The 57671-nt window shown below is 36.6% G+C and carries 52 protein-coding genes (2 of these 52 running past the window's edge); 15 read left to right on the top strand and 37 right to left on the bottom strand.

Annotated features, from left to right (window positions below; translation table 11 throughout):
* The 6 genes from clpX to ACN5J7_RS01985 all read right to left on the bottom strand — a co-directional run.
* Positions 1-1191: the 5' portion of an ATP-dependent Clp protease ATP-binding subunit ClpX gene (gene clpX / locus ACN5J7_RS02010; protein ID WP_311937351.1), read on the bottom strand. 42 nt of this gene lie to the left of the window's left edge; only the first 1191 of its 1233 coding nucleotides appear in the window; its start codon is at positions 1189-1191; its stop codon lies beyond the left edge, outside the window.
* Between the two features lie 76 nt (positions 1192-1267).
* Positions 1268-1942, bottom strand: a complete 675-nt coding sequence (gene clpP / locus ACN5J7_RS02005; RefSeq protein ID WP_418602446.1) for an ATP-dependent Clp endopeptidase proteolytic subunit ClpP — start codon at positions 1940-1942, stop codon at positions 1268-1270.
* A gap of 218 nt (positions 1943-2160) precedes the next feature.
* Positions 2161-3489, bottom strand: coding sequence for a trigger factor (tig, locus tag ACN5J7_RS02000; protein ID WP_418602445.1), 1329 nt, complete (start codon positions 3487-3489; stop codon positions 2161-2163).
* Positions 3490-3632: 143 nt separating this feature from the next.
* Positions 3633-3980 (bottom strand): phage holin family protein, encoded by a 348-nt coding sequence (locus ACN5J7_RS01995; RefSeq protein ID WP_418602444.1) that lies wholly within the window; start codon positions 3978-3980, stop codon positions 3633-3635.
* Positions 3981-4010: 30 nt separating this feature from the next.
* Positions 4011-4754 (bottom strand): alpha/beta fold hydrolase, encoded by a 744-nt coding sequence (locus ACN5J7_RS01990; protein WP_418602830.1) that lies wholly within the window; start codon positions 4752-4754, stop codon positions 4011-4013.
* A gap of 76 nt (positions 4755-4830) precedes the next feature.
* Positions 4831-5544, bottom strand: coding sequence for a pyridoxine 5'-phosphate synthase (locus tag ACN5J7_RS01985; RefSeq protein WP_418602443.1), 714 nt, complete (start codon positions 5542-5544; stop codon positions 4831-4833).
* 89 nt (positions 5545-5633) lie between these two features.
* Here ACN5J7_RS01985 and ACN5J7_RS01980 point away from each other — a divergent pair, with 89 nt between their 5' ends.
* The 8 genes from ACN5J7_RS01980 to murI all read left to right on the top strand — a co-directional run bounded on the left by ACN5J7_RS01980 (position 5634) and on the right by murI (position 13988).
* Positions 5634-6293, top strand: coding sequence for a CBS domain-containing protein (locus ACN5J7_RS01980; RefSeq protein ID WP_311937337.1), 660 nt, complete (start codon positions 5634-5636; stop codon positions 6291-6293).
* A gap of 4 nt (positions 6294-6297) precedes the next feature.
* Complete coding sequence (locus ACN5J7_RS01975; RefSeq protein WP_418602442.1) at positions 6298-7182, top strand: NAD kinase; 885 nt, start codon at positions 6298-6300, stop codon at positions 7180-7182.
* A gap of 112 nt (positions 7183-7294) precedes the next feature.
* Positions 7295-7984, top strand: coding sequence for a DUF6089 family protein (locus ACN5J7_RS01970; RefSeq protein WP_418602441.1), 690 nt, complete (start codon positions 7295-7297; stop codon positions 7982-7984).
* A 1-nt stretch (position 7985) separates the two neighbouring features.
* Positions 7986-8726, top strand: coding sequence for an isoprenyl transferase (locus ACN5J7_RS01965; protein ID WP_418602440.1), 741 nt, complete (start codon positions 7986-7988; stop codon positions 8724-8726).
* A complete protein-coding gene (locus ACN5J7_RS01960) occupies positions 8698-11310 on the top strand; it encodes a BamA/OMP85 family outer membrane protein (protein WP_418602829.1) in 2613 nt (870 codons plus the stop codon). The genes ACN5J7_RS01965 and ACN5J7_RS01960 overlap by 29 nt, the downstream gene beginning before the upstream one ends.
* A 198-nt stretch (positions 11311-11508) precedes the next feature.
* A complete protein-coding gene (locus tag ACN5J7_RS01955; RefSeq protein ID WP_418602439.1) occupies positions 11509-12579 on the top strand; it encodes an OmpH family outer membrane protein in 1071 nt (356 codons plus the stop codon).
* 43 nt (positions 12580-12622) lie between these two features.
* A complete protein-coding gene (locus ACN5J7_RS01950; protein WP_418602438.1) occupies positions 12623-13129 on the top strand; it encodes an OmpH family outer membrane protein in 507 nt (168 codons plus the stop codon).
* Positions 13130-13208: 79 nt separating this feature from the next.
* The gene (murI, locus tag ACN5J7_RS01945; RefSeq protein WP_418602437.1) at positions 13209-13988 is read left to right on the top strand and encodes a glutamate racemase; all 780 of its coding nucleotides are present in this window, start codon (positions 13209-13211) and stop codon (positions 13986-13988) included.
* A gap of 357 nt (positions 13989-14345) precedes the next feature.
* Here the strand turns inward: murI and ACN5J7_RS01940 are convergent, their stop codons facing one another.
* The 4 genes from ACN5J7_RS01940 to ACN5J7_RS01925 are packed head-to-tail and all read right to left on the bottom strand — an operon-like array spanning position 14346 to position 18181.
* Positions 14346-14861: a gamma carbonic anhydrase family protein gene (locus ACN5J7_RS01940; protein WP_418602436.1), complete on the bottom strand. Its 516-nt coding sequence runs from the start codon at positions 14859-14861 to the stop codon at positions 14346-14348.
* Between the two features lie 33 nt (positions 14862-14894).
* On the bottom strand, positions 14895-15629 hold the full coding sequence (locus ACN5J7_RS01935; protein ID WP_311937312.1) for a LytTR family DNA-binding domain-containing protein: 735 nt from the start codon (positions 15627-15629) through the stop codon (positions 14895-14897).
* Between the two features lie 27 nt (positions 15630-15656).
* The gene (locus tag ACN5J7_RS01930; protein ID WP_418602435.1) at positions 15657-16004 is read right to left on the bottom strand and encodes a hypothetical protein; all 348 of its coding nucleotides are present in this window, start codon (positions 16002-16004) and stop codon (positions 15657-15659) included.
* Between the two features lie 2 nt (positions 16005-16006).
* Positions 16007-18181, bottom strand: coding sequence for a histidine kinase (locus tag ACN5J7_RS01925; protein WP_418602434.1), 2175 nt, complete (start codon positions 18179-18181; stop codon positions 16007-16009).
* Between the two features lie 249 nt (positions 18182-18430).
* Here ACN5J7_RS01925 and ACN5J7_RS01920 point away from each other — a divergent pair, with 249 nt between their 5' ends.
* Positions 18431-19582, top strand: a complete 1152-nt coding sequence (locus tag ACN5J7_RS01920; RefSeq protein WP_418602433.1) for a vWA domain-containing protein — start codon at positions 18431-18433, stop codon at positions 19580-19582.
* Between the two features lie 142 nt (positions 19583-19724).
* Here the strand turns inward: ACN5J7_RS01920 and ACN5J7_RS01915 are convergent, their stop codons facing one another.
* Positions 19725-20729 (bottom strand): type IX secretion system membrane protein PorP/SprF, encoded by a 1005-nt coding sequence (locus ACN5J7_RS01915; RefSeq protein ID WP_311937301.1) that lies wholly within the window; start codon positions 20727-20729, stop codon positions 19725-19727.
* Positions 20730-20871: 142 nt separating this feature from the next.
* On the opposite strand from ACN5J7_RS01915, the gene ACN5J7_RS01910 reads away from it, so the two are divergent.
* From ACN5J7_RS01910 to ACN5J7_RS01890, 5 genes are all read left to right on the top strand, one after another.
* Positions 20872-21774, top strand: coding sequence for a NifU family protein (locus ACN5J7_RS01910; protein ID WP_311937297.1), 903 nt, complete (start codon positions 20872-20874; stop codon positions 21772-21774).
* Between the two features lie 106 nt (positions 21775-21880).
* A complete protein-coding gene (locus ACN5J7_RS01905; RefSeq protein ID WP_311937295.1) occupies positions 21881-22081 on the top strand; it encodes a dodecin family protein in 201 nt (66 codons plus the stop codon).
* A gap of 147 nt (positions 22082-22228) precedes the next feature.
* Entirely contained in the window at positions 22229-24265 is a 2037-nt protein-coding gene (locus tag ACN5J7_RS01900; RefSeq protein WP_418602432.1) for a thioredoxin domain-containing protein, read from the top strand.
* A complete protein-coding gene (locus ACN5J7_RS01895; RefSeq protein WP_311937293.1) occupies positions 24262-24618 on the top strand; it encodes a DUF1304 domain-containing protein in 357 nt (118 codons plus the stop codon). The genes ACN5J7_RS01900 and ACN5J7_RS01895 overlap by 4 nt, the downstream gene beginning before the upstream one ends.
* A gap of 16 nt (positions 24619-24634) precedes the next feature.
* Positions 24635-25450 carry a mechanosensitive ion channel family protein gene (locus ACN5J7_RS01890; protein WP_311937291.1) on the top strand — a complete coding sequence of 272 codons (816 nt, stop codon included), beginning with the start codon at positions 24635-24637 and terminating at the stop codon, positions 25448-25450.
* Here ACN5J7_RS01890 and tsaB read toward each other — a convergent pair.
* The 14 genes from tsaB to cyoE form a co-directional block, all read right to left on the bottom strand.
* Complete coding sequence (gene tsaB / locus ACN5J7_RS01885; RefSeq protein ID WP_311937289.1) at positions 25447-26124, bottom strand: tRNA (adenosine(37)-N6)-threonylcarbamoyltransferase complex dimerization subunit type 1 TsaB; 678 nt, start codon at positions 26122-26124, stop codon at positions 25447-25449. The genes ACN5J7_RS01890 and tsaB overlap by 4 nt on opposite strands.
* 241 nt (positions 26125-26365) lie before the next feature.
* Positions 26366-27754: a TolC family protein gene (locus ACN5J7_RS01880; protein ID WP_418602431.1), complete on the bottom strand. Its 1389-nt coding sequence runs from the start codon at positions 27752-27754 to the stop codon at positions 26366-26368.
* Positions 27738-28856, bottom strand: coding sequence for an efflux RND transporter periplasmic adaptor subunit (locus ACN5J7_RS01875; RefSeq protein WP_418602430.1), 1119 nt, complete (start codon positions 28854-28856; stop codon positions 27738-27740). Before ACN5J7_RS01875 ends, ACN5J7_RS01880 begins: the two co-directional genes overlap by 17 nt.
* 14 nt (positions 28857-28870) lie before the next feature.
* Positions 28871-30115: an ABC transporter permease gene (locus tag ACN5J7_RS01870; protein ID WP_418602429.1), complete on the bottom strand. Its 1245-nt coding sequence runs from the start codon at positions 30113-30115 to the stop codon at positions 28871-28873.
* Between the two features lie 2 nt (positions 30116-30117).
* Entirely contained in the window at positions 30118-31347 is a 1230-nt protein-coding gene (locus tag ACN5J7_RS01865; RefSeq protein ID WP_418602428.1) for an ABC transporter permease, read from the bottom strand.
* Entirely contained in the window at positions 31340-32041 is a 702-nt protein-coding gene (locus tag ACN5J7_RS01860; protein WP_418602427.1) for an ABC transporter ATP-binding protein, read from the bottom strand. Before ACN5J7_RS01860 ends, ACN5J7_RS01865 begins: the two co-directional genes overlap by 8 nt.
* Before the next feature lie 94 nt (positions 32042-32135).
* Entirely contained in the window at positions 32136-32354 is a 219-nt protein-coding gene (locus ACN5J7_RS01855; protein ID WP_311937270.1) for a hypothetical protein, read from the bottom strand.
* Between the two features lie 25 nt (positions 32355-32379).
* Positions 32380-32913: a DUF420 domain-containing protein gene (locus ACN5J7_RS01850; protein ID WP_311937268.1), complete on the bottom strand. Its 534-nt coding sequence runs from the start codon at positions 32911-32913 to the stop codon at positions 32380-32382.
* A 47-nt stretch (positions 32914-32960) separates the two neighbouring features.
* The gene (locus ACN5J7_RS01845) at positions 32961-33704 is read right to left on the bottom strand and encodes an SCO family protein (protein WP_311937266.1); all 744 of its coding nucleotides are present in this window, start codon (positions 33702-33704) and stop codon (positions 32961-32963) included.
* 150 nt (positions 33705-33854) lie between these two features.
* On the bottom strand, positions 33855-34571 hold the full coding sequence (locus ACN5J7_RS01840; protein ID WP_311937264.1) for a hypothetical protein: 717 nt from the start codon (positions 34569-34571) through the stop codon (positions 33855-33857).
* A gap of 126 nt (positions 34572-34697) precedes the next feature.
* Complete coding sequence (locus tag ACN5J7_RS01835; protein ID WP_311937261.1) at positions 34698-35078, bottom strand: cytochrome C oxidase subunit IV family protein; 381 nt, start codon at positions 35076-35078, stop codon at positions 34698-34700.
* Between the two features lie 22 nt (positions 35079-35100).
* A complete protein-coding gene (locus ACN5J7_RS01830; RefSeq protein WP_311937258.1) occupies positions 35101-36078 on the bottom strand; it encodes a cytochrome c oxidase subunit 3 in 978 nt (325 codons plus the stop codon).
* 135 nt (positions 36079-36213) lie between these two features.
* A complete protein-coding gene (locus ACN5J7_RS01825) occupies positions 36214-36795 on the bottom strand; it encodes a cytochrome c oxidase subunit 3 (RefSeq protein WP_311937256.1) in 582 nt (193 codons plus the stop codon).
* A 2-nt stretch (positions 36796-36797) separates the two neighbouring features.
* Positions 36798-37691, bottom strand: a complete 894-nt coding sequence (cyoE, locus tag ACN5J7_RS01820; protein WP_418602426.1) for a heme o synthase — start codon at positions 37689-37691, stop codon at positions 36798-36800.
* Between the two features lie 151 nt (positions 37692-37842).
* On the opposite strand from cyoE, the gene ACN5J7_RS01815 reads away from it, so the two are divergent.
* A complete protein-coding gene (locus ACN5J7_RS01815; RefSeq protein WP_418602425.1) occupies positions 37843-38739 on the top strand; it encodes an MBL fold metallo-hydrolase in 897 nt (298 codons plus the stop codon).
* A 305-nt stretch (positions 38740-39044) separates the two neighbouring features.
* Here the strand turns inward: ACN5J7_RS01815 and ACN5J7_RS01810 are convergent, their stop codons facing one another.
* The 12 genes from ACN5J7_RS01810 to ACN5J7_RS01755 form a co-directional block, all read right to left on the bottom strand.
* The gene (locus tag ACN5J7_RS01810; protein ID WP_418602424.1) at positions 39045-41804 is read right to left on the bottom strand and encodes a T9SS type A sorting domain-containing protein; all 2760 of its coding nucleotides are present in this window, start codon (positions 41802-41804) and stop codon (positions 39045-39047) included.
* 27 nt (positions 41805-41831) lie between these two features.
* On the bottom strand, positions 41832-42146 hold the full coding sequence (locus ACN5J7_RS01805) for a hypothetical protein (RefSeq protein WP_418602423.1): 315 nt from the start codon (positions 42144-42146) through the stop codon (positions 41832-41834).
* A gap of 36 nt (positions 42147-42182) precedes the next feature.
* Complete coding sequence (locus ACN5J7_RS01800; RefSeq protein WP_418602422.1) at positions 42183-42437, bottom strand: hypothetical protein; 255 nt, start codon at positions 42435-42437, stop codon at positions 42183-42185.
* A gap of 2 nt (positions 42438-42439) precedes the next feature.
* Positions 42440-42661: a hypothetical protein gene (locus ACN5J7_RS01795; RefSeq protein WP_418602421.1), complete on the bottom strand. Its 222-nt coding sequence runs from the start codon at positions 42659-42661 to the stop codon at positions 42440-42442.
* Between the two features lie 395 nt (positions 42662-43056).
* Entirely contained in the window at positions 43057-45156 is a 2100-nt protein-coding gene (locus ACN5J7_RS01790) for a gliding motility protein RemB (RefSeq protein WP_418602420.1), read from the bottom strand.
* Between the two features lie 150 nt (positions 45157-45306).
* Positions 45307-46092, bottom strand: a complete 786-nt coding sequence (locus ACN5J7_RS01785) for an energy transducer TonB (protein ID WP_418602419.1) — start codon at positions 46090-46092, stop codon at positions 45307-45309.
* A 311-nt stretch (positions 46093-46403) separates the two neighbouring features.
* Positions 46404-47123, bottom strand: coding sequence for an energy transducer TonB (locus ACN5J7_RS01780; RefSeq protein WP_418602418.1), 720 nt, complete (start codon positions 47121-47123; stop codon positions 46404-46406).
* A gap of 63 nt (positions 47124-47186) precedes the next feature.
* The gene (locus tag ACN5J7_RS01775; RefSeq protein ID WP_418602417.1) at positions 47187-47561 is read right to left on the bottom strand and encodes a VanZ family protein; all 375 of its coding nucleotides are present in this window, start codon (positions 47559-47561) and stop codon (positions 47187-47189) included.
* Positions 47554-47934 carry a glycine cleavage system protein GcvH gene (gcvH, locus tag ACN5J7_RS01770; RefSeq protein WP_418602416.1) on the bottom strand — a complete coding sequence of 127 codons (381 nt, stop codon included), beginning with the start codon at positions 47932-47934 and terminating at the stop codon, positions 47554-47556. The genes ACN5J7_RS01775 and gcvH overlap by 8 nt, the downstream gene beginning before the upstream one ends.
* A gap of 62 nt (positions 47935-47996) precedes the next feature.
* A complete protein-coding gene (gene sprA / locus ACN5J7_RS01765; protein WP_418602415.1) occupies positions 47997-55214 on the bottom strand; it encodes a cell surface protein SprA in 7218 nt (2405 codons plus the stop codon).
* Between the two features lie 6 nt (positions 55215-55220).
* A complete protein-coding gene (gene ruvA / locus ACN5J7_RS01760) occupies positions 55221-55802 on the bottom strand; it encodes a Holliday junction branch migration protein RuvA (protein WP_311937228.1) in 582 nt (193 codons plus the stop codon).
* A gap of 45 nt (positions 55803-55847) precedes the next feature.
* On the bottom strand, positions 55848-57671 hold the 3' portion of the coding sequence (locus ACN5J7_RS01755; RefSeq protein WP_311937226.1) for an NADP-dependent malic enzyme. It continues 480 nt past the right edge of the window; 1824 of the gene's 2304 nt are visible here — the last part of the coding sequence; its start codon lies beyond the right edge, outside the window; the stop codon is at positions 55848-55850.

Below are 57671 nucleotides of genomic sequence, written 5' to 3'. Positions count from 1 at the left end.
TTTGCCTTCAGCGTACATTTTAGTAACATTAAGTTTCTTTTCGTCGCTACTTGGCAATTCAAACATGGCATCGGTTAATATTTCTTCGCATAACGAACGTAATCCTCTTGCACCAAGTTTATACTCAATGGCTTTCCCCACTATAAAATCAAGAGCGCCATCGGTAATGGTAAACTCTATATCGTCCATGGCAAACAGCTTTTTATACTGCTTTATAATGGCGTTTTTAGGCTCTGTTAAAATAGCGCGCAAGGTTTTAGCATCCAACGGATCCATATAGGTTAGCACAGGAAGTCGCCCAATAATCTCAGGAATTAATCCAAAATCCTTCAAATCTTTCGGAATAATATATTGAAGCAAATGATCTTGGTCTACCACATCATCAGACATGGAAGCGCTATAACCAACCGCTTGCATATTTAATCGTTTAGAAATTACACGGTCAATGCCATCAAAAGCACCACCGGCGATAAACAGGATATTTTCGGTATTAACCTCAATAAATTTTTGGTCCGGATGTTTACGTCCGCCCTTAGGTGGCACATTTACAACGGTACCTTCCAAAAGCTTTAGTAAAGCTTGCTGCACCCCTTCGCCCGAAACGTCGCGCGTAATAGATGGGTTATCGCTTTTACGGGCAATCTTATCAATTTCATCAATAAAAACAATACCTTTTTCCGCTTTTTCCAAATTATAATCGGCCGCTTGAAGCAATCTTGTTAAAATACTTTCTACGTCTTCGCCAACATAACCTGCTTCGGTTAAAACGGTAGCATCAACAATGGCCAAAGGCACATTAAGCATTCTTGCCACTGTTTTGGCCATTAGTGTTTTTCCCGTTCCGGTTTGTCCAACCATAATAATATTCGATTTTTGAATGTCGATATCATCATTTGATAGCGGTTGCAATAACCTTTTATAGTGATTATAAACAGCAACAGACATCACTTTTTTGGTCATGTCCTGTCCTATAATATATTCGTCTAGAAAATCTTTAATTTGTTGCGGCTTTCTTAGCTTCAACTCAGCAGATAAGTCACTGCTATCGGTTTGCTTGGATTCTTCAATCACAATACCATGCGCCTGCTCAATACAGCGGTCGCAAATATGAGCATCCAATCCAGCTATTAATAAATTCGTTTCTGGTTTTTTTCGCCCACAAAACGAGCATTCTAATTCTTCCTTTGCCATTAATCTTTATATTTAAGAAGATGAGAATTCTTATAAATCCCTCTATAACAATCTTATAAAATTACAAAAAAATTATTTAACTACGGACTAAAATCTCATCAATCATACCGTATTCTTTAGCTTTATCGGCTTTCATCCAATAATCTCTATCGCTATCTTCAAACACTTTGTCGTAATCTTGACCCGAATGCTTACTAATTATTTTGTAAAGTTCTTCCTTTAAGGTTAAAATTTCTCTTGCCGTAATTTCAATATCACTGGCTTGCCCTTGCGCACCACCAAGTGGTTGGTGAATCATAACACGAGAGTGTGTTAAACCACTGCGTTTTCCTTTTTCGCCAGCGCACAATAACACGGCGCCCATGGATGCTGCCATTCCGGTGCAAATAGTGGCCACATCTGGTTTTATAAACTGCATGGTATCATAAATACCTAAACCTGCATATACACTTCCACCCGGAGAGTTGATATAAATTTGTATGTCTTTTGAGGCATCGGTACTTTCAAGAAACAGTAATTGTGCTTGAACAATATTAGCAACTTGGTCGTTAATTCCTGTTCCTAAAAAAATGATTCTGTCCATCATTAAACGCGAAAATACATCAAAAACGGCGATGTTCATTTGGCGTTCTTCAATAATATTTGGTGTGAGGTTTGTTGGGTACATACTACTGATGATTTTATTGTAATACGTACTGCTAATTCCTTGATCTTTTATCGCGAATTTTTCAAACTCTTTTGCGTAATCCATAGTTAATTTTAATAATTTACTCGATAATCGAGATTATAATACTTTGAAATATTAAGACTTTCTTTATACTTGCCCCGTGAGCTTGCTTCTTAACAGATTGTAATCCGTTGATTAGCATCAAAATAAGCCAAACTTTTTTTATTGGATTATTTTGTTGAATAAAAAGGCACTTAAATCTGCCGATTTAAGTGCCTAAATATAAGGAATTATTATTTGATTTATTTATCGCCGTATACTTCTTTAACAAACTTTTCGTAACTCAATTCCTTTACTTTTAGGTTTGCTTTTTCTTTATAAAGCGCTAATAATTTTTGACTTATTAATTGTTCTGAAATACGACGTGCCTCATCTTGGTTTCCTAAAACCCTAGCAGCGATATCGTCCAATTCTTTATCTGACGGATTCATTTGACCAAACTGAGCCATTTGCCCTTTTATCATTTCCCTAGCATGATTTTTAATATCATCCATGGTCACTTGAATATTGTTTTCCTCAATCAGCTTGCCTTCAATCAATTGGTATCGCAAGCTTTTTTCAGACTTCTCGTACTCTTCTTTGGCCTGCGCTTCGTCCATTTCTTGCTCACCCGCGGTTTGCATCCATTTGGTTAAAAATTCTGCCGGTAAATCGAATTTTGTGTTTTCAACTAAATATTCGGTAACGTCGTTTAAAAGCTTTTGATCGGCTTGTTGCACAAATTGCTTTTCGGCATCTTCCTTAATTTTTGCTTTTAATTCGGTAACAGAAGTTACGCCTTCTTTTCCAAAAAGCTTGTCGAATAACTCTTGATCCAAATCTGCCAACTCGCGTTTGTTGATTTCTGTAATTGTGAAAGACACCTCAATATCCAAACCATGAACCTCGTCGTGACCTAATTTTAATGCATGCATTAACTCGTGCTCATCATCATAAAGTCCTTTTGTTTTTAAAACAATAACGTCGCCAACTTTTGCGCCAACAAATTGCTTCGCCGTTGCTTTTCCTTTAAATTTATCTAAAGTTAAGGTTACGGTGTTATCAATCTCTTTTTCTTCGTTGGTGTAAGTTCCCGTAATTTCGCTGTCTTTTTCAACCGTATCCTGAGATACCAATTTCCCGTATTGTTTTTGAATACGTTCAATTTGCTCATCAATCATTTTATCATCAGCAATAATATTGTACTGCGTAATGGCTTTTTTGCTTTTTAAGTTAACCTCAAATTCTGGTGCCAGACCTAATTCGAATTCAAAAGAAAACCCTTCAGCATCCCAGTCAATTTCATCTTGTGTTTTTGGTAAGGGCTGCCCAAGAACATCTAACTTTTCTTCAGTTAGATATTTGTTCAAAGCATCTTGTAAAAGCTTGTTTACCTCATCAACCAAAACCGCTTTTCCGTACTGTTTTTTAACCATACCCATAGGCACGTGTCCTTTTCTAAAACCAGGAATATTAGCCGTTTTACGGTAATCCGATAATATTTTTTCTACTTTCTCGCTATAATCTTCTTTAGCAATATCTACTTTTACTACCGCGTTTAACGCATCAACGTTTTCTCTTGTAATGTTCATTTTAAATGATATATAGCCTTTAATCAGGCATTTAACAAAAAGGTTTCTTTTTTTAAAACCTATAATTTATGTAATCAAAATTGGGATGCAAAAATAATATATTTTTACATCCCAACAAAGTTTTTAATGCGTTGAATTACAGCCTATTTTTTATCTTCTTTTAAGATTGAATGCAGGATGGATTCTAAAATTGACAATAGGATACTAAAGAGCAATGCCCACCAAAAACCATCGACCGAAAAACCGTTTACTAAATTACTAGCCAAAAGAATAATTATAGCATTTATAACCAGCAGAAACAACCCTAAGGTTAAGATGGTGGCCGGCAAAGTAAAAATTACCAAAATGGGCTTTACAAGTAAATTTAAAACCGAAAGCACTACGGCCACAATTAAGGCGCCTGTGTAACCATCAACATGTACACCGGAAAGCAAGTGGGCTAAAATAAAAACGGCTACCGCGTTTAAAAGGAGTTTAAGAATAAGATTCATAATTTTATTATTTTAATAAATGTACAAAATCTAAGAAACAAACTGAATTACCGCTTCAAAAAAAGCCTTCGGGTTTTCGGCATGTAACCAATGCCCCGAATTTGCAATGGTAACTATTTTGGCGCTTGGGAAATAATTTGCAATAATGCGCTCATCATCAACACCAATATATTCCGATCGGTCGCCTCGTAAAAACAAGGTGTCTTTTTCAAATCTTGCATAACTTGGAAGCGCTTCGCCAATTTCGGCAACTTCATCTCTTAAAACCTCTAAATTAATACGCAATGACAGTTTGCCTTTTTCAACCCAATACAGATTTTTAAGTAAAAATTGACGAATGCCTAAATTGGAAACATGGTCGCTTAAAACGGTATCGGCTTCGCCCCTGCTTTTTATCACATCAAAATTCAAAGCACTTAAGCCCTCTAAAATGGCTTCGTGGTGAATGGGGTAAAATCGGGGTGAAATATCGGCAACCAATAACTTAGACACCAATTCTGGATATTGTGCCGCAAACAACATGGCTGTTTTTCCGCCCATGGAATGCCCGAGCAGAATAATATCCTTCAAATCGTGTACCTCGCAATAGTGTTTTAAATCGTTGGCCAGGGTTTCATAATTAAATGTGTTGCTCCAAAAACTTCGCCCGTGGTTTCTTTGGTCGACCAAATGCACCTCGAAACCATGTTCGCTAAGGTTATTGCCATGGGTTTTCCAGTTATCGCTCATGCCCAAAAAGCCATGTAGAATAACAAATGGCTGCCCTTCCCCCATAATGTTTGAATGTAAAATATCTTGTTTTGCCACGAATTCACTAGTATTTATCAATTATTTAGTACTTACTGCCTACTTATTTTAATTTGTGCAAATACATCTGTATCACGTTTTCGGCACCTAAATATAAGCTTTCAGAAATAAGCGCGTGCCCAATTGAAACCTCCAACAAATTAGGCATATTATCTTTAAAAAACTCAATGTTTTCCAACGATAAATCGTGACCCGCATTAATGCCCAAGCCCAACTTATTTGCCAATTCCGCACATGCAACATATGGTTTTATGGCGTCTTTATTCCCCAAATCGTATTGATGCGCAAAAGCTTCGGTGTACAGTTCAATCCTATCTGTTCCTGTATTTTTAGCACCTTCAATTTGTTTTAAATCGGGATCTACAAAAATAGATGTTCTTATGCCGTTTTGTTTAAATTCCTTTATAACCTCAACCAAAAAATCTTTGTGTTTAATGGTGTCCCAACCGGCATTGCTGGTTATGGCATCAACTGCATCGGGCACTAAAGTAACTTGCGTAGGCGCCACTTCTAAAACCAAATCTATAAACTTTTTTATGGGATTGCCTTCAATATTATATTCGGTATAAACCTCTGGTTTTAAATCGCGTGCATCTTGATAACGGATATGGCGCTCGTCTGGCCTTGGATGAATGGTTATACCTTCTGCCCCAAAACGCTGAGCATCTTTAGCGAACTGCACCACATTGGGCATATCGCCACCTCGCGAATTTCTTAAAGTTGCTATTTTATTGATATTTACGCTTAACTTTGTCATCTGTCCCTTTTTTACAAGACAAAAATACAAAGTAGAACACCTTTATATACTATTTTTTTGATTAATTTGCATACTTACATAGTCAGGCAATGAAACTTACAGAATACATAATAAACGACATAAAACCTTTAAATAACGATAGCACAATAAGCGATTTACAGCAGTTGTTTAATCAGTTAACCTATTCCCATATTCCGGTTAAAGATGAAAACAACAGGTATTTGGGTAGTTTTTCGGAAACCGATGCACATTGTTTTGAAGGCGGCAAATTACTTAGCGAATACGCTTACGCCCTTGAAGATTTTTACGTTAGGGACACCACCATTTGGTTGGATGTGCTTGAAGCCTTTGCAAAAAACGCCGCTAATATCATGCCGGTTTTAAGCGACAGGAATGTGTATTTGGGGTATTATGAGTTAAATGACGTTATTGGTCTTTTTAACGAAACCCCGTTCTTTTTTGAAGCTGGCGGTATTTTGGTTATTGAAAAAGGTTTAACGGATTATTCGTTTAGCGAAATAAGTCAAATTGTCGAGTCTAACAACGGCAAGCTTTTAGGCGCTTTTGTTTCAAAAATTAAAAATGATGTGGTGCAAATTACGCTGAAAATCAGCAATTCCAGTTTAAACGACATCACCCAAACCTTCCGCAGATACAGCTATAATATCGTTTTTGGACATGAAGGAGATAATTATAACGAAAGCCTCAAAGAGCGATCGGATTATTTAAGAAAATATTTAGACATATAGATTTATGAAAGTTGCTGTTTTTGGACGATTTTACAATGAGCGCACCACCGTTTCGGTTGAAACCCTTTTTAATTATTTATTGAAAAATAATTTAGATGCCTATATTGAAACCGAATTTTTCAACCTTATAAAAAACGAAGAGCCCAACAAAAAAGGCTACACCTCATTTAAAACATTTGATGCCTTAGACACCTCTTTCGATTTGTTGGTAAGTGTTGGTGGCGATGGTACCATTTTGCGAGCCATTACTTTTGTGCAAGATTTAGGCATTCCTATTATAGGCATTAATACCGGCAGATTGGGTTTTTTGGCAACCATACAGGTTGATGGTATTGAAAACGCGATACAAGATATTATTGATGGCAAGTACAAAATATCCGAACGCAGTTTACTTGCCGTTGAAACCACTCCAAAAAACGATACGATCACAACACTTAATTTTGCCTTAAACGAAGTAACCGTTAGCCGAAAAAACACAACCTCAATGATAACGGTTGAAACCCATTTAGATAACGAATATTTAACATCCTATTGGAGTGATGGCCTAATCGTTTCAACGCCAACCGGTTCAACTGGCTACTCTTTAAGTTGCGGCGGCCCCGTAATAACACCGGGCACCAATAGCTTTGTGTTAACGCCCATTGCACCTCATAATTTAAGTGCCCGCCCTTTGGTGGTTCCAGATACCACCGAAATACAACTAAAAGTTGATGGCAGGGAAGAACAGCATTTAGTATCGCTCGATTCCAGAATTGCGACTTTAGATAACGGCACGTTGATTAAAATAAAAAAGGCCTCGTTCAAAATTAAAATGATCGACCTTTTAAATGAAAGCTTTTTAGACACCCTTCGAAAAAAACTGCTTTGGGGCGAAGACAAACGCAATTAAGGCTTGCTAAAAAACAATAATTTATAAGAAAAACTGTTTTACAGAAATACTGTTTACTTCAAATAGTAACAGTCAAATCTTATTTATTATATTTGCAAACTTTTGAACACCAATGAGGTATTTAATCATATTAACATTTAGCATTTTAAGCTTTCAATTAAGCCATTCTCAAATTAACGAAATTGGCGTTTTTGCGGGTGGCAGTAATTTTATTGGAGATGTTGGAGCTACAAACTACATCTCGCCAAACAGCCCTACTTTGGGATTAATTTACAAATGGAATGCGAGTCCGAGACACTCGTGGAGAGCCTCGTTGATATATTCTGATTTAAAGGCCGATGATATAGATTCAGACGACCCAAGGCGCATACAGCGCGGTTATAAATTCGATTCCAATTTATTGGAAATTTCGGCAGGTATAGAGTTTACCTTTTTCGATTTCAATTTGCATACCGGCGAAAAAATTGCGACACCATATATATATTCGGGCATAAGTGTGGCAAAGCATGACAACTATTATTTTTTAAATGGCGTACAAACCCTGGAGAACAGTTCCAGTTGGGCTTTCGGTATACCTATGGCGTTGGGTGCAAAAGCCAATCTTTTTGGCAACATTATTGTAGCTATCGAGGTTGGGGCGCGTTACACGTTTTCTGATGGAATAGATGGTAGCCTCCCAGAAAATCAAGCAAATCAACAATACAGATTTGGCAATATAAACAATAACGATTGGTATGTGTTTTCGGGTGTAACGCTAACCTATACTTTTGGCTTAAACCCTTGCTATTGCCCTACAGATTAAAATGAATTTAAAAGAAAACATACACATTAACAAACTACCAAAACACGTTGCGATTATTATGGATGGCAACGGCCGTTGGGCAAAGCAAAAAGGTATGTTGCGTGCTTTTGGGCATGAAAACGGCACCAAGGCGGTTCGTGAAACGGTTGAAGCTTCAGCTGAATTGGGTATAGAAAACCTAACATTGTACGCGTTTTCAACCGAAAATTGGAACCGCCCAAAACTAGAAGTGCAAACCCTAATGAAGCTGTTGGTATCTTCATTAAAAAAAGAAATAAAAACACTTCAAGACAACAATATTAAACTTTCGGCCATTGGCAATCTTAATACCTTACCTAAAAAAGTCTATAAAGAATTGCATGAGGTTATAAACAGCACAAAAAGCAATAACAGAATGACTTTAACCCTAGCTTTAAGCTATGGCTCTAGGGAAGAAATCCTAAATACTGTTAAAGAGATTAGTATTAAAGTTAAAAATAATATAATTTCGCCCGAAAAAATTGATGAATCGATAATTAATAAGCATCTTTACACGCAAAATTTACCAGATGTAGATTTGCTTATTAGAACCAGTGGCGAACAACGCATAAGCAATTTTTTGCTCTGGCAAATAGCGTACGCAGAGTTGTATTTTACCGATGTACTCTGGCCGGATTTTAAAAAGAAACATTTGTACGAAGCTATTATTGAATATCAAAAAAGAGAACGACGATTTGGGAAAACAAGTGAACAACTTAGCTAATATTTTATCTTTGACAACTTTAAAACACTGTTTATTAGCAATAATAACATTGTGCAGTTTTAGCATTCAAGCACAAGAATTACCATATAGCGATGGTAAAAAATACACCTTAGGAAGCGTTACTGTTTCTGGCAACACCAGTTTTAGCGAGCAAACCATAGTTACTTATTCCGGTTTAAGCAAAGGCAAGGAAATGACTATCCCAGGAGAGGATATTAGCACTGCCATAAAAAAACTTTGGAACTCAAAATTATTTAACGATATAGAAATATACATCACCAAAATTGAAGGCGATGTAGCGCATTTGGAAATTAGGTTGTCGGATTTACCACAGCTTAACGAGTTGAAAATAAACGGCATAAAAAAAGGTAAAAAAGAAGCCATTATTAAAGATGCTGGTTTAAAAAAAGGCACCAAAGTAACCGAAAACCTGATTACAAATACCAAAAACTTCCTTAATAAGAAATATAGAAAAGAAGGTTTTTACAACACCAAAATACTTATAAATACCATTGATGTAAAAGACTCTATAGAAACAGCTAGGGTAAACATGGTGGTAAATATCGACAAAGGCGAAAAAGTTAAGGTTAAGGATATTGTATTTAACGGCAACGACATTTTAAGCGATAAAAAGCTTAGAAAGGCCATGAAAAACACAAAAAAAATTAACCGACTCCGCATCTTAAAACGCTCAAAGTTTGTTGATTCTGCTTATCAAGAAGATTTATCTAAAATCATTGATAAATATAAAGAAAACGGTTATAGAGATGCGCGTATTTTATCGGATAGCTTAATCGTAAACGACGATAACAAAACCGTTTCACTTCATATTAATGTTAATGAAGGCGAGCAATACACCTTTGGCGATATTACCTTTATTGGTAATACGGTATATTCAAACGAGCAATTAAGACGATATTTACGCATTAACAAAGGCGACACCTATAACGGTGTGTTATTACAAGAGCGTATTGCGGACAACTCGAAACCCGATGCCGCAGACATCACAAACCTATATCAAAATAGCGGATATTTATTTTCGTCTATCAATCCCGTTGAAGTCAATGCCGATGGAAATGTTATTGATATGGAAATTAGAATAACAGAAGGAAAACCAGCCTATTTTAATAAAGTATCGGTTGTTGGAAACGACAAAACCAACGACCATGTAATTTACCGTATGTTACGCACACGCCCTGGGCAGCTGTACAGTAAAGAAAACGTGGTGCGTTCGGTACGTGAATTGGGACAATTGGGCTTTTTCGATGCCCAGGAAATCTCGCCAAACTTTAACAACCCAAATCCAGACGAAGGGACCATTGATATGGAGTATTCTGTTAAAGAAACAGGTTCCAGCCAAATAGAACTGCAAGGCGGTTACGGCGGCGGCGGTTTTATTGGTACGCTTGGACTTTCGTTTAACAACTTTTCAATAAAGGACATCTTTAAAAAAGACGCTTATAAACCCATCCCTATGGGCGACGGGCAAAAATTAGCGTTGCGTTTACAGGCCAGTCGTTTTTACCAAACCTATAGTTTCTCGTTTTCAGAGCCTTGGTTGGGTGGTAAAAAACCCGTGCAGTTTTCAACATCGCTATCGCATACCAAACAGTTTTTATACAACCCCATTACACGAAATGCCGATAAAAGCAAGCGTTTCAATATCACGGGGATTTCAGTTGGTTTGGCAAAACGTTTAACCGTTCCAGACGATTATTTTACATTATCGCAAGCCGTAAGTTTTCAGCACTACGATTTACAAAACTACAACACAGGCTTATTTACTTTTGGAAATGGAGACTCAAACAACTTATCATACACCATTGGTTTAAGCAGAAACAACACGCGAATTGATCCTATTTACCCAACGGGTGGTTCAAATTTTTCGGCTACCGCAAAGTTTTCCGTTCCTTATTCGTTGTTTAATGATGTGAACTATAAAGCACTTAAAGAAGAACGCGATGCATTGGAGGTTATAGTGGGCGATTCAACCAGACCTATTGATGAAAGAACCGAAGCCTCAGACAGAGTTGGGGAAATTGACCAAGAGCGTTACAAATGGTTGGAGTTTTATAAAATAAACTTTAAAGCCGATTGGTACGCGGAAATTGTAAAAGACCTTGTATTAAAACCAAGTGCCGAATTTGGATTTTTAGGAGCTTACAACAATGATAGAGGGGTAATTCCTTTTGAGCGTTTCTTTGTTGGTGGCGATGGTTTAGGCAGTTATAGTTTAGATGGAAGAGAATCTATCGCGCTTCGTGGATACCCAAATCAATCGTTATCCGATCAAGATGGTGGCACGATTTACAACAAGTTTTCATTAGAGCTTCGTTACCCAATTACATTAAAAGCATCAGCAAAAATTTATGCATTGGGCTTTTTAGAAGGCGGTGCATCTTATAACAGTTTTAGAGATTACAACCCATTCAGCATTAAACGATCTGCTGGTTTAGGGATTCGTATTTTCATGCCGGCGTTTGGTTTATTAGGGATTGATTTTGGTCATGGATTCGATGCCTTACCAGGGGAAACTGTAAAGAATGGTTGGGAAACGCACTTTATAATAGGACAACAGTTTTAATCATTATTGATATAGTAAAATTTACTTTGGCACGATATTTTCTAATAACAACTAGATGATTTGAGTAAGAATTGAAATTTTTCAGATTAAAATTCGTTAATTTTGAAGATACAATTCAAAAAATGACAGAATTAAAACCAAACCATCATCTGTCTATTTTAGAATTTATAGCCAATAAATTATAAAAATATTAAACAGATGAAACAAACATTGTTGAAAAATTTAAAGTTTGAACAAAATAATATATCTGAGTTGCATGTGTCAAAAAATAGAGGTATTTATAGCCACATGAAATTAAAAGTTCTTTTTTTACTGATAGTAATGTTTACATTAAGCCTGTCGATACATGCACAACGCGGTGTTCGAATTGGTTATATAGACACCGAGTATATTTTAGAAAACGTTCCGGAATACCAAGAAGCCATGGCACAATTAGATGAAAAGGCTCAGAAATGGAATTCTGAAATTCAAGCTAAATTGAGTGCAGTTGAACAAAAACGAAAGGATTTAAGCAACGAAAAAGCACTTTTAACAAAGACACTTATTGATGAACGCGATGAAGATATAACTTTTGAGGAACAAGAAATATTAGATTACCAACAAAAGCGTTTTGGGCCAAATGGCGATTTAATGATTCAGAAAAAGCAATTGATGCAGCCCATACAAGATCAAATTTTTGCCGCAGTGCAAGATTTGGCCGGAAGCAGAAAGTACGATTTTATATTCGATAAATCTGCTGATGTTGTGATGCTGTATTCGGCAAAACAATTCGATTTAAGCGAACAGATTTTAAGAAGCATCAAAAGAGCATCAAAACGCAAACAAGTACAAACCAAAGCCGAACGAAAAGCAGTTGAGGGCGAAGAGGTTGTACCAGAGGTTAATTTAGAATTGGAAGAGCGCGAAAAGGCGTTAGAAGAAAAAAAGGCAGCCAGGGAAAGTGCCGTTGAAAAAGCAAGACAAGAAAAATTAGCGGCTCGCGAAGCTAAGGTAAAAGCTGCCGCCGAAAGACGCCAAAAAATATTGGACGATCGTGCTAAAGCGAAGCAAGCTAAACTAGATGCAAAAAACAAAACAACAGGCGCTGAAACGGGTAAATCCGCTGATGAAAACACAACCGGAGAAACCAAAACAAAAGCACAACTAATTGAAGAAAACAGACAAAAGAAACTAAAAGAAAGAGAAGCAAGGAAAAAAGCACTTGAGGATAGAAAGAAAAAAATATTGGAAGAACGCCAAAAAACAAAAGACAGTATAAACAATAATTAACAAAACAATTTATAACACATTAATACTTTAATACTTTTTAAAAATGAAACAATTTAAAACTATTTTATTAGCAACGGCATTATGTATAGGAACAGTTAGTTTTACACAAGCTCAAAGTAAAGTTGCCCATATAAACACACAGGATTTAATTACTGCTATGCCAGAAATGAAAGCAGCACAAACACAACTTGAAACACTTGGTAAAACATACCAAACAGATATTCAAAATATGGCTACCGAATTTCAAAACAAGGTAAAGCAATACGATGCTGAAGCTTCTTCAAAAACCCAAGAAGAGAATACTAAAAGAGCTCAAGAAGTACAAACTATGGAGCAAAATATCCGTCAGTTTCAAGGGCAAGCACAACAAGATTTACAAACCAAAGAAATGGAGCTTTTAAAGCCTATTACGGAAAAAGCCAAAACAGCTATTTTAAAAGTAGCGAGAGCTCAAGGTTTTGATTATGTTTTAGATTCTGCACAAGGGGTTATGATTATGGCAGATGGCAAAAACCTGCTTGACGATGTAAAAAAAGAATTAGGTATTTAAACTACCCTTAATTAAATAATTTAAAAGCTGCCTTAAACAAGGTGGCTTTTTTATTTTTATTACCTAAATTTATGGGCTTATGAGTAAACTCCCTATTGGTATTTTCGATTCTGGTGTTGGCGGCACATCTATATGGAAAGAAATTCATTCTCTTTTACCTAACGAAAACACGATTTATTTGGCCGATAGCATCAATGCGCCCTATGGTCCAAAAGGAAAAGAAGCCATTATTAAGCTGAGCATAAAAAACACCGAATACTTACTGAGCAAAAACTGTAAACTTATTGTTGTTGCTTGTAACACCGCAACCACCAATGCCATTGACTATTTACGCAAAACCTATAATGTGCCATTTATCGGCATTGAACCTGCCATAAAACCGGCGGCTTTACAAACCAAAACCAATGCGATTGGGATTTTAGCTACCAAAGGTACTTTAAGCAGTACGTTATTCTCGAAAACCTCGGGATTATTTGCCAGCAATATTAATGTAGTTGAACAAGTTGGAGAAGGTATTGTAGAACTTATTGAAAGCGGAAAATTACATTCTGAGGAAATGCGAACCTTACTGAAACTGTATTTACAACCCATGCTGGATGCCCACATTGATTACTTGGTTTTAGGCTGTACGCATTACCCCTATTTAATGCCTTTGCTTATTGATTTGTTACCAAGTCATGTGAAAATTATAGATTCGGGAGAAGCTGTGGCGCGACAAACCAAAGCTGTTTTAGAAAAACATAATTTGCTTAACACTCAAACTTTAAATATTAAAAACGGGTTTTTCACCAATGGAAATCCTGAAGTGATGCAATCGCTTTTAGATGGAAAATACCAGGTGGATTATCTGGATTTTTAATTGGAATGCCATTATGAGGAGTGCAACGACGTGATAATCTCATAATCGATTGACAGGTTACCACAGAAAATTAGAAATGTTCTTCACAATGACGTATTATTTTGCGTTAGGGATTGAGGCATACTTCGACTCCGCTCAGTACAGGTTTGTTGGAGCTCGCCGACACAGGAGGAAGCGACTGCAGAAATATTTATATTCACGAATTTCATTAATTTGAAATAAAGACCAATGGGTAAAGCCCGACCACTTGCCCTGAGCGCAGTCGAAGGGTTGTGGTAACGCCCAACTTCTCAATAGTTCTGCTGAGCTTGTCGAAGTACAACCCCAATAAAAAAACCAGAATCACTCGAAGGAAGATTACTTTTTAAACCAACCCGAATACTTAATATAATTATTGGCAATACGGTCTATTTCGCCCGAAATGAGTTCTTGGCTAATATCCTTTACTTTTTTTGCCGGAACCCCAGCGTAAATACTGCCCGCTTCTACCCTTGTGTTTTGCGTAACCACGGCTCCTGCCGCAATAATGCTGTTGCTTTCTACGATGCAATCGTCCATGATTATACTGCCCATGCCCACCAAAACATTGTCGTGAATGGTGCAACCGTGTACGATGGCATTGTGACCAATGGACACGTTGTTGCCAATGTTTGTGGGCGATTTTTGAAAAGTAGCGTGTATCACCGCGCCGTCTTGTACATTGACTTTATTGCCCATTTTTATGTAATGTACATCGCCGCGAATTACGGCACTAAACCATACGCTGCATTGGTTGCCCATTTCGACATCGCCGACAATGGTAGCGTTTTCGGCGATATAACAATCGTTTGGGATTTGTGGATGTTTTCCGTTTACTGGTTTTATTATTGGCATCACTTGAATTGATTATTTTCTATTGATTATTGACTATTTAAAATACGATAACAAAGCTGATTTTTTTGATGCTGAAACCATAATTTCCTTGCCGTTGCTAAGTATTACGCTTCCGCCTTTGCCTTTCATATATTTTACCACTTCGTTTACATTGACCAAATGCGATTTGTGCACACGGGCAAAACCACTATCCTTTAAAATATCTTCAAAATATTTAAGTGTTTTACTTACCACTTTCTTTTTATTCGTATTAAGGTAGATTTCGGTGTAGTTATCGTCGGCTTTACAATACAGAATATCGGAGGTGTTAATAACCTCGAAACCGTTTTGCTGTGGAATGGTTATTTTACCGTTAACCGTATTTGTTTTTGGAACCAATACTTGGTTTTGGAGTGCCTCTTCCTTGGTTTTTATTTCGGTAACGTAATCGACGGCTTTAATGAGCTCGTCGATAGAAATTGGTTTCATTAAATAATAGGAGGCGTGGGCATTTAAAGCGTCTATCGCATAATGATTGTACGCGGTTACAAATACGGTTTCAAAATTGATATCGCCTACTTTATCGAGCAAATCGAAGGCGTTGCCATAGGGCATTTCCACATCGAGAAACACCAAATCCAAATCGTTGTTTCTAATTAACACCAAGGCTTCTTCAACATTTTCTGCTTCGCCCAAAACCGTAACGTTTGGGCAGTATTTTTTTAGGTAATTCTTTAGAATTTGTCTGCTGGTCTCTTCGTCTTCGACTATGATTGAGGTTAGTTTCATGTTGGTATTCCTTATTGTCTATTTGTATTATTTCTTTAAGCAGTTGTTCGTTAAAATCAAAACTACTTTTGTTGATGGTTTACAAAACGATAATGTTTTAGCTTTAGGTAAATAATCCACTTTTAATAAATCGAAATCTTTTTTATTTATAGTATTAACAATTAAATAATCTTCTACTGGAACTCCATCAATTATCCATAATATTTCTTCCAAATCTTCGTTTTCAATTTTAATATAAGATGTAAGTTCTTGAAAACTATTAATATTAAGAGTCATTTTATCTTTCACATTTTCCAAACATAATTTCTTTTCTTTTGCGGCTTTGCATGATGTAATCAAAAAAGCTAATAAGACTAAAAATGCTCTTGAATTCATAATCAATCTTTTTTTAATGTTACAATTACTTTGGTCCCTTTGTCTTCTTTATTTTGAAAATCGTCAATAAAAACATCGACTTTATCTTTGTACATAGCATTCAAAATCGATACGCGTTTTTTAATGTTTCCCATGCCTTTTGAGTTTTGCTTTTGCTGGTTTTCGGTTTTTAAGGCTTTCGACTTTTCTCTTCCAATGCCATCATCGGTAATGGTAATTTTTATTTCATCAGCTTTATTTTGAGTAATTTCTATATTTAAATGCCCTTTTGTTTTCTTATACCGTAACCCGTGCCAAACGGCATTTTCAATATAGGGTTGCAAGAGCATGGGCGGAATTACAAAATCGCTGCCGTTAATATTTTTATCGACCGTTATGTTGTAATCAAATTTATCTTTAAATCTAAAATGCTCCAATTTGGTGTAAAGTTCCAAAAGCTCGATTTCTTTTTCCAAGGGAATAAAATCTTCTTCGCTATTCTCCAAAACGGCTCGCATTAACAATGAAAAATCCGATAGATATTTGTTTGCCGTCCGTTCATCATTTGACGCGATAAAACTATTTACCGAATTTAAAGCGTTGAAAATAAAGTGCGGATTCATTTGGCTGCGCAAGGTTTTTAATGCCAACAAATTGTTTGCCAATCGCTGTTGCTTAATGTATTTAAACATTAAAAATGCCGTAACCAACAGCAATAAAACACCGCCGATTAAAGAGTAAATAATGAGTTTTTGTGTGCGCGCCTGCTGGATATTAAGTTGGTATTTACTTTCTGAAAGTGCTCTATCGCTTTCTAAACTTAAAATCCGGTTTTGTTTGCTAACAATGTCTTTGCTAAATCGGGCGGCCTGCGAAATTTCCTGTTCTTTTTTTGAGTACACTTTGTCCACCAAATCCACATACTTTTGGTAGGCAACAAGGGCTTTATCAAACTCGCCGGCATCACGTAACACTTCAGACAATTTTCTGGTGGCATCTTTTTGAACGATTAAATCTTCTTTATCATCGGCTTCCTCAATACTTTTTTCAAGATAGGTTATGGCTTGACCAAAATCCTTTTGCAAAGCATAGGCATTACCAATTTTATAGTTTTGTTTTTGGGGCGTTAAGGCGCTTTCATTATCGAAAACCGAATCGCTTTCTATTTCGTTTATGGCTTCCAAGGCTTCCTTTCGCAATTCAATTTCGCTGGAATAATCGCTTAAATTATTCTGAAAATCGGCGACTTTAATTTTCTCTTCAACGCCCCTTTTTTTGTTTTGGGTTTTAGCCAGTTTTAACGATTCGTTAAAGTAGCCCTTTGCTTTTTGCGATTCTCCTTTGGCATCATAAACCTGTGCTATTTTAGAATTTAAGTCGGTCACCTTCGGGGTTATCAAATGCTTTTGTGCCACCTTTAAACCCTCGGTATAAGCATCAATTGCCGCGTCAAAGGTTTTGGTGTTTTGGTGCACATCGCCAACGCCTTCATAAAGCACAACCAATTGCCAATTAGAGAGCTCGGTTTTATCGATATCGTTGTAAGTAGCCAGACTTTCTTGATAATTTTTATTGAGCTGATAGGCTTTTGCCAGTTTAATTTTAACGGTATTGGTCGCCCTGTTTTGAATGCTTATTCGGTAATTTGAAACGGCTAAATCGTACTGTTTCCAATGCATATACACATCGCCCAAAACCTCGTAAGCTTCGCTATTTTCTTTAACCGATTTGCTGTCTTTTAAAGCATCAGATACAAACTGAATACTCTTTTTGGCATCCTTTTTTAAATACACTTCGGCAGAATCAATAAGCGATTTAAAAACCTGGGTAGCAGCTCTCGATTTAAAAAGTTCACTTTCATATTCGTCCATTTTATTGGGCTGAACCTCAACTTTAATGCGCTCGCTACTCTTAATAATATAGTAAACGGTTTCAAAATCTTTATGCCTTACAATCAGCTCGTCGCCTTTTTTGGCTTCAATTCTAAACTCGCCAAAGGCATCGGTTGTAGTGTATGCGCCACCACTAACCTCGATATTTACATTGGGTATTGGGTTGTTGGTATCGCTTTCAACTACAGAACCACGCACCGCAAATCGCTTTTCTGTACTTATAACATCGTTTCGTTCCTGCGCTAGCATAAAACCCGCGCTAAAAACAAGGCACAAAAAAGGAATGTATTTCACTAATAACTTCATGGGTTACTTTATAATAGATAAACTTACGCACTTTCTTTGTTATAATAAAATGAGGATTTTAAAATGCCCCTGGTTTTTAATATGGAAAGGAAGCGTTTACGCATTCAAAGGTTTCGTTCGCTCATTTTACATGCCGTTTTACTCATTCTGCTTTTTTTAAGAAGAAAGTTGCTTTTAGTTTTACGCTAATCAAAAAGCCCAAAATGGGCATTTCGAAAAACCTTCATTAAATCAAAAAACAATAGTATTATGAAAACTTATTTAAAAACATTCCTTTTTAGCATCGCGCTAATTGGTTTTACGGCCTGCAATGCAAACAGCAAAAAAACAAACACAGATTTCGCACAAGTAACAGGGCACAAACCCAGTAAACAGTACATTAAAGTAGCGCTTTTGCTAGATACGAGCAATAGTATGGACGGTTTAATAGACCAAGCCAAAGCACAACTTTGGGATATTGTAAACGAATTATCGTACGCCAAATGCGGCAACAATAAACCCGATTTACAGATTGCCTTATACGAATACGGCAACGACCGATTAAATAGCGACGAAGGTTATATCCGGCAGGTTTTAGGCTTTAGCGAAGACCTTGACGAGATTTCAAAAGAGCTGTTTTCGTTAACCACAAATGGTGGCGAAGAATATTGCGGACAAGTCATTCAAACGTCGTTAAACCAATTAAAATGGGGCGATAATCCAGACGATTTAAAACTTATTTTTATCGCAGGAAACGAGCCTTTTACTCAAGGAAAAACAAACTACAAAGACGCTTCGACTAACGCAAAAGAAAAAGATGTGACCATTAACACCATTTTTTGTGGCGATTACCGACAAGGTATTTCAACGTCTTGGAAAGATGGCGCAAGTTTAACAAATGGCGATTATATGGCCATAAACCAAAACAATGCTACGGTGCATATTGCATCGCCTTATGATGATGAAATTTTAATTTTAAATCAAAAACTGAACAAAACCTATGTGATTTACGGTCAGGCCGGAAGACAAAAAATAGCGCTCCAGGCGGAACAAGATACCAATGCAGGGTTATACAGTAAAGCCAATGCAGTAAGCAGAACGGTAAGTAAAAGTTCGCATTTATACAAAAACAAATCTTGGGATTTGGTGGATGCTGAAGAAGAAAAGGACTTTAATTATGATGATATAAAAGAAAGCCAATTACCAGAAGTTTTAAAGGGGAAATCGGAAACCCAAATTAAAGCTTACGTTGCTAAAAAGCGCATTGAGCGCGAGAATATTCAAAAGCAAATTCAAGAATTAAACAACAAGCGTAAACTCTATATTTTAGATCATAAAAAAGAAAACTCAAACGGATTGGAAAATGCCATGACCAAAGCGATTAAAGAACAAGCCAAAAGAAAAAAGTATACTTGGGATTAAAAACCAAAAACTTGTCATTACGCAGGAGGTATGACTGAAGTAATCTTATAAATTCAAACTTGTTGTGTTAAAATAAGTCGATTAGATTAAACAGATTGCCACGTCGTACCTCTTCGCAATGACAGCTATTACTTCAAAAAATTTAATTTACAGCAGGACATCTACATTCGTAGCGTTTTCTTTTACAAGCAAAATTAAACCCTAAGGTTAATTGATGAAAACCACCACTTGTAAATACTACCGAATTGTTTTGATAAGTATAGGTGTAAGCAAACATAAATTGCTTGTAATCGATGCCTAAAATGGGTGTAAACTGTTGTAATTTTTGGCTTTTAACCGTGTTATTGTTAATTAAATATTCCGCACCATCAAAGCTTTGTCGGTACGATAAGCCAGCCCAAACTTTACCAAAATCCATGTCTTTATAGACTTTTCCGTTTACATCGATTGAAGCTTCTTTTGTGCCATCTTTATACTGAAACATTATGGAAGGTTCGTAACTCCATGAGCTTCCTAATTTTCCAAATACACCTCCAACGGAAAGCAAGTAGCGTCTTAAGTTACTCGTAATTTCAACATCGTTATTTACACCGGCATTTTTCAATACATTTTTAACGGTGGCATGCGCGTAGTAATCCAAAAAATGATATGAGAACCCTAAATCGATATTAAAATTGGTTTCGTTTTGCACAATACCATCAATTATGGCATCTGGTCCGTCAAACAAAAAACTGGTTTCGTCTAGTTTATACTGTATAAAACCCGCGCTTATACCAAAAGAAAGCATATTTAAATCTACTTCGTTTCTTGAAAACAACAAGTGGTGCGCATAAGTGGCATAGGCTCCCGACTGGGAATGGTACCCGTTTTTATCGGTATATAAAATACCACCAATTGCAGATGGTGTATCGCCAATTCTTCCATTTAAGCTTAAAGTGGTAAGCCTTGGCGCATCTTCGTGCCCAAACCATTGCTGGCGCGAGGTTAACCTAACCTTTGAGCAATTGGCAATTCCTGCCATGGATGGATGGATGAGGTAATAATTATCGGTTAAATAATCTGTATATATTGGTAAACCTTCTTGCGACGTAGCCGTGTGAGCAAATAATACGCCGATAGCTATCATAAAGATATTCTTCAATTTCATAATTTTTTTTACCAAGTAGGTTTTTGGGTTTATTACAAACGTTTTAATTTTTAAAAAATTACATCTAAAAATAAAATACACTAAACTCAAATATATGCATATCTTGGTTTTCTTTTAGTATTTTTGTAAAAAATTAGCTAAAATGAATAATTTCAAGGTTTCTGTGCAGGAAACATCCAACAACGCGATAGTAAAATTTGAGTTAAATCAATTTATAACCAAGCACCAAAGTTTCGAGTTTAACAATATAGACGAAGCAAAAGCATCGCCTTTAGCACAACAATTGTTTTATTTGCCCTTTGTAAAAAAGGTTTACATCACTAGTAATTTTATAGCTGTTGAGCGTTACAATATTGTGGAATGGGACGATGTTAAAGATGAAATGGCAGAACAAATTGAAACCTATTTAAACGATGGCGGCGTTGTGGTTGAAGAAACCAATGCACCTAAAAAAGTGCCCGTTACCGTTTATGCCGAAAGCACGCCAAACCCGTCGGTAATGAAATTTGTTGCCAATAAAAAAATAGTGACCACATTGTTTGAATTTACTTCAATTGATGACGCGAAACTATCGCCATTGGCCACGGAGTTATTTCATTTTCCGTTTGTTAAAAGTGTTTTTATTGACGAGAATTACGTGTCTATCACCAAATACGATATGGCCGAATGGCAAGATATTAATATCGAACTCCGAGAGTTTATTAGAAGCTATATTGAAAACGGAAAAGATGTTGTTTTGCCCGAAGCTGTTGACGCTTTAAAAAAATCGACAGATCAATTAGACAGTCAGTTTGAGAATTTAGATGATACTTCAAAAGAAATCGTTAACATTCTTGAAGAATATGTTAAGCCAGCGGTAGCCAGCGATGGTGGTAACATTCAATTTATTTCTTACGATGCTGAAAGCAAAAATGTAAGCGTTATGCTGCAAGGTGCTTGTAGTGGCTGCCCATCGTCAACTTACACTTTAAAAAGCGGTATAGAAAACATGTTAAAACAAATGCTTCCCGGAAAAGTAAATATGGTTGAAGCCATAAACGGATAATATTTGCATAATTTTTATTGGTGACTTTTTAAATTTATCTGTGTCTAATTAAAAACAAGTATCTTTAAATCAAACAGATAAGTAATAACCTTTAAAAAAACGAATTATGGCTGTATTAAAAGTAATTGAAATATTATCAAACTCAGAAAAAAGTTGGGAAGACGCTACTAAAAAAGCAGTAAAACACGCTTCAAAGAGTGTGAAAAATATACGTTCGGTATACGTTAAAGAGCAAAGTGCCATTGTAAAAGATGGGGAGGTTACAGAATTTAGGGTAAACTTAAAAATCACTTTCGAAGTCGATTAAATTTACATTTATTTTAAAATATAAGCGTTCATCAATTGAACGCTTTTTTTATGCCCAATTTTCGTTAACTTTGAAAACATGAAACACATACTATTATCCCTTTTTTTTATCTCTTTAATTAGCTGTAAAGGTCAGAATTCAAACACCATGAAACATAAATATACAAACGACCTTATTAACGAAACCAGTCCGTATTTACTGCAACACGCCCATAATCCGGTAAACTGGAACCCGTGGAGTTCAAAAACTTTAGCTAAAGCTAAAAAAGAAAACAAACTTATACTCATTAGTGTAGGTTATGCCGCTTGCCATTGGTGTCACGTGATGGAACACGAAAGTTTTGAAGACAGTTTGGTGGCACAAGTCATGAATAAAAATTTCATCAATATTAAGGTTGATAGAGAAGAACGACCAGATGTAGACCAAGTTTACATGAGTGCCGTACAACTAATGACCGGGAGTGGCGGTTGGCCACTTAATGTTATTGCCCTGCCCGACGGCAGGCCGGTTTGGGGCGGTACCTATTTTAAAAAAGAACAGTGGATGGATGCTTTGGAGCAAATCTCTAAACTTTACGTTGAAACGCCCGATAAACTTTACGAATATGCCGATAAATTAGAGCAAGGTATTAAAGCTTTAGATGTGGTTACATTAAACACCGATGAGCCGGTTTTTGAAAAAAGTTACATCGATGAAGCCCTAACAAATTGGTCTAAACATTTTGATAATAATGAAGGCGGCATGAATAGAGCGCCAAAATTTATGATGCCCAATAATTATCATTTTTTACTCCGTTATGCGTATCAAACCAACGATAAAAAGCTGCAGGATTATGTAAACCTTACGTTAACAAAAATAGCTTATGGCGGTGTTTACGATCAAATTGGAGGTGGTTTTTCGCGCTATGCCGTCGATACCAAATGGCATGTGCCTCACTTTGAAAAAATGCTTTACGACAATGGGCAATTGGTTAGTTTATATGCCGATGCCTACCTCATCACAAAGAACAAATTATACAAAGATATTGTTACCGAAACGTTAGCATATATAAAGCGTGATATGACGACTGAAAATGGCGCATTTTACTCCTCGCTGGATGCCGATAGCAACACACCCGAGGGTAAACTTGAAGAAGGCGCGTTTTACGTTTGGAAAAAAGCCGAATTACAAACCCTTTTAAAAGATGATTTTGAACTGTTTTCAGATTATTATAATGTAAATAACTATGGTTTTTGGGAACACGACAATTATGTTTTAATTAGAAAAGACGATGATGCCTCCATCATTAAAAAACACAATTTATCTATTGAAACCTTAAATAAAAAGAAAGCTGAGTGGAAAAATACGCTATTCAAAGCGCGCAATAAAAAAGCCAAACCAAGGCTTGACGATAAAACACTTACCTCGTGGAATGCTTTAATGCTTAAAGGTTATGCTGATGCGTACCGTGTTTTTGGTAATGAAGATTATCTCGCTTCCGCGGAAAAAAACGCCAACTTTATCATAAATAATATGCTGCGTGAAGACGGCGGGTTGAACCATACGTACAAAGATGGAAAAAGCACCATTAACGGTTATCTTGAAGATTACTCGGCCACCATTGATGCCTTTTTAGCATTATACGAAAACACCTTAAACGAAACCTGGTTAAACGTTGCAAGAGATTTGGCAAACTACACGTTCGATCACTTTTTCGATGAAAAAAGCAAAATGTTTTATTTCACCTCAAACCAAGATGAATCGTTGGTATCAAGAAGTATAGAATATCGCGATAATGTGATTCCGGCGAGCAATTCCATTATGGCGAAAAACCTTTTTAAATTATCGCATTATTTTGATAACGAGCATTTCAGCAAAACAGCTATGAGCATGCTTAACAACGTAAAACCTGAAATGATGGAATATCCGTCCGGCTACTCCAATTGGTTCGATTTAATGCTTAATTATGCCCAACCTTATTACGAGGTTGCCATTGTGGGCGCCGATGCAAAACAAAAAATAACAGAGTTAAACAAAACCTATTTACCTAATAAACTGATAGCGGCAAGCTCATCAGAAAACAACATGCCTTTATTGGAAAATCGGTTTAATCCGGGAAATACATTTATTTACGTATGTGTTAACAAAGCCTGCAAGCTCCCGGTTACCGAGGTAAAAGATGCCATTAAATTTATAAAAGAATGACACTTTTAACCACCGTTTTAATATCCTTTGTAGCTTTTGAGCATGTTTATTTTTTAATCTTGGAAATGTTTTTTTGGTCCAAACCAAAAGGCATAAAAACATTTGGATTAAAATCGAAAGCATTTGCCGAAGACACCAAGGTTCTTGCTGCCAACCAAGGCTTGTACAATGGTTTTTTGGCTGCTGGTTTGGTGTATTCCATCATTCAGAATGATATAAATACAGCCATATTTTTTCTTGTTTGTGTGACTATTGCAGGTATTTATGGGTCTTATTCCACAAAGCAAATTAAATTGTTTTATGTTCAGAGCATACCAGCAATTGCTGCACTCATTGCAATATTTATCAACTAAAAAATAAAATGATAATATGAATTTAGAAAACATCGATACAGAAAAGTGGCTACAGTTAGCTTTAGATTACGGACTAAAAATTATCGGAGCCGTTCTTATTTGGGTTATTGGCTCATGGGTGATTAAAAAAATCCTGAAGACCACTAAAAAAATAATGTCTAAAAGAGATTATGATGAGAGTCTTCAAAAATTCCTGTTAAACCTTTTAGGCTGGATATTTAAAATTATTTTAATAGTTGTTGTACTCGGTACGGTTGGGGTAGAAACCACATCGTTTGCCGCCATTTTAGCTGCCGCAGGTTTAGCTATTGGTTTGGCCTTACAAGGTTCGTTGGGTAATTTTGCGGGTGGTGTTTTAATTATGATTTTTAAACCCTTTAAAATTGGTGATTTTATTAATGCGCAAGGTGAAGCTGGAACCGTTAAGGAAATTGAAATATTTACAACCAAATTAACGACACCCGACAATAAAGAAGTTATTATTCCTAACGGAAGTCTTTCTAACGGCAACATCACAAATTTTAGTACCGAAGCGACAAGACGTGTGGACTTTACCTTTGGAGTTGGTTATGATTCCGATATTAAAAAAACAAAAGAAGTGATATTAAGTGTCATTCAATCCAATCCTTCCGTTTTAAAAGAACCTGAAGCTACAATAAATGTTTCGGAATTGGCGGATAGCTCCATTAACTTTCTCACCAGAGTTTGGGTTAATAAAGAAGATTATTGGGCGGTGAATTTTGATATTATTGAACGTACCAAAGAAGCACTTGATGCTGCTGGCATTGATATTCCTTACCCACATCGGGTTGAAATACAGAAAAAAGGTTAAGTTTTTTTAGGCTTTAATGCCACAAAATCCTTTAAGTAATACGGTTCAAAATAAGCGACATCTTCGGTGTCGTTTTTTTTGTATTTGTTATAAGCCAATATGCCCATTTCTTTTGAGGAAGGCAGTTTGTTTTCGATAAAAACAGCATTTGGATGATTGATGCATGTTTTTGTTTTTTCAACCCCATTACCTATAAAATACACATTTCCGTTTTCTAAATATTCCGCGAAAGCGTTTTCCTCTAAAACTTGGGCTTGTGTACCCCGTATTTGGTTGTAATTTATATCGTAAATCGCTGAATACACCTCCATGCGTCTGGCATCGAGCATAGCTACTATTACGCCACTATCTGTTTTAACTTGATGTGCCAAAGCCTCTAAGGTCGACACCGAAATTAAAGGTTTATCCAATGCAAAACACAGTCCTTTTGCCGCCGAAACCCCAATGCGCAGTCCGGTATAAGAGCCAGGACCCTTGCTAATGGCAATGGCATCCAAATTGTTGGATTCGATTTCTGCTTCTTTTAAAACATCATCAATATAAAGATGCAACCGTTCGGCATGCGAATAGTTTTTGCCGTTATCTTCTTTTAAAACCAAAATCTCACCATCTTTTGAAAGTGAGACCGAACAATTGGTTGTTGCCGTTTCTATGTTTAGTATAAGCGTACTCATAAAGTTCTTTTTAAGATTCAAAAATAGGAATAAATAAAAAAGAAAGACCTGTCAAATCCCGAAGCTTTGGGATAAAAACCTGACAGGTCTAATATTTTGGTCATTCTGAGGAGCACCAAAGTGCGACGTGAGAATCTGTTTATAATTTATTTTAATTAAATTTCAGATTCAGAATAAACAGATTGCCACAGTTATGCCTCCTTCGCAATGACGTTACACTTATTTAGAAAGCCTAAAAACATCAATCAATTAAAGATTTACCCATGTAAAAATCCAATACTTTTGTTTTGAAAACAAAATCGTATTTCGCGTTTATTAACGATGATTGTGCGTTTATAAATTGTATTCTGGCCTGTTCTAAATCAAACGCCGTCATATTACCAATATCATAGCGTTCTTTTGAATTATTAAAAGCCAATTCTTGAGATGTTAATGATTTTTTTGCAGCTACATAGGCTTTTAGTGCCGCTTGGGCATCGGTATAGGCCCGTTGAATGTTAGCCTCTAAATCTAACTTAGCTTGATCTAATCGCAGTTTACTATTTGTTTCTTGAATTTTAGATTTTGCAACCGCGGTTTTATTCTGAAATCTTGAAAAAATAGGGATATTCACGTTTAAATTAAAACTATGCGATTTCTGATTATTCAATTGATCTAAAAAAGCCGCTTCGTTTTTAATAATATTAGAATAGAAAGCATTGGTGTTAAAACCATAACCCAATGTTACACTTGGCAAAAAGCCACCTTTAGATATTTCGGTGTTCAATTCGGCATTTTCAATATTCATTTCAGCTATTTTAATTTCGCTTCGGTTGTTCAAGGCATAATTTAAAACCGGTGTAACATCGCCGTACAATAAAGCTTCAGATGGTGTGTCAATTTCTATAATTTCCACATCAAATCCATTAAAAGGCACTTGCAATAATTGCGATAAGGTAAGCAGCGCCAAATTAAAATTGTTTTCCGCAATGGTAACTTGTTGTGCATCTCTACTTAAAGTGGCTTCGGCATCATAAATATTAGCTTTGGGCTGTACACCGGCGTCAACCAAATCCTGTACTTGCTTAAGTTGTTTCTGGCTGAAATCGAATTGTGCTTTTGCCGTTTCTAAATTCTCTCTATTGAATAGCGTATTTAAATAGGCATTGACAACGTTTAAGGAAATATCATCTTTAATTCTACTTAATTCAAGTTTGTTTATTTCAAGATTTAAGTTCGATTGTTTATACAGATTGGTGAGTCTAAACCCATCAAAAATGGTTTGATTGGCACCAACCCCAAACCTTGTACTGTTTGAAGTTCTATCAACAATTACTTGGGTTTCGCCAATATCAATTCGCTGTGTCCCAATACCCAAACTATGGCCGGTGCTTCCGCTAATTGATGGCAAAAATTGCCCTTTAGCCGCTACTATATCCTGCTTGTTTATAAGCAAACTGTTTTCGGTTTGTTTTACCGTTATGTTATGTTCTAAAGCATGTGCGACACATTCCTGCAAGGTCCATTTTTTTTGCTGAGAGAATGATAATACCGTAAACAGTATACTAAACAATAAAATGGTTTGCTTTATACCTACAAGGTTTCTTAAACTTTGCTGGACACGTTGACTTTCATTAATCATTTTCATCATCTTCATTGTCTTTTGATGCTTTATTCCAAACTTTAATTTTATCGCCTTCTTTTACACCTTCGGTTATTTCAACATTAATCCCATCGGATAACCCAAGAGTTACATTTTCTTTTCTATATTTATTTTCGCCGTCCAATATTTCAACAAATGGTTTTTCGGTAATTCTATTGTATTGCAGTAATGCCTCTCTTATTGCCAGAACACTGTCTTTAGCTTCAATATCAATTTCGGCATTGGCGCTATAGCCTGCTCTAATATTGGTGCTTTGTTCAACCTCCACATCGGCTTTTATGGTAAACTGTACCGCGCCGTTTTCTTCTTGTCCTTTTGGTGCCACAAAGGTTAGTTTTGCTGGAAATTCTTTGTCGGTAATAGCACCCAACAAGACTCTAATCTCCTTGCCTTCTTGTAATTTTCCAACTTCGGCTTCATCTACTTTACCTTCAAAAATCATTTTGCTCATATCGGCTATAGTAGCAATGGTCGTACCTGCATTAAAATTATTACTTTGAATAACTTGATCGCCTTCGCGTACGGGGATTTCTAAAATAGTACCCGGTATTTGGGCTACAATGTTGGTATTGGCAGAACTTCCGCCAGAAATTGAACCTCGTTTAATAATCTGATAATCATTTTGGGCCTGTGCGAGTGACTCCTTTGCCTGATTGAAAGAGAGCTCGCTGTTTTCGAAATCTTGTTGGGAAATCACGCCTTTTTCAAACAAGGTCTTATTTCTATCATATAGTGTTTTGGCATTATCATATGATAATTTTGAAGACGAAATACGGCTTTTTGCGCTTACCAAACTTTGCTCGTTTGGCACCACTCTAATTTTTGCAATCAAATCGCCTTTACTAACAATATCGCCTTCTTCAACAAGAATTTTATCAACAATCCCAGATATTTGAGGTTTCAGTTCAATCTCTTCCTCGGGATTTAATTTGCCTGTTGCCACAGCTTTGGTGTTGATGGATGTGTAAAATGGTTCCTCCACTTTAAAATCTTCAATAGATTTTGAGTTGGCATCTTTAAAATACTTTAAAACAAATGCCAATGCTATAATAGCAACTATTCCAAAAATAATCTTTACTGTTTTGTTCATTTTTTTATGATTGTTTATTCTTCTCTTAATGCTTCAATTGGTTTTATACTCGTGGCCTTAAATGCCGGAATTAAGCCTATTAAAGTCCCTAATACTACTAAAATTATTAATGCTATAAATACAACGGCGATAGAGACTGATGCGTTTACAATGGCGGCGTCTGCTCCTTGTCCGAAAAAATGGTCTAATAAAATTAAAATCCACCCGCCAGAAATAATACCTAACAATCCAGCCAATAAGGTTAAAAATACAGCCTCGACCACTATTTGCCTTTTAATCTCGAAAGGTGTGGCGCCCAAGGCACGACGTACGCCAATTTCCTTGGTGCGTTCTTTAACCGTAATAAGCAAAATATTACCAATGGCAAACACGCCGGCAATTAAGGTGGCAATGCCTACAAACCACGTTAAAAACTGCATGCCCGTTAAAAAACCCGTGACTTTTGCAAATTCTTTACCGAGATTAAAACTACCAAAGGCACGCTTATCGTTGGGATGAATGCTGTTTAGGTTTTTTAGTAACAGTTTAGCGTCGTTTTCAATTTGTTTGATATCGTATTCGGGTTTTCCGGTTATCATCATCCAACCAATTCTATCGCCTTGATTGTATATTTGCTGAAAGGTGGTAAACGGAATATGGATATCGGATGTGGGACCCATATTGACATTGCCGTTTTCAAACATGCCCACAACCTTAAAATTGATGCTGTTTATTTGAATGTACTCGCCGATAACATTTTCGTCCTTTTCAAATAACTGTTTATAAATTTCTTCTGAAATGACAGCTGTCTTTTTATTATCATCAATATCGTTCTGATTAATAAACCTGCCGTGAATTAATTTTTTCTTTTGAACTTGGTCCAACAATGGATAATCGCCATTGATGCCAAAATTACCCGATAAGAAATTCCGAATAACTTGTGCCTGATTTTGATTTCTAGGAACGACAAACTCAATGCCTTCCACGTTTTCTTCTACTTTTTTGGCATCAGACAATGTTAACCGCACTAGCTTGCCTTCTTGGAAGCCTTTAAATGGTTTGCTGGTACTTTGTCCCCAAACAAAAACACTGTTGGTTGCAAAGCTCCCGAACAATCTGTTAAATGAATTTTCCAAGCCTTTAGCAGAACCCAACAACCCAATTAACAATAAAATACCCCACCAAACACCAACCATAGTAAGTATAGACCTTAGTTTGTTTTTGCTAAAGCTATCGTAAACTTCTTGCCATGTATCTCTGTCGAATAAAAATCTAAACATAATTAATCGTCTCTTAATGCTACAATAGGTTTAATTTTCGATGCTTTTTTTGCCGGTAAATATCCCGCAATAGCGCCAGCCGTAATAAGCGTAATGGTAGCGCCAATTACAAGGCTATTGCTTACACCTGGGTCTTTTATAAAATAGTCTACCAAATAGGGTTTAACAAGTTCTAAAACACCAACACCAATTACCAAACCTACGTAACCCGCCATCGCCGTTATTAAAATAGATTCGATTAAAATGATGGAAACTATAGATCGCGGCGACGCCCCTAATGCCTTACGGATACCAATTTCTTTGGTACGTTCCTTTACAATAAAAATCATGATGTTGCTTATGCCCACAATTCCAGCTATTAAAGTACCAAAACCAATAACCAGAATAATTACGGTTAAACCGCCTGTTAGTGCGTCTACCTGTTTTGTGCCTTCTGCCATATTACGAACCCTAACGGCTCTTTGATCGCTACTGGCAACAGAAAAACGGTCTTTAAGTTTTCGAGTTAATAAGGTACTGAAAGCCAAGGCTTCATCGTAGCCCATTTTAGGGTTGTAGGTGAGGTTTATTTGATCGATATAGTCGTTGTTGCCATATAGATGTTGCGCTGTTGTTACTGGCATGTAAATCAATCGCTCTTCGTTATCGCCGCCATCATCTGTAAAAACGCCAACAACTTTATATTGTATGCCATTCAGGTTAATGTATTTCCCTAATGCCGTTGTTTTTAAAAATAAATCTTCTTCAACCAATCTACCAATTACAACAACTTTTGTTCTGTTATGTAAATCGCTTTGGTTGATATATCGACCTTCCTTTATTTTTGTTTTTTCTAAAAATTGGTGGTCTGGATGCACGGCTCTTAAGCTGTAATTGTTTTGTTCGTTCCTGAAAGAGGCCTGTACGTTTCTATAAATTCGTGCCGTAATAAATTCAACTTTATTGCCAAATTCACCTTTTACATAACTAAAATCTTCGTTTTTAAACTGAATACGACGACCGGCCTGTAAGCCTTTATGTGCTTTTGTAGTTCTTCCCGAATGAATAAAAATGGAGTTATTGGCATCATCGACAAAGGCTTCGGCAAAGGTGTTTTTTAAACCATTGGCAATACCAAAAAGAATGGTAAACAACAATATGGCAAACGCAACCGTAAAACCCGACAATAAACTTCGGGTTCTGTTTTTATTGATACTCTGAAATATTTCGCGCCAAAGGTCTAAATCAAACATGCTGTTGGGCTCTAACCTGTTGTACTTTTTTATCTTCTATTATAACACCATCGCGTAGCCTAACAATACGCTTGCACATGTTTGCAATATCTTCCTCGTGTGTTACCATTAGTATGGTTTTGCCTTCATCGTTTAACTGCTGAATAAAAGCCATAATCTCATAAGATGTTGTGGTATCCAAAGCACCTGTGGGCTCATCAGCCAATAATAATTTTGGATTTGCAGCCAAGGCTCTTGCGATGGCGACACGTTGGTTTTGACCTCCGGAAAGTTCTTTTGGTAAATGTTGCGCCCAATTTGCCAAACCTACTTTTTCTAAATGAAACATGGCCAATTCCTGGCGCTGTTTGCGTTTCATGCCTTGGTAATACAACGGAAGCGCCACATTTTCAAGGGCGTTTTTATAGTTGATTAGGTTGAAGGATTGAAAAATAAACCCTAAAAATTTATTTCTGTAAACGGCTGCTTTTTTTTCGGTAAGATCTTTTATTTGCAATCCATCAAGGATATATTCGCCTTCATCAGCTTCATCTAACATACCGATAATATTTAGTAAAGTAGATTTTCCTGAACCCGAAGAGCCCATTATGGCAACCATTTCTCCTTCTTCAACAGAAAGATCGATACCTTTTAAAACATGTAAACTGGAATCGCCTATGGGATAGGACTTGTGAAGCTGACTGATTTTTAACATGGGCAATGATTGGTTTTAAGTTTTAGCTAAAGCACTTTGCAATTAGACTAGTAACACAAAGAAATGTTACAATATAAGTTAAAAAAAGTTTTTATTATTTTTTTAACGTATTATATTTCTTATAAATAAAAAATCCTATACCAAACACCAAAATATAGGGAACAGCCATGAGGTATACAATACCATCGTTAATGCCTTGGGCTGCGGTTTGTCCTTCTTCGCTTTCTAAAACGGCGCGACACATAGCGCATTGGGCATTGGTTTCCAGAAAAAAGAGGAAAGAAAATAGAAGTAAAATGATTTTACGTTTCATAATTAAGTTTTAAAAACCTTATAGGTTAGTAATAAGGCGAAATCATAATATAAACAATAACACCCGTAACGGCAACATATAGCCATAACGGAAATGTGATTCTCGCTATTTTTTTATGTTTCTCAAAATTGTTTGTTATGGCTCTGGCATACGTAATTAATACGAATGGAACAACGGCGATAGACAATACAATATGTGTTAACAAAACAAAGTAATATACATATTTTATAACACCTTCGCCTCCAAATTTTGTAGAATCGCTGGTCATGTGATACGCCATGTACATGAGTAAAAAAAGTGCTGAACACCAAATAGCGGTGGTCATTAAATTTTCGTGCAACACCCTGTTTTTCTTTTTTATGGCAAAAAAGGCAATGACCAAAATAACTGCTGTAAGTCCGTTTATGGTAGCATAAATGGGCGGTAAAAAACTTAAAGGCTCTACATTTGGTATTCTCACGCTAAACAAGGCTGCTACAATAATGGGGATAACAATGGACAAAACAACAATTAGCTTATTGTATTTCTTATCGTCTAAAATAGGGTCTTGATTATTCATTTTAAAAAAATTATGTGATTCTGAAACAAGTTCAGAATGACGTTAATTTATTCGTTCAGCAATTTTTTAATATCTTCTTTTAAAGCGCTAATTTCTTCTTTAATCCCGTCTTCATCAACGCCTTCTGCTTCCGACACGATGCCTCGGTAGTAAATTATGGGGTTTCCAAACCGGTCTTTTCTGGAGCGGATAAATCCGTTTTTATCGATTAAGGCAAAATTTCCCGAATGCTCAAAACCGCCTTCAACCGCTTCATTTTCGCCCGTATATAAATTAAAGCCTTCGTTAGCCAATTTATAAATGGTGTTTTTATCGCCGGTCATTAAATGCCAATTGGGGTTTGTTACGCCATAATGTTCAGCATAATCTTTAAGGATTTCCGGCGTATCGTATCCGGGATTTATAGTGAAAGACGCCACGCCAAAATCCTCAAAACCTTTAAAGGTATTTTGAATTTGAATAAGGTTTGCATTCATCCGTGGGCAAATAGTTGGGCAAGTGGTAAAGAAAAATTCAATCACATAAACCTTACCCTCGTAATCTTTATTGGTGATGGTTTTTCCATCTTGATTTGTAAATGAAAATGCTGGCACTTTTTTAGGTTCGCCATTAATTTCGATAAATGATAAATCTGAAATCGATGTTTTTTTATCGTTGGCAAAATCACTTCTGCTTTCGTTGCGAATTACATCGTTATTGGAAATTCTATCCATTATTTTGGGAATAAAAATGATTCCGAAAACAAGTATTATAAATGCGATGCCTATATATGAATAATTCGTTTTTTTCATTTCAATTCTTTTTACATTCCCTCGTGTCACGCTGAGCTTGTCGAAGTGAAGGAGAGAATCTTCTTTTTTTTATGCAATACCTTCAAGATTTTTAAAACCTTGAAGGATAGTTTCGTTTAGTGTTTGTAACTCAAGTGTGGCAAACCAGTTTTAATTTGTTTCTGATTTTAAATCGTTTGCTCTTCGGGTATCCGAGTTAAATTCGCCTTTTCGTTTTTGTCTGTATTCAGTAAATAAAATACGTAAATCGTCGCTCATTTTATTTTTAATTTCGGCAACCTCAATGCAATCATAGGAGCTTAACCCATAAACCGGTTTGTTTTTTTCAATTTCCCTGTCTGTTCTGTCATCCAATCTTCCGCGTTGGCTTAAATCTTTATCAACAACAAACACGTGGTTTGATGATAAATCGTCATTGAGATTCTCTTTCGATTTTAAACTAAAAAACAAGCGCTGAATATCGTTGGGTTCACCAAACACAAAATGCCAAAACCGCAAGTCTTCATAAGATGCTATTTCCCTTTTAAGATCTTCAACTACAGCTTCAGTGCCTTTAGGCGCCACTATTACGATTTGAAATCGTTTAAAGCCCTTAAACTTATCGTATACCAATTCCTTTAAATTCGAGTTTGCGATAAGCTTGTCCATAGGATTATTTCCTAAAAAACCCAGGACGGTTATGTGATTCTTTAAAACAATGGAATCATTTGAATTTGATGCGAAAGCCTGTAAATCCGATACGTTTTTATTTACAACCTCCAACGGCTCGTAATTGTGCGTTGCTGGGTATAAAAACAATAAAAAGGTTACGGGAAGAAAGAACAAAACTCCTAAAACGACATAGCGGCTAATTTTTTTATAATACATTATATACTGACCTTTAAATCACCCAAATTATTGGTTTACAAAAATAAATAAAGGCAGTTTAATAACCGCCTTTATAACTCTATTTAACACTTCGAATATACACAGGTATATTCAAATTAAATTCTTTTAAAAATCGTCTTTTACAAATCCCTTTTTAAAAACATCAAAAATGTATCCGCCTTCTTGTAATAGGATAAATATTAGGTACAATATTAAGATTGCTGCAGTCCAAACCACCATGCGCCTAAGCGCTTTAGTTTCATCTCGCATGTGCATAAAATCCCATGTAATGTAATACGCTTTTACAACGGTTAAGATGATGAATATCCAGTTTAAGAGTTTCATGCCCAAAACCTTTACCATTAAGCTTTCTGGTTTGTAAATACCCAAAACAACCTCTACTGCAGTTACAAGCGATAAAAAGATTAATACACCCCAAATTTTTTGGGTGTTGGATTTAAACTTTAATAAACCTCTAAAAATTTCTAATTTATGTTCGTGTGCCATGTTATAATCTGTTTTTTTCGAATTAAACCAAGTAGAAGAATGTAAATACAAACACCCAAACTAAATCTACAAAGTGCCAATACAACCCTACTTTTTCAACCATTTCGTAACTTCCTCTGCGCTCGTAGGTTCCCAAAATCACGTTAAAGAAAATTATAACGTTTAACAAAACCCCAATAGATACGTGAAAACCGTGAAAACCTGTAATAAAAAAGAAGTAGTTTGCAAATAGTGGTGGGCCATATTCGTTTTGAATAAGATTGGCGCCCTCAACTACATTTTTACCTTTGGTTTTTAATTCGTTTAACGATTCACTTCTGGACAAAATAATTTTATGTCCGTGTTCATCTGCGTAAGTTGTTTTAATCAATAAGTCTGAGTTAGCTTCAAAACCTGCAATCACTTCATTTAAATTAAAGCTAGTCAAGGCTTTTTCTCCATTAAACCACAAGCCGTTATTTCTTAAATGTTGCTCGCGATCAGAATGTTCGGCTATGGCAAAATCTTTTAAAGCCACACGTTTTCCATCGGTATCAACAAACTGGATAATATTCCCGCCATGCGTTCCAACAGCGCCATAAGTACCATTTATAAACGTGGTCCATTCATAAGCTTGTGAGCTTAAAAATATAAGTCCGCCTATAACGGTTAAAAACATATAAATGGTGGTTTTTGCCTTATCTAATTTATGCCCTGCATCAACGGCCAAAACCATGGTTACGGACGACATAATTAAAATAAAGGTCATGAATGCCACGAATATCATTGGATAATCGCCATGAATAAAAGGGACGTGTGTGTAAACATCGTCTGCAATAGGCCAAATTTCGGCATATTTAAATCTTGAAAATCCGTAGGCTGCTAAAAACCCTGTGAAGGTTAAGGCATCAGAAGTGATAAAAAACCACATCATCAATTTACCGTAACTGGCTTTTAGCGGCTTGTTTCCTCCACCCCAAGTTTTTCCTTCCGTTCCAGTATTTACAACTGTAGTACTCATATGTATTGGTTGTTTTTTAGTTGGACAAAAATAATCAATTTATTTATCTAAAGAAACATCCGCATCTAAAATTCAAAAAAACACAAATAAAAACTTTACTAAATAGTTTGCAATGGCCTAATTTAACAACAGATATTACTTGGCAAAGTATAAAAACAAAAATAAATACACCCACAGTATATCTATAAAATGCCAAAAGGTAGCCGCCAACTCGAACCCTAACATTTTGCTCGGATTGTACTTTTGTTTAAAATGATTATAAATTACCACCAACAAACAAACCAACCCAACAACCACGTGCAAAATATGCACAATAGCTATCAAGTAAATGTAAGACATGGTAACATTGCTAGTTGGCCCCGTAAAATTATATCCCAAATCTATAATTTGCTGAAAGCCCATAAATTGACAGGAAATAAATGCGATACCCAACACCAATGTGGTTAACAACCATAATGTGGTGGCTTGCCTATTTTCTTTTTTTAAAGCTTTTTTAGCTAAAATAAATGTAATACTGCTTATTACAATAATAACGGTACTTATTATAAATGCGTTTGGCAACTGAAAATCCGATAACCAATCGGGTCTGGAGCTACTTACTATAAATGCGCTTGTCCATCCCGCAAACGACATAATAAGTGAAACGATTCCAAACCAAAGCATCATTTTTTTGGCTCTGTTATTTTTTTCTTCTAAAGTTCCTTGAGTTAAATCCATAGTTATCTAATAAATTTATCTATAACATATACTATTTGCACTAATGAGATATAAGACACACTAACCAGCATCAATTGTTTAGCTGATTTTTCAGTCATTAATTTGAATAAGCGAATGGCGTAATACAGCATCCACAATCCTAAAAGCAATACTATGACCGTCGATACGATAGACAATTGTAATTCTCCTGTAAAACCAAACACCGGAATAATTGATACTATCAAAGTCCAAATGGTGTACATTATGGTTTGTACCGCGGTGCCTTTGTCTTGTTTTCCCGTAGGTAGCATAAAGAATCCGCCCTTTTTATAATCTTCAAACAAAAACCAACCTATGGCCCAAAAATGAGGGAATTGCCAAAAAAATTGTAGCGCGAATAAAGTTCCGGGTTCTATGCCAAAATTGTCTGTAGCGGCAACCCAACCCAACATAAATGGAATGGCTCCCGGAATGGCGCCAACAAATACCGCTAACGGGGTTTTGGTTTTTAAAGGTGTATAAACACAGGTGTATAAAAATATGGAAATGGCACCAAACATGGCAGTTTGCTTATTGATGCTGTACAAAATAATAATGCCCAAAACCGTAAAAATAGAAGCGATTATAAAAGCAGTGTTTACCGACATGCGTCCGGCGGGAATAGGCCTATCCTTGGTACGATTCATCAACGCATCCAAATCTTTTTCAATAATTTGATTAAAGGCATTTGATGCGCCAACCATAAAATAACCACCAAAAGCCAATAAAACCAAGGTTGTAAAATCTACCGTTTCGGCACCCAATAAATAACCGGCAAGGGACGAAAACACCACGCTTAACGCCAATCGCATTTTAGTGATTTCCTTAAAATCTGAAATTACTGAATGGGTTGCTATTGAAGATTTTGACTTGCTCAATGTTTCCTTTTCTTGGTCGTTTTATAACGCGATTGCAAAGATACTTTATTAAACCAATTTAACCCACCAAAGTATTCAAAAAATAAAAAACACAGCTTCGCCCATAATTTTGTATTTTTATAGCACTACTAATGCTTCACATATCTTTAAAATGAAAACACTAAAAACCATTTGCACTTTTTTGGCTCTTTCGGTAGCATTTTTGACCTGTGCCCAAAACAACGAGGTTGTCATAAAAACCCATAAACTTTCCGAAAACATTTATATGCTCGAAGGTCAAGGTGGCAATATTGGAATTTCGGTTGGCGATGATGGAATTATTATGATTGATAGCCAATTTGCACCCTTAACACCAAAAATTCTGGCAGCCATTAGGGCGATAAGCGATAAACCCATAAAATTTTTAATTAACACCCATTGGCACCACGACCATGTTGGCGGTAACGAAAACATTAAAAACGAAGGCGCTATAATCGTAGCGCACGACAATGTTAGAAAGCGCATGAGCGTTGACCAATTTGACCAATATCGCGACAGAACCACCAAAGCGTCACCAACAAAACTACCCTTGGTTTCATTTTCAGACAACATCACCTTTCACATGAACGGCGAAGATATTATGGTGTTTCATGTCGATAATGCGCATACCGATGGCGATGCCATGATTTATTTCCCCAACAGCAATGTACTGCACATGGGCGACACCTATTTTCAGGGCAAATACCCGTTTATCGATTTATCAACGGGTGGCAGTGTAAACGGCTATATAAACGCTGCAAAACACGCTTTAATGCTGGTTGACGACGACACCAAAATTATTCCGGGACACCGAAACCTGTCCAATAAACAAGAACTTACCGCGTATTTAACCATGCTCGAAACATTAAAAACCCGTGTTTTGGCCGAAATTAAAAAAGGCAAGACCGAAGCCGAAGTAACCAATAACGCAGCCATTACCAAAGAATATACCGCTTTAAATTATGGCGATTGGTTTATAAACGATGAGCAGATCAGGCGTGCTTTTTATATTAGTTTGAAGGAAGAGTGAAAATTTATCCATAATCAGTATTATCCGATAAAAGACATAAGACCGCTTCGCTTTTAGATATTAGAACCAAGACTCGGATTTAACTACCTGACAAACAGGTATAACTTCAAAAGAAAATTGACTTGCTCTATTTCCATAAAACCATTCCGAAAAGTAAGGTGCTATTTTAAAAACCCATGAAAACCATTGTTCTAATAATGGTTTGTGAAACCAAAAATATTCTTAACCGGACATTAATGATTCATAAATATAAAAAGAGACCTTTCTTCCGAATGGTCTCTTTCTTATTTAATTTTAGATAGCCTTTATTTATCTACTACAATTTTATGCACTTCTGTTTTATCACCAGAAGTAATTTCCAAATAATAAATACCTTCTTTTAGTCTGGATATGTTTAATGTCTTTAAACTACCGTTACGTTTTTCAATTAAAACAGTGCTGGAAAAATCGTAAAGCTTTAATTGTGTTATATCGTCCAATTGTTTTATAAATTCTGATGATGTGTTTTTATGTGAAATATTTATAGTACTGGTAGCTGGGTTTGGAGACACTCTAAACTGTTGCCCTCCACCAGGCCCACAATCTGTAACCAGATACTGAAATATAGCGGGTACAGACCAACCACATGAATTTTTTACTCTAACTGTAAAAACTATAGTACCTAATTGATGAGGTATAATGTTAATTTTATTTTTATATGTATTATAAATAAAGTTATTTGTAATTGGTGTCCATTCCCAATCGCTATTTGAAGTGCCATAATCAAGGCCTTGTGCATCAACCGTTATTGAGTTTTGAGGTTCATAATTATAGGTTTGGCAAAAAGTATTTGAAGGTGCCTGTCCAGGACCAGGAGGGAGATTATTAATTTTTGGTTTTCCTATCCATATTTTTTTTGTTAGTGTAAAAAAATCACCACATTGAGTACTAATTATTGCTCTTAATGTAGCATTGCCAGTAAAATTACTGTTAGGCGTAACAATAATATTATTTCCAGTTGTAGCTAGAGTAAAATCTCCCGAAGGTGAAATACTCCAATTTGGATTTACTAAAGATGACAAGTTACCTACAGAATAAGCTTCAGAATTTGTTCCACAAATATTCTCTTTACCTAATATTTTTAAATTTAAAGTTCCTGTACAATCTGTTGAAGCGCAAGAAAAAAAGCCTTGATTATTATCACTATCTAATTCTTCAATAAGCCAATTACCATTATTTAACGTAAACTGAATATGTTGTTCGCTACTTAATTCGTTTGTGAAAAAATTATCAAAGGGTGTGTTTTTTGGTGACTTTGGAGGAGACAAAGGCGAATAAGCTTTGTTTAAATCCAAATAGTTTATAGTTTGGTTGCCACCACCAATATCCAAACTACTAAAAGTAGGTATAAAATTAAATTCACGTTCTAAAACATAACTATTAAATTCTGGTGGTAGCGTTACAAATGTATCAATGTTATAGACACCACCATTGGCATTATCCAATGGCAACATGGATGATGAAGAATTAAGCGTTTTCTGATCTATCAAATCTTCATGAATAATTATAAACCCTAAAACTGCTTTTCTAATGAAAATTTTTCCCTTATATATTTGTTTAGATTCTTGATTTGGCAATGCCTTAACATTAACTTGTACTTTAATATCTGTATTTGTTGACAAAAGAGAGCTTATTGATTTTAAAGGATTCCAACCTGCTAGGTTTATAAACGCTAATGCTACGTTAGTAATAAAAAAAGGCAAATCTACTGTCTCATTAACATCTACCAAGGTATCGTATGCGTTAAAACCTAAAGGGTTGCCACATTCTGAACCATTGGCTATGGCAATATTCCTGATGCCATTTTGCTGCGGATATCCCATATTAGAAAGTTCTGTGGAAAAACTATCGTGTAATGTGTTGTTATTTACAGAAACATTAGCCCCAGCACCTTGTAATTGGTACGTAAGCATTTGTTGTGCCGCTGGAGATTGTAATAAATTATAACCATTATTTAAATCTGGAACTAAACTTGGCAAGCTTACAATGTCAAAATCAATTAAACTTAACAGTATAGGAATACTAATTTCTTCGCCATATAAATGTCTTGCTAAAGCTTGAAAACCAAGAGGCACATTAGCACCTTGGTGCGGTGCATCATGGCTAATGTAGAGTTTAGTGTCGTGAATTTCGCTGTTAATCTCCATATCGCGTAAAGCATAACGGGCCACCAAACCACCCATGCTCATACCCAAGACCACGTTTTTCTCATTGCCTACTTTTAGTTGGTTTATTTGGCGTATTACTTCCTCTACCATATAGGCATTACGCTGTATATAATCGGTACTGTTTACGTAGTCTATAAATACCAAATCGTAACCTTCATCTTCTATGGCTTCATTTAAACTATAAAAATTTGAAGGGTTAGGGTCTAAATCAACTTCTAAACCTCCTGGCTCTTGAGAATTAATCAAACTAAAATAATTAAATCGGTTATCAGGGTCAAAACCTTCCACTACAATCAGGGGTTTGGTGAGTTGGGTGTGCCCAGGTGCCAATTCTATGGTTATCCGCCCTGTTGCATTGCCTCCATTCCAAGGATTGCCTGTTACAGGGTTGTTAAACCACAAAGTACCATTTTGGTTAAGAAACCCATTACCGCTAAACCGCGCCAATGGGCCGCCTTGCGGTGCTATATAATCTACCCAAATTTTGGAATGGCTATATAGGGTTGGACCACCACTATATACAAACTTTACTTTTAGCTCCTTTTCACCCCCAGAACTGTAAGTAACATTTTTAGCGGTATTAAGTGTGATGGTTTGGTAACCATTGCCATCGTCAAAATCCATTTGTACTTGGCTTAGGGTTAAACTGGTGTTGGTATATATTAAACCACTTGGCAGTTTAAAGCTAAAGGTATTACCCTGTAATTGTTTTTTTAATGGTGCAACCCCAAAAATGGTTTTGGTATCGTACGGGTTTCTACCTGCCACGTCATAAATACGGTCGTTACTAACTGTAACATCGCCATTGCTTACCGCATTGGTTTTATATTGTTGGTAGGTGTAATACTGCGCCGCCAATAACACATCTTCTGTACTGTTGGCTTGTTAGTTTTTTAAATTGTTGAATACCGTATTTGGTACTATCATATTTTGGGCTACAGTACCTACACGCATGGTGTAGAGTGAACTGTACAAAGACTGCCATTGGGTTTTATCCACAAGGTTATTGGTGCTTAAAACGCCATTGTAGTTTTCCACTTCATTAAACCGAATCCCAAATTCCTTAAGGTAACCTGTTGTAACTTTGGTTTTATCAATGTTACCAAACACATGTTGCATGCGGTTGTAGTAATCATTGTTTTGTGCATTACCGCAAAAAAAGGCAATACAGAGTAGTGTAAAAACGAGTAGTTTTTTCATAATTAAAATGGATTAAAATGTTTAAAAATTATATTATTACGGGATATATTTCATATCGAAACGCCCTTCGGTGATTTTTATGTCCTCACAATTATTAGTAATAGTAGAAAATGAAAATGTTCCTGAAATGAAATAATTAACTCTATCTATTTTACTAAATATTAAATTTCCTTGATATGAGTCTTGGAAATCATAATGACAACCTAATTGAGGATTTGGATCAACAAAAAATCTAGCCTTACCTGTTAAATCATATTCCTCATTAATTTTTATTGGATCACCTAAAATCATAGTTATGCCCCCCCTCCAAATTGCAATTGTCCTTGTTGATAGATAGCTACTTGTTCTCTTGAGTTAGTTATAACTAATGGTTCTCCATTAACCAAACACCCAAACGTATTCTCTCCAGTTTGTGTAGCTGGTGGTAGTTGGTCTATGGGGTTTCTTGGGTTGTCGTCTTTATTACAACAAGACAAGCTTAAGGTAAGCGATAAAACAAATAATAACTTTTTCATAATATATTGGGCTTAAATTTTAAAATAAATGTAAGAAAAAAAACGGCATAAAGCATAAGTAATACTATGCACTTCATCGAAAACAGATGGTTTTTAATATTTACTGCTGTGGGAAACCCGTAAAATGAAGTTTAGAAAGGAGTCAGTTAAAGGTTAGGTTCTTTTTATGGGATTCCTGCTTTCGCAGGAATGACAAAGTTTATAAGTTCCCGATATGTATCGGGAATAGTTCAGCTTACAATTTTGAATGCGCCAAATAAAGACTTCTCAAAATTGAGATTCCCTCCTTTGTTGGAAGGATGAAATTGATAAGATCCCGATATGCATCGGAATGAGTTCAACTTGGTTTTAGGAAAAGAATTATGAGATGCTGAAACAAGTTCAGCACGACAACTTTAGTTGTCGAAATACCAATTAAACAAATCGGTTCGTAGTCCAAAATTAAACCAAACGGTGTTGCTTTTAAACGTTGAAGTTGTAATAGCTTCTGGGTTAAAGTTTCTAAAACTAATATCGGTAAACAGCTTTAAATTTGATGCCGGATTAATGACGTAACCCGCTTTCAAATTGCCGTTAAAGGTTTTTGTTTTTATGCCTTGCCCAACTTCAACACCGGTATCAAAAGGGCGGTCGTTATAGTTTCTAAAAATATCCGCGCCGTAACTAAAATTATCGGTGCCATCGTTAAAATCCAATCCGCGAACACCAAAAATAAGTTTCGCATCGGCAAACCAACGCTTGTAATGGTAACGCCCAATTAGAATCGCTTCACTAAAGTTTGCGCCCCATAAATGCGCCATCGATTGGCTGTTGTGTCCGTAATTTGTCGCAATCGTATTGTGCGAATAGGTGTAAGGCCGTATGCGGTTATATTCAAACTGAAGCATTAAATTATCAACTTTAAAGGCATTAAAATATTTAACCCCTATTTGATATCCGTATTTGTTTTTCCAACTTCTCTCACCGCCTTTTATATCGCCCAGCGAAAATTCATCTAAAACAAACTGACTGTAAATATTTACATTATCGTTCCATTTGTATTTTGCCGAAGCGCCAATTATGGCATTTCCGGCATCTTGCCCCGTTTCGAACTCAATAGCCCTGTAAAAAATAATGGGGTTTAAATAGTTAACATCGAAACCCCTGTTATTCGAGTTCGTCCAAATTACCGACTCAAACAAGCCTAAATTAAATCGTTTTGAAACATTCCAACTTAAATAATGGCTTGCCAAATATTTGGTTAAAAAAGCGCCATCTTCAGTTACTTCCAGTCGCACATCTTTTAACCATAGCCAAGTATTGGTGTATTTTATTTTCCAGAATTTGGTGTTCAATTTTAAAAACGGGTGCGGACTTGCCACATCGCTTAATAATAGCGAACGGTACCCATCGCCAATAAAATTCTTACCGTGGCCAAACTGTATGTTTATAAACTTTGCTGGCGCGTATGACAAATACGCTTCGGCAACCGGATAATCGTAAGAATCGCTTTTAAAACGTTTGGCGATACCACGCCCGGGAATAATGGCCGGATCCGGTCCAAAGGCTTTTAAGCTTTCGGCATATCGATTAACGTATTGTGCAAATCGCCCTTGGCTCTCGAAAACCGAGGCATAAAAATTCAGTTTTTTCCCCAAACCACCTTGTACCAAAAACCCGCGGGTGTTGTTGTAGGTTGAATTAAAATCGGCATCGGTATCTTTACCCACTTGCAAATCGAAAATCGGGTCGATGGTAAACCAATAATCCTTACTTTGTATTTGCACTAAATGTTCGTTCCAAAGTTTTTTTCCTGCCCACGTGTTGGTTTCTTTTTGGAGTTTTTGGTTTTCAGCTTTAAAATCGTAATAATTCGAAACCTCATCATAAACAAATGGCTTTGATGCCGTGTGGCTATTGGTGCCGATAAGGTTCATATTTCTATCAAACTTGGCGTAGTCACTATGAGTAAAAGGAATGTTCAACTGGCTTGAATATCCTTTGTTTTCAAAGGCTTTTATACTTTTGTTTACACTGTCAAACTCTGCTTTTGCAGCCGCTTCCAGTTTAGAGATTTCATCAACCTCGGTAACATTTTTAGAACTGTTTGATGGATTTACCAAAGGTATTTTAATGGCTATGGAATATTGCTTATAAGTCGTTCGTCCATTATAAGTTGCCGGTTTTACCTTGGGGAACAATGCAAAAACACGTTTTGCTTCGTCTTTTAATTCGTTATAAATGGCATCGACATAAATCACTTTAAATGTACCTGTGGTATCCACTTCAAAAAGCACGGCAACGTTGCCTTTGTAATTTTCGTCTAAAGTCTTTTGTGGCACTTTAAAATTATAGAAAATATGGGTGAATACGCTGTTGTCAAAACAGTGTTGCAAGGCCTCAATGTCTACTGATTCACAATTGGGGAAAACCGGTGGTTTTTCATATTGAAAAGTATCTTGCGAGAATACATTATTTTGAACTAAAAGTAGAAGTAGGACAATGAATTGCTTCATAGGATTTAATAAGCATTGATTTTGAGCTGAAAGATACTATAATTTTTAGATTAGAACCGATTAAACCTATTCACAAGTTTTCGGAACCATAAAAAACCGCTATCAATTTATTTGATAACGGATTTAATATTTTAAAAGTAATTAGACTTATTAATTCTGAACTTTAAATACAATAGGTAACGTATAACTTACTCCAACGTTTTTATCGCGCTGTTTTCCCGGAGTCATATCTGGGATTTTATTGATGACACGCTGTGCTTCTTTTTCCAATTCAGGATGCGTGCCTCGAACTTTAACATCGGTTACATGGCCTGTTTTATCAATTTTAAACTGTGTACGAATAACTTGCTTTCCAGACAAACCTAAATCCTCACCAACACCGGTATTAAACTTTTTTTGAATGAGTTTGGTTAATTTTTCAGACATGCATTGACGCCTTTCGTCATTTGTTTTTTTCTTTTCACAACCTGGATAGATGGGTACTTGCTCTACAAATGCAATTGGAACGGGCACTTCCTCTGGTACAGGAATAACATCAATATCTCCAGGGTCAATCGGTGGGTTTAAATTATCTGAAGGTTTTTCAATTGGATCATCTTTAAAAAGATTATCGGGTGTATCATTTGGCACTTCTTCAAACTCATGAGATTTAGTTTGTTTCTGTTTAACAGGCTCTTCCATAGTTGGCTTTACCGTTTTAATAATTGGAATATCAACATAAGTTGGTTCTTCAAAATCGGGCAAGTTACCATAAGTGGAGATGGTCGTTTCAAATTTCATTTCAAACAAGCCATAGGCTCCCAGCAAACACACAATCAATCCAATTTGAAAATAAATGATGGAGTTTTTTTGTAAATTTGCCTCATGCTTTTGTGATTTTTTCACAGTTAGCTCATTTTGCCGAATGAGTTCGTGAGTTTCTTTTTGATTATTCATTTGTTAATGTTTTATATCAAACTAAGGTCAAATGCAATTCGCAAAACAAAATTTATTGTTTCCAGGAATATAAACACAATTTTGTTTATGCTCATTTCATAATTATTATAGTTTAAATGTTAATATTATGATAAAATCACAATAAGCATACCAAAAAAGAAATCCCGTTGCAGTAAGTGTAACGGGATTTTATATACCTCATTCAAAGCCTTGGCATAACAGTTTTAACCTCTCCAAAAGGAAATTAAAATAAAAAAACCCCGAAGTGAACTTCGAGGTTTTAAATAATTATAAATGCTTTATGGTTTTAATTAATCTTGTACTTGGAAAATAATTGGTAAAGAATATGGAACGGTTACGGCTTTACCACGTTGTTTTCCTGGTTTCATTTTAGGCAATAAGTTAATTACTCTTGCCGCTTCTTTTTCTAAAGCAGGGTGCGGTGCTCTTGAGCGAATACCTGTAATATTACCCGATTTATCAATTTTAAAGATTACGTTAATACGCTGTCTTCCTGATAATCCTAAATCGCCTGCCAAATCTGTATTGAACTTCTTTTGTACAAACTTTGTAATTTTCTCAGACATACAAGCTTTCTTCGCTTCATTATTTCCGCTTTCGCATCCTGGGAAAACCGGTACGTTTTCAATAACTGCAAAAGGAACTTCGATATCCTCTTCAACCTCTTCAACCTCTACTTCTTCAACCTCAACAATTTCGGTTTCTTGGTCGGCTTCTGTTGATTCAATCACCGTTTCCTCTACCTCTTCTTCATCCTCTACAACCTCAATAACTTCTGGAGCTGCTGGTGGTGGCGGTGGTGGTGGCGGTGTTTGTAATTGTTCTGTTAACGGAATTTCTTCGTCATCAATATCATCTAAATTTAATTGTCCGATATCAATAGCTTCCTTATCATACGTTTTGTAATTAATCGCATAATTTGTTAAGAATAGCATTAAAGCTAAGCCAATTGCAAAATACAACGAACTGTTTCGCCCTACATTTGCCTTAGGATTTTTTTTAGGTTCCATAATTTAATTGTTTTTTGAAGATTGCTAAATTAACCATTTATTTGTCAAAAAAGCAAACGATTATTAATTTTTAATATGCATTTTTTTGTTAATTAACAGTATTGCTACCATAAATAACACGCCCAAAGTATTTGCTATGGCATCATAAACATCAGTATGTCTTGATGCTGTAGCGCTTCCTTGTAATACCTCAATTATTATACCAAATATTATTGAAAACAATGCCGCATAAAATATGGCCTTTCGTTTTTTGTATTTAAACTTAAAAAAAAAGGTGTTAAACCATAAATATGCCAACACACCGTATACTATAAAATGAAATATTTTATCGGCAAAATTAATACCAACATTTGGTAAGTTTTTAAGTGTTATTAAACTTACTGTTGCTAACCCTAGCGAGTAAAATACCGCAAGTACAAGTGCGTATTTTTTAAGCACCGATTAGTGCTTTATAATCGTCGGCAGACATAAGGCCTTCTGTTTGCGAAAGATCTGAGCATTTAAGCTTAATCATCCAACCGTCGCCATAAGGATCGCTATTTACTTTTTCCGGCTCGTCTTCCAATACTTCGTTAAAATCAATGATTTCACCAGATAAAGGCAAGAACAAATCGGATACGGTTTTTACAGCTTCAACGGTGCCAAAAACTTCTTCGGCATCGAGGGTTTCGTCAACGGTTTCAACCTCAACATATACGATGTCGCCCAATTCGCTTTGTGCAAAATCGGTAATGCCAATAGTAGCGATGTCGCCTTCAATACGAATCCACTCGTGGTCTTTGGTGTATTTTAATTCTGATGGAATATTCATTTAAAATAATTTTAGTTCGTTTATAGTTTCACAAATGTATTTATTCAGATGTTAATTTCAAATTAATTCCCGAAATTATACCTTAATGTAATACCGGAGCGAATAGTGGTTTGCGGAAATGCGGTTGAAATGGCATATTCAGAAAACGCATAATCAAAATAGAAAATACCTGTTAGGTTTTTGCTAAATGCGTAATCTGCCGAATATTTTAAGCCCCAAATGGTTTGCCCGCTGGTTACTTGATTGTTCTCTAAATCCAAATAACGGATGATGGTTTTGTTATCTCTTACCGATATATCCGCTTTCATATTCAAATCGCTTACAATACGCTTTTGGGGTCCTGCAAGTTGCGAACGAATACGCACGTCTTTTATACGATACCCCAACCCAATCACGTACTCGTTACCTTGAATTTCGGTAAGCAAGTTATTATCGAAGCTTAAGGACAACAATCTGTCTTTTTTAACTTCGGCAAGAATTTTTATGGAGTTTTTCATTTCGAAATCAATTCGAATTAACGGACTGAACAGCTCGGTTAAATTGATATTGCTAAATAAGGTGCCGTTTTTATAATTGCCCGATTGGTCCAAAGCCTCGGAGGGTTGACTTGCATAAACTGTTCCCGGAATTGGAGCTTCGTTGGCACTGGCATCCGTATTCAAATTTAAGTTGGTGCTAAACTGATTGATGGTATATGTTGAGCGATACCCATGTGTCACAGAGAAGCGTTTAAAGCGCTTTTTAAACCAATTAAACTTCATAAAACCGGTGTATTTTAAATCCCAGTTAGGAATGGGCACATCTCTAAAAGCACTGGTTTTAACCTTGTTGGCGTCTTGCCCGGAGTAAGCCGCTAAAAACGCGGGCAATAATACGGCTTGATTGTTTTTTCCGAAACCTAACGGATAGCCTTCTGCATCTCTGGCGTATGTTGAATTACCGTAAAATTTCTCGGCAAGCCTATCGGCAATTTTTAATCTATTCGCCCTAAAATCGTTAAAGGCATCCGATATTTTTTCATCGCTTTTCCCGAATGCGGTTTTAATTAATATGGCTGAAATATTAAAGTTTCCAAAGGTGTTTGGGGTTAAGGATTGGTACACGCCGTTTTCAACTTTATAATTTTCATTATAGTTTTCGTAATGCGCTCTGTTACCAACAATGTCTATTTTTAAATCGCTTACAGGCTCTAAATTCGCCGAAAAATCCAACTGCTTGGTATGGGTTTCGGTGTATTGTTGATTAAACTCCGGGAACACCGTTAACCATCCGTTTCTGGCGGCCAAATGCCTAATATCGCTTTGACTTCCAAATGTATAGCCCAATGTTGGCCTTAGCGTGCCAATAAACCCAGGCGTTTGAGTGTAACCCGGTAAAAAAGTACCATTGTTCTCGGAGTAATTAAATTGAATGCGTTTGATACTGGTTAAAATATCAACGCCTGCATTTAACAGTTTTGTAACCGATGTGTTTTTGCTTCTTACGGGTGTTGCATTTTGATTGGCTCCCGGTGGGCTCCCTTTTTGCGGTGTTCTGCTCCTAACCCTTCTCACTGGTTTTTTTACCAAACCAATATAGTTATACAACTTTTTCATATCTAAAGTTGAATTGATATTATGGGTGTTTGCGTTTTGAATGGAGTTAACATCGCCGCCTAAAACCTCGCCGTACAAATCGGAACCTTTTTGCCACTGAAAATTTCCATTGTATTGATAAGTTGCTTTTAAAAAACTGAATGTCGGGATTTTATGTATGGGCAATTCGTAGGTAATTCCTAAATCCTGGGTTTGCCTGTTGGGGTCTCCAAAATCCAAAAATCCATCCCAAACATCAAGTGTTGGGTCTTGCTCGCCGTTTACAATATTGTCTTTAAAATAATTACGGACAATATTATTGTTTGCCGCCGTAAAATTTAAGCTTAATGCCTTGGTTAAATTATAGTTGATGGTGTATTGAAAATCGAAAGTGTAATTTCTTCTAAACAACTCTTCAATACCAATGTTGCCAGCGCCTAAATCGATATCCCTAAATTTTTGTCGGTTGAATTGACGATTGATATCCGTATTAACCGTAAAACTGGTAGGTAATACATTGAAGTTGAAATCTTTTAGGATTTTCCAATATTTACTTTTGAATAACGAATCGTTCTTTTTAAAAGGTTCAACCGTAATCGGGTTAAAATTAAAGGCATAATTAGCCCCAACCCTAACCGTTTTATTGACTGAGTTTTCAATTTCGAAATCGCGATGCTCTAATTTATTATACGAATAGTTAAGCGTTAAATTTTCAACATCGTAAAAACGCGGTTTGGAGTCGCCCGTTCTTATTTTTCTAACGCCAATAAAATTGATGCTTTGGCGTCTGGTGTAATCTTCAGATTGTTCTTTTATTTTGTCACGTTCAGCGTTATCGTCAGCTGCGTCCAATCGGGACTCCAAAGTTAAATCTTTATAAAACTGATCGTATTTCGGGGTCACCAACTCTTCGCTTTGCGCATAATTAAATGGTACTTGAATGCCCCATTTTTTTGGCAATAACTGCCCAACGTTTACATTGGTTACCACATCGTATTGCTTTACATCTTCTAAACTTCGCTGGCTGGGACCTTGCTCAATCGTACCAAAACCAGAGGTGCTTTGTCTGCCCGTGGCGCTAATATTTGCAAAGTCTGCAAAATTGGTATCCATACTTAAAACGGCTGCCCAACCGCCTTCGTTATCTAAATCGGACAAACGCAATTCGTTAAACCAAACTTCGGCACAAACATCATCTCGATTGGTCGCATTTTTAACCCCAACCATCAGTGTTCTCACATCGCCGAAATTAGGATTTCCTTTTATGGCGATACGGTGTTGGCCGGCTACATAATTGGAATATTGGTCACCCGTAATTGGGATTGCTTCGCCGTTAATAACATCGTAAAATGTAGGGTCTAAATTGGTTAACGTCCCATCTGATATGCCCATGGATTTAATTTGCCCTAAAACATCAATGGATAAATTAATTTCATTTTCTTCCGGCCACAACCCTTCTCTTGTTGTGGATGTTGAAACCTGCAATGGCATTTCTATTTGATAAAAATTATCGGTTAAATCGTTACCAATACGAATGAAACCAACCAATTCATCATTGGACAAAGCATTCCCAGTTTCGCCCGATTCGGCATGCATAAACATGCGTAAACGTTTGTATTGACGCATGTCGATACTTATGTTTTTATAAACTGCCTTAGCATCTTCCGACTCCAAATTACACACATTAACCACTAACGATTGTTCGTTTTGCTGAATAACCGTATTGTTATTAAACAATTCCTCAGGATCAATTCCGGGAGGTCTTTTGTAGCTTCCCTCGTTTTCAAGAGTTCCGATAACACCTACTGAAAAATCGGTTTGAGGGTCGTCTGGGGTGGGGTCGTTTTTATCTAAAGCTTGCGTGTAGCGTCTCCAATCGCTTCGTACCAAATCTAAAGTTCCGAAACGGAATACCGTATTTTCTGAAAATTCTTTAAGATACATACGTGCAAAACGCACCGATCTTAAATCGTTAATACCTCCAACAGAATTTACATGACTGCCTTGAACCGGAATCCTGAACTGATACCAACGCACGTTTTTTGTATCGCCATTAGGGAGCAATCTTGGTCTGTTTTTAAAATCCCTTAAAAATTCCTTTAAAGGATTGCCGCTTGGAATGTTATTAAAATCAGCCTCCGATTCTGGTAAATTCTGGCGTGTAATATCCAACTCGTATTCAAAATAGCTATTAATCGTATTCATGGTGTTATCACGATTAATGTCTTCGGTATCGGGTTGTGTATTGGCGGCTCTAACGGTATCTGAAAACGTATCGGGTGTATTGCCCTCAACACCATTGTATTTTTTATAACGTGCAAAAATATCGCCTTCGGCATCTAAAAAATAGCTGTAGTTATCGTTTGCTGGGTCTTCCAATCCTGCAAAGTCCGGGAACTTAACGCTTTCGTCTGCATCGCTTAAACCATCATACCCAACATCTTGAAGAATTCTATCTTGCCCTGTTGTATCAAACGCATAAACCAAGGATTGATTTGCCGGTGTTTGCCCCCAAGAAGTCTCTGTGGTAAAGGCATTGTTTGAAGAATCCGGCAATCCGTTTTCGTATTGTTTTCTTCCGTCTGCCAAAACATCCTCAGAAATATTTCCTAAGTTAAACACCAATTTACCACCGGGATTTGTTGGGTTTTCCTGAAACGGATCTTGCAACCAAAACTCAATATATTCCACATTGGCCTGTTCCAAATCTGTTGATGTTAATGCTCGGGTAATACCAGCCCAACTTTGTTGCGGATTGGGAAGCGTATTGCCATTTGCCGCTGGATTAAAGTTGTACGGCCCTCTTTCGGAAGGATAGTACGCCAAATCCAAAGTGAAAAGCACCGAATTTTGACCTTGCACCAAATCCCTTTCGGGGAACAGTTCGTTTATAAAAACACGACTTGTGAATAAGTCTGAGACATCATCATCTGAAATATCATCGGGTCGTCTGCTGCTGTAAAAAATTGGGTCGATGGTGTACCAGTTTAACATGGCGCGTTGGTAACCATTTTGAAGGTTTGTTGGGCTGTTTGGGTCTGTAACTTCGGTATAGCCCAAACTGGGGTCAAAAGGCGTACTTGACAAATACCACGATTGCTGTGATTTTAAATCGATGCTGCCTTGCGAGCCTTCAAAATCATCAACATACGATGTGGCTTCCCCATTAAGGTTCGTGCCTTTTGGGGCGCCTGGAGCCAAATATGCAAACTCACCGCGTAACGATAAATTAGATTCTACATCGGTATCTATATTTGGCAGTTTATTTACCAAACGTGTGAAAAACGGCACTTTGGTTGAATAGTTTCCATTAAATCCGAAGATAGTATTGTTTATAGGCTCGGAGCCGTAATTTGCTTTTTGGGTAATTGGGCGCTCGTTTAGGTTTAAAAGCGTACCGCCCAACACAAAGTTTTCGTTGAATTTATGCTCGACATTGATGCCCGTAAATCGTTTTGTTTGCTGCCCAAAAACCGCGTTGTTTTCAGCGGACACATTAATTGGTGTATTGGATGCTTTTAACGCTTCGTCTAAAATCTCAACGCGTGCTGAAGCATAATCCACCACATAATCGACGCCTTCAACTAAAACACGACCACCAGCTGTAACCGTAACAGAACCTCTTGCCGCGCCAAAAGGAATGGGGATACCGCCACCGCCAACAGATTTATAGCGTCCTTTTAATTTGAATTTATTTTTTTCAACTTCTTCCAAAGCTGCCGTTTTGGTGCTTTTATACAACACATCGTAAACGTATTTTGTTTGATTCTCGTTGTACGTTGCATCATTATCGTAATCTTCACTGGCATTTAAAGACAGTTTATCAAAAAGATATTCTCCAAATGGTTCTGCCCTTGGGAATATTATTTTTCCGGTTTGTGGCAACACGGTTATGTTTGGAACAAAGTCGAAAAAACCATCGCCTTTGGTTTGCGGGTCGTTATTAAAATTTAATTTATCCAAACTGAAAACCCTGAGCAAAGGGGTTTCATTTAAAGGATCTTCATTTGGCCCCGGGGTTGGAAAAGGTGTAGTTCCAACAGATGTAATAAAATTTAAGGGCGATGCTTCGTTGTAAAAAATATTCAACTTAAAATCGTCCTGACTTAAATTATACGCCCCCGTATCGTAAATGTTTTTCATCATCAGCTTCCAAATAGGCTGATTCACATTGGTGATACTGCTTTTTAACAGTTTTAAAATTAAGTTTTTGTTGGTAACGCCAGTTACTTGTCCCGAATTATCTGTGGTCACATCGGTTGCATCAATCCCATCATTTGCAAACTCCCCCACTTGGTACACTTGCCCGCCAATGGTATACTGAAAGGCGACTGCCAAAACCTCGTCATTATTCAATCGTTGGTTTAACGAAATATAGCCTAAATCCTTATTGAAGGTATACTCTTGATTGCTGATTAATTTACGGGCGTTTTCCAGTTTGGCATAATCAAATCCTTCGTTTACATTAGAAACCAAAATACCCGATTGTACGGTTGCCACATCTCTAACCGCTTCGGTTAGCACACCAGACGTTCCTATTGCTGTTGGGTCGAAATCGTTATTTCCGTTGTCGGGAACAGCACCCAAACCGGCATTTACAAAGCCTGCTGGCGGTGTTTGTAAGCCTATTAAATCGGTTTCTCCTAAATCTTGAAGCGCGACAATATTTCTAACATTATCGGTTCGGTTGCTTCTATTGGTTACCCAAACTTCAAGTCGTGTAATTTGAAGTCCTTTGTTATTTATATACGGATAGGTTTCAAGGGAAGCATCATAAGTATCTCTAAAATATTGTGCTAAAAAGAAGTGTCGGTTTTCGTCGTAATCCCTTATAAATAATTCGAATTCTTCAAGTGTTCCGCCACCTTGTGCGACGACATTATTGGACTGCGATTTCTGCTCGGAAAACACACCGGTAACCGTAGTTTTACCAAACTGTAATTGCGCCTTTACACCAAACAGACTTTGCGCCCCCGTAATCAACGAGCTGTTTAAGGGCATGCTTACATTACCAACTTCTATTTTTTGAATGATATCATCTTCGGTTGGGGTGTATTCTAATTTAATAATATCTTGAAAATCGTAACTCGCCTGTGTATCGTAATTGGCGGTTACCTGCAACCGTGTACCCACTTTACCCATTAAACTTAAGCTGATGCGCTGGTCGAAATCAAAAGTGAAATTACTTCTGTTTTTAGGTGAAAATGACGGATTGTTTTGTTTTGAAAACAGCACGCCTAAATCCATTTCTACTGAACCTTGCGGAATAACGCTTATGGTATCGCTACCGAAAATGGAGGTGAAAAAATCGGACTTCACATAAAACTCGGGAATTAAGTTTTTTTGTCCGTCTTTTGTGCCCGCTTTTTTGCCATCAAAAGCATCAATTTTTTCTTTGTAATAGGCTTTTAAATTTTCTTTTGCCACCAAAGCATAATACTCTTTTGGCGTTAAAATAACGGGGTATTTTATATTGTAAGTCCCAATTTTTTCGGTATAAATGTAACGGTTGGTTACGGGATCGTAGGTGTATTTAGACTCGACACTATTGGGGTTTGGCGCTTTAATTTTTCCTAAACTAAATCCTGTTTTTACAGAATCTTGTGCGGGCTCTTGAGACCAAACAGATAGCGTAAACAAAAGCACAAAAACTATAAGAAAGTAATGTTTAATCGATTTATAAAAATTCAGGTTAGTTATATTCAAAATCTGTTATAAATTTTTTAACGCTTGTTTTATAATGGTTTCAACATTGGCATCGGGTTGTGTCATTATAATTTTATCCACAACGCGTTCAGCCTGCTTTTTTACAAAACCAAGAACCTCTAAAGCAGATAACGCTTCATCTTTATTGGTATTGTCTTTTGAAACAGAAACTTCGTCAATATCATAAATCTTTAAAATTTTATCTTTTAAATCTATAATAACACGCTGTGCCGTTTTTGCACCAATACCCTTAATGGATTGAATTAACGCCACATCGCCAACCGCAATACCTTCTCTTACCTGCTTTGGCGTTAATGAGGATAGCATGGTACGGGCAATACTAGACCCAATACCGCTAACAGAAATAAGCAACCTGAAAATTTCGCGTTCGGCCAATGAAGAAAATCCGTAAAGCGTATGCGAGTCTTCTTTTACTTGAAGATGGGTGTATAGTTTTAAATGGTCGCCATCTGGAATTTGAGAATAGGTGTGTAATGAAATATTAAGCATATAACCTACTCCGTTACAATCAATAACAACACTTGTTGGGTTTTTTTCGGTGAGTTTTCCTTGAATATGTGTTATCATTTATCCCTTTTCGTTAATCAACCAAATGTAATAAAATTATTTGCATTAAACGGACTTAGAATTCGCCTTTTCCTGTTCCCATTTTTCTTTATGTTGCGCATCGATTACCGCGATGGCCGTCATGTTTACAATTTCGTCAACATTTGCTCCTAGCTGAAGGATATGTACGGGTTTGCGCATGCCCATCATAATGGGGCCAATAGATTGCGCATCATTCAACTCTTTTAATAATTTATAAGTGATGTTTGCTGAATCTAAATTCGGAAAAATAAGGGTGTTTACTTTTTTATCTGCTAGTTTGGAAAAAGGAAACTTTTCGCGCAGCATCTCGTTGTTTAGCGCAAAATCGGTTTGCAGTTCGCCATCAACCACCATATCTGGAAAATGCCTATGTAAATACGACACCGCCTCTCTTACTTTTGAAGCATTAATATGATCTGAAGACCCGAAATTGGAATACGAGGTCATTGCCATAACTGGATTCATACCAAACATTTTAACCACTTGCGAGGTCATTTGTGCTATTTTGGTTAAATCTTTGGCGCTAGGGTCGATGTTAATGGAGGTGTCACTTAAAAAAAGCGGCCCTCTTTTTGTCATCATCACATTAGTAGTTGCAATTCTTGTAGCACCTTTCGCCATACCAATAAGCTCAAGCATAGGCTTTACTACGGTTGGATAATTTCTGGAATACCCAGAAATTAAAGCATCGGCATCGCCCTCGCTAACCATCATAGCCGCGAAATAGTTACGCTCGCGCATGAGTTTTTGAGCTGAGTAAAGCGTTACCCCTCTTCGTTTACGCTGTTGCCAATACACTTTGGCATATTTGTTTTTACGATCGGTTTCCTCATCTGCTTTTGGATCGATAATAGGTACATCGGCATCGAACTCTATCTCTTTCATTAAACGTTGAATGGCATCTTTTCTTCCCAATAAAATAGGGAATGCAATACCGTCTTCGTAGGCTATTTGCGCCGCTTTTAAAACCGCCAACTGGTCTGCTTCAGCAAAAACCACGCGTTTAGGGTCTAGTTTGGCTCTATTTAGCAGCAGCCTTACCAATTTGTTATCCGAACCTAAGCGTTCTCTAAGTACATCTTTATATTTTTCCCAATCGGTAATGGGCTCCATGGCAATACCGCTTTCCATAGCTGCCTTGGCTACTGCTGGTGGCACTTCGGCTATTAAACGTGGGTCAAAGGGTTTTGGAATGATGTAATCGGTCCCGAAAGTTAATCGGGTTTCGCCATAGGCAATATTAACCTGTTCCGGCACGGGCTCTTTAGCTAATCTTGCCAAAGCTTTAACCGCAGCCATTTTCATAGCTTCGTTAATTTTTGTAGCACGAACATCCAAGGCCCCTCTAAAAATAAACGGAAAACCAAGTACGTTATTAACTTGATTAGGATGGTCGCTTCGTCCGGTGGCCATAATAATATCTTTACGCGTTGCCACTGCGATATCGTATTTTATTTCGGGATGCGGATTGGCCATAGCAAATACAATAGGGTTATTTGCCATGCTTAAAAGCATGTCTGGCGTTACAATATCCGGCATGGACAAACCAATAAACACATCAGCATTTTGCATGGCTTCCTCAAGCGTATCTATGTTTTTGTGGGTAGCAAATTCTGCTTTTTCCTTTGACAGATTTTCACGGTTATCCCTAATAACGCCTTTGCTATCGAGCATGACCATGTTTTCACGTTTTGCACCAAAAGCTTGATATAACCTGGAACAAGAAATGGCCGCTGCTCCCGCACCACTTATTACAATGTTTACGTCTTCAATGTTCTTATTGGCAATTTCCAAAGCGTTAATTAACGCTGCTGCGGAAATAATTGCGGTACCGTGTTGGTCGTCGTG

It is taken from the genome of Hwangdonia sp. (assembly GCF_048381975.1).
Lineage (GTDB): Bacteria > Bacteroidota > Bacteroidia > Flavobacteriales > Flavobacteriaceae > Hwangdonia > Hwangdonia seohaensis.
Note: the sequence above shows the minus strand (reverse complement) of the source record. Positions and strands in the feature narration are given on the sequence as shown.

What these genes read in the sequence shown, in the direction of transcription:
- ACN5J7_RS01800 (WP_418602422.1), bottom strand. Translation starts at nt 42,437, where the DNA reads ATGATTTTAGGTGATCCAATAAAAATTAATGAGGAATATGATTTAACA.
- ACN5J7_RS01970 (WP_418602441.1), top strand. Translation starts at nt 7,295, where the DNA reads ATGAGGTATTTAATCATATTAACATTTAGCATTTTAAGCTTTCAATTA.
- ACN5J7_RS01815 (WP_418602425.1), top strand. Translation starts at nt 37,843, where the DNA reads ATGAAAACACTAAAAACCATTTGCACTTTTTTGGCTCTTTCGGTAGCA.
- ACN5J7_RS01910 (WP_311937297.1), top strand. Translation starts at nt 20,872, where the DNA reads ATGAATAATTTCAAGGTTTCTGTGCAGGAAACATCCAACAACGCGATA.
- ACN5J7_RS01955 (WP_418602439.1), top strand. Translation starts at nt 11,509, where the DNA reads ATGAAACAAACATTGTTGAAAAATTTAAAGTTTGAACAAAATAATATA.
- tig (WP_418602445.1), bottom strand. Translation starts at nt 3,489, where the DNA reads ATGAACATTACAAGAGAAAACGTTGATGCGTTAAACGCGGTAGTAAAA.
- murI (WP_418602437.1), top strand. Translation starts at nt 13,209, where the DNA reads ATGAGTAAACTCCCTATTGGTATTTTCGATTCTGGTGTTGGCGGCACA.
- ACN5J7_RS01865 (WP_418602428.1), bottom strand. Translation starts at nt 31,347, where the DNA reads ATGTTTGATTTAGACCTTTGGCGCGAAATATTTCAGAGTATCAATAAA.
- ACN5J7_RS01975 (WP_418602442.1), top strand. Translation starts at nt 6,298, where the DNA reads ATGAAAGTTGCTGTTTTTGGACGATTTTACAATGAGCGCACCACCGTT.
- ACN5J7_RS01940 (WP_418602436.1), bottom strand. Translation starts at nt 14,861, where the DNA reads ATGCCAATAATAAAACCAGTAAACGGAAAACATCCACAAATCCCAAAC.
- clpP (WP_418602446.1), bottom strand. Translation starts at nt 1,942, where the DNA reads ATGGATTACGCAAAAGAGTTTGAAAAATTCGCGATAAAAGATCAAGGA.
- ACN5J7_RS01965 (WP_418602440.1), top strand. Translation starts at nt 7,986, where the DNA reads ATGAATTTAAAAGAAAACATACACATTAACAAACTACCAAAACACGTT.
- ACN5J7_RS01905 (WP_311937295.1), top strand. Translation starts at nt 21,881, where the DNA reads ATGGCTGTATTAAAAGTAATTGAAATATTATCAAACTCAGAAAAAAGT.
- ACN5J7_RS01825 (WP_311937256.1), bottom strand. Translation starts at nt 36,795, where the DNA reads ATGGATTTAACTCAAGGAACTTTAGAAGAAAAAAATAACAGAGCCAAA.
- gcvH (WP_418602416.1), bottom strand. Translation starts at nt 47,934, where the DNA reads ATGAATATTCCATCAGAATTAAAATACACCAAAGACCACGAGTGGATT.
- ACN5J7_RS01890 (WP_311937291.1), top strand. Translation starts at nt 24,635, where the DNA reads ATGAATTTAGAAAACATCGATACAGAAAAGTGGCTACAGTTAGCTTTA.
- ACN5J7_RS01795 (WP_418602421.1), bottom strand. Translation starts at nt 42,661, where the DNA reads ATGAAAAAGTTATTATTTGTTTTATCGCTTACCTTAAGCTTGTCTTGT.
- ACN5J7_RS01950 (WP_418602438.1), top strand. Translation starts at nt 12,623, where the DNA reads ATGAAACAATTTAAAACTATTTTATTAGCAACGGCATTATGTATAGGA.
- ACN5J7_RS01790 (WP_418602420.1), bottom strand. Translation starts at nt 45,156, where the DNA reads ATGAAGCAATTCATTGTCCTACTTCTACTTTTAGTTCAAAATAATGTA.
- ACN5J7_RS01985 (WP_418602443.1), bottom strand. Translation starts at nt 5,544, where the DNA reads ATGACAAAGTTAAGCGTAAATATCAATAAAATAGCAACTTTAAGAAAT.
- ACN5J7_RS01875 (WP_418602430.1), bottom strand. Translation starts at nt 28,856, where the DNA reads ATGAACAAAACAGTAAAGATTATTTTTGGAATAGTTGCTATTATAGCA.
- ACN5J7_RS01855 (WP_311937270.1), bottom strand. Translation starts at nt 32,354, where the DNA reads ATGAAACGTAAAATCATTTTACTTCTATTTTCTTTCCTCTTTTTTCTG.
- ACN5J7_RS01870 (WP_418602429.1), bottom strand. Translation starts at nt 30,115, where the DNA reads ATGTTTAGATTTTTATTCGACAGAGATACATGGCAAGAAGTTTACGAT.
- ruvA (WP_311937228.1), bottom strand. Translation starts at nt 55,802, where the DNA reads ATGATAACACATATTCAAGGAAAACTCACCGAAAAAAACCCAACAAGT.
- ACN5J7_RS01900 (WP_418602432.1), top strand. Translation starts at nt 22,229, where the DNA reads ATGAAACATAAATATACAAACGACCTTATTAACGAAACCAGTCCGTAT.
- ACN5J7_RS01895 (WP_311937293.1), top strand. Translation starts at nt 24,262, where the DNA reads ATGACACTTTTAACCACCGTTTTAATATCCTTTGTAGCTTTTGAGCAT.
- ACN5J7_RS01920 (WP_418602433.1), top strand. Translation starts at nt 18,431, where the DNA reads ATGAAAACTTATTTAAAAACATTCCTTTTTAGCATCGCGCTAATTGGT.
- ACN5J7_RS01980 (WP_311937337.1), top strand. Translation starts at nt 5,634, where the DNA reads ATGAAACTTACAGAATACATAATAAACGACATAAAACCTTTAAATAAC.
- ACN5J7_RS01915 (WP_311937301.1), bottom strand. Translation starts at nt 20,729, where the DNA reads ATGAAATTGAAGAATATCTTTATGATAGCTATCGGCGTATTATTTGCT.
- ACN5J7_RS01990 (WP_418602830.1), bottom strand. Translation starts at nt 4,754, where the DNA reads ATGGGGGAAGGGCAGCCATTTGTTATTCTACATGGCTTTTTGGGCATG.
- ACN5J7_RS01925 (WP_418602434.1), bottom strand. Translation starts at nt 18,181, where the DNA reads ATGAAGTTATTAGTGAAATACATTCCTTTTTTGTGCCTTGTTTTTAGC.
- ACN5J7_RS01830 (WP_311937258.1), bottom strand. Translation starts at nt 36,078, where the DNA reads ATGAGTACTACAGTTGTAAATACTGGAACGGAAGGAAAAACTTGGGGT.
- ACN5J7_RS01930 (WP_418602435.1), bottom strand. Translation starts at nt 16,004, where the DNA reads ATGAATTCAAGAGCATTTTTAGTCTTATTAGCTTTTTTGATTACATCA.
- ACN5J7_RS01880 (WP_418602431.1), bottom strand. Translation starts at nt 27,754, where the DNA reads ATGATGAAAATGATTAATGAAAGTCAACGTGTCCAGCAAAGTTTAAGA.
- tsaB (WP_311937289.1), bottom strand. Translation starts at nt 26,124, where the DNA reads ATGAGTACGCTTATACTAAACATAGAAACGGCAACAACCAATTGTTCG.
- ACN5J7_RS01780 (WP_418602418.1), bottom strand. Translation starts at nt 47,123, where the DNA reads ATGGAACCTAAAAAAAATCCTAAGGCAAATGTAGGGCGAAACAGTTCG.
- ACN5J7_RS01935 (WP_311937312.1), bottom strand. Translation starts at nt 15,629, where the DNA reads ATGAAACTAACCTCAATCATAGTCGAAGACGAAGAGACCAGCAGACAA.
- ACN5J7_RS01860 (WP_418602427.1), bottom strand. Translation starts at nt 32,041, where the DNA reads ATGTTAAAAATCAGTCAGCTTCACAAGTCCTATCCCATAGGCGATTCC.
- ACN5J7_RS01995 (WP_418602444.1), bottom strand. Translation starts at nt 3,980, where the DNA reads ATGAATCTTATTCTTAAACTCCTTTTAAACGCGGTAGCCGTTTTTATT.
- ACN5J7_RS01785 (WP_418602419.1), bottom strand. Translation starts at nt 46,092, where the DNA reads ATGAATAATCAAAAAGAAACTCACGAACTCATTCGGCAAAATGAGCTA.
- ACN5J7_RS01845 (WP_311937266.1), bottom strand. Translation starts at nt 33,704, where the DNA reads ATGAAAAAAACGAATTATTCATATATAGGCATCGCATTTATAATACTT.
- ACN5J7_RS01850 (WP_311937268.1), bottom strand. Translation starts at nt 32,913, where the DNA reads ATGAATAATCAAGACCCTATTTTAGACGATAAGAAATACAATAAGCTA.
- ACN5J7_RS01835 (WP_311937261.1), bottom strand. Translation starts at nt 35,078, where the DNA reads ATGGCACACGAACATAAATTAGAAATTTTTAGAGGTTTATTAAAGTTT.
- ACN5J7_RS01840 (WP_311937264.1), bottom strand. Translation starts at nt 34,571, where the DNA reads ATGTATTATAAAAAAATTAGCCGCTATGTCGTTTTAGGAGTTTTGTTC.
- ACN5J7_RS01805 (WP_418602423.1), bottom strand. Translation starts at nt 42,146, where the DNA reads ATGAAAAAACTACTCGTTTTTACACTACTCTGTATTGCCTTTTTTTGC.